General features: G+C 71.3%; 51 protein-coding genes and 1 pseudogene (1 of these 52 running past the window's edge). 30 read left to right on the forward strand and 22 right to left on the reverse strand.

The window, feature by feature from the left end:
- Positions 1-143, forward strand: a pseudogene (locus tag MKK70_RS12400) (hypothetical protein); the annotation flags it as partial.
- A 48-nt stretch (positions 144-191) separates the two neighbouring features.
- Here the strand turns inward: MKK70_RS12400 and MKK70_RS12405 are convergent.
- From MKK70_RS12405 to MKK70_RS12415, 3 genes are all read right to left on the reverse strand, one after another.
- Positions 192-1,844, reverse strand: coding sequence for an ABC transporter substrate-binding protein (locus MKK70_RS12405; RefSeq protein ID WP_243935940.1), 1,653 nt, complete (start codon positions 1,842-1,844; stop codon positions 192-194).
- Between the two features lie 211 nt (positions 1,845-2,055).
- On the reverse strand, positions 2,056-3,687 hold the full coding sequence (locus MKK70_RS12410) for an alpha-D-glucose phosphate-specific phosphoglucomutase (protein WP_243948038.1): 1,632 nt from the start codon (positions 3,685-3,687) through the stop codon (positions 2,056-2,058).
- A gap of 60 nt (positions 3,688-3,747) precedes the next feature.
- Positions 3,748-4,368, reverse strand: coding sequence for a WHG domain-containing protein (locus MKK70_RS12415; RefSeq protein ID WP_243935944.1), 621 nt, complete (start codon positions 4,366-4,368; stop codon positions 3,748-3,750).
- Between the two features lie 205 nt (positions 4,369-4,573).
- Here MKK70_RS12415 and MKK70_RS12420 point away from each other — a divergent pair, with 205 nt between their 5' ends.
- Together MKK70_RS12420 and scpA are read left to right on the forward strand one after the other, a co-directional pair.
- Positions 4,574-7,993, forward strand: a complete 3,420-nt coding sequence (locus tag MKK70_RS12420) for an acyl-[ACP]--phospholipid O-acyltransferase (protein WP_243948047.1) — start codon at positions 4,574-4,576, stop codon at positions 7,991-7,993.
- 152 nt (positions 7,994-8,145) lie between these two features.
- Positions 8,146-10,311: a methylmalonyl-CoA mutase gene (gene scpA / locus MKK70_RS12425; protein WP_243948049.1), complete on the forward strand. Its 2,166-nt coding sequence runs from the start codon at positions 8,146-8,148 to the stop codon at positions 10,309-10,311.
- 18 nt (positions 10,312-10,329) lie between these two features.
- Here scpA and MKK70_RS12430 read toward each other — a convergent pair whose 3' ends face one another.
- Entirely contained in the window at positions 10,330-10,533 is a 204-nt protein-coding gene (locus MKK70_RS12430) for a hypothetical protein (protein WP_147727153.1), read from the reverse strand.
- Between the two features lie 108 nt (positions 10,534-10,641).
- Here MKK70_RS12430 and MKK70_RS12435 point away from each other — a divergent pair, with 108 nt between their 5' ends.
- From MKK70_RS12435 to MKK70_RS12455, 5 genes are all read left to right on the forward strand, one after another.
- A complete protein-coding gene (locus MKK70_RS12435; RefSeq protein WP_187274878.1) occupies positions 10,642-10,803 on the forward strand; it encodes a hypothetical protein in 162 nt (53 codons plus the stop codon).
- 313 nt (positions 10,804-11,116) lie between these two features.
- Positions 11,117-11,731, forward strand: a complete 615-nt coding sequence (locus MKK70_RS12440) for a hypothetical protein (RefSeq protein WP_243948051.1) — start codon at positions 11,117-11,119, stop codon at positions 11,729-11,731.
- Positions 11,718-12,092 (forward strand): transcriptional regulator, encoded by a 375-nt coding sequence (locus MKK70_RS12445; protein ID WP_147727150.1) that lies wholly within the window; start codon positions 11,718-11,720, stop codon positions 12,090-12,092. Before MKK70_RS12440 ends, MKK70_RS12445 begins: the two co-directional genes overlap by 14 nt.
- A gap of 48 nt (positions 12,093-12,140) precedes the next feature.
- The gene (locus MKK70_RS12450; RefSeq protein ID WP_147859727.1) at positions 12,141-12,866 is read left to right on the forward strand and encodes a di-trans,poly-cis-decaprenylcistransferase; all 726 of its coding nucleotides are present in this window, start codon (positions 12,141-12,143) and stop codon (positions 12,864-12,866) included.
- 69 nt (positions 12,867-12,935) lie between these two features.
- On the forward strand, positions 12,936-13,466 hold the full coding sequence (locus MKK70_RS12455; protein ID WP_243948054.1) for an ankyrin repeat domain-containing protein: 531 nt from the start codon (positions 12,936-12,938) through the stop codon (positions 13,464-13,466).
- Between the two features lie 4 nt (positions 13,467-13,470).
- On the opposite strand, the gene MKK70_RS12460 is transcribed toward MKK70_RS12455, so the two are convergent.
- Positions 13,471-14,637: a transglycosylase SLT domain-containing protein gene (locus MKK70_RS12460; protein WP_243948055.1), complete on the reverse strand. Its 1,167-nt coding sequence runs from the start codon at positions 14,635-14,637 to the stop codon at positions 13,471-13,473.
- Positions 14,638-14,951: 314 nt separating this feature from the next.
- Here MKK70_RS12460 and MKK70_RS12465 point away from each other — a divergent pair, with 314 nt between their 5' ends.
- From MKK70_RS12465 to MKK70_RS12515, 11 genes are all read left to right on the forward strand, one after another.
- A complete protein-coding gene (locus MKK70_RS12465; RefSeq protein ID WP_147728787.1) occupies positions 14,952-16,145 on the forward strand; it encodes an inositol-3-phosphate synthase in 1,194 nt (397 codons plus the stop codon).
- Complete coding sequence (locus MKK70_RS12470; protein WP_243948058.1) at positions 16,145-17,077, forward strand: HD domain-containing protein; 933 nt, start codon at positions 16,145-16,147, stop codon at positions 17,075-17,077. Before MKK70_RS12465 ends, MKK70_RS12470 begins: the two co-directional genes overlap by 1 nt.
- A gap of 95 nt (positions 17,078-17,172) precedes the next feature.
- Positions 17,173-18,357 (forward strand): class I SAM-dependent methyltransferase, encoded by a 1,185-nt coding sequence (locus MKK70_RS12475; protein ID WP_243948059.1) that lies wholly within the window; start codon positions 17,173-17,175, stop codon positions 18,355-18,357.
- Positions 18,357-19,379, forward strand: a complete 1,023-nt coding sequence (locus tag MKK70_RS12480) for a Gfo/Idh/MocA family protein (protein ID WP_243948061.1) — start codon at positions 18,357-18,359, stop codon at positions 19,377-19,379. The genes MKK70_RS12475 and MKK70_RS12480 overlap by 1 nt, the downstream gene beginning before the upstream one ends.
- Positions 19,376-20,965: a YcaO-like family protein gene (locus MKK70_RS12485; protein ID WP_147727063.1), complete on the forward strand. Its 1,590-nt coding sequence runs from the start codon at positions 19,376-19,378 to the stop codon at positions 20,963-20,965. Before MKK70_RS12480 ends, MKK70_RS12485 begins: the two co-directional genes overlap by 4 nt.
- Entirely contained in the window at positions 20,962-21,828 is an 867-nt protein-coding gene (locus MKK70_RS12490; protein ID WP_243948063.1) for a sugar phosphate isomerase/epimerase family protein, read from the forward strand. Before MKK70_RS12485 ends, MKK70_RS12490 begins: the two co-directional genes overlap by 4 nt.
- Entirely contained in the window at positions 21,825-23,060 is a 1,236-nt protein-coding gene (locus MKK70_RS12495) for a glycosyltransferase family 4 protein (RefSeq protein ID WP_243948064.1), read from the forward strand. The genes MKK70_RS12490 and MKK70_RS12495 overlap by 4 nt, the downstream gene beginning before the upstream one ends.
- Positions 23,061-23,077: 17 nt before the next feature.
- Complete coding sequence (locus MKK70_RS12500) at positions 23,078-23,836, forward strand: PIG-L deacetylase family protein (RefSeq protein WP_243948066.1); 759 nt, start codon at positions 23,078-23,080, stop codon at positions 23,834-23,836.
- The gene (locus MKK70_RS12505; RefSeq protein ID WP_243948068.1) at positions 23,823-24,482 is read left to right on the forward strand and encodes a uracil-DNA glycosylase; all 660 of its coding nucleotides are present in this window, start codon (positions 23,823-23,825) and stop codon (positions 24,480-24,482) included. The genes MKK70_RS12500 and MKK70_RS12505 overlap by 14 nt, the downstream gene beginning before the upstream one ends.
- 145 nt (positions 24,483-24,627) lie before the next feature.
- On the forward strand, positions 24,628-25,665 hold the full coding sequence (locus MKK70_RS12510; RefSeq protein WP_147842486.1) for a lysylphosphatidylglycerol synthase domain-containing protein: 1,038 nt from the start codon (positions 24,628-24,630) through the stop codon (positions 25,663-25,665).
- A gap of 18 nt (positions 25,666-25,683) precedes the next feature.
- Positions 25,684-26,958 (forward strand): ATP-binding protein, encoded by a 1,275-nt coding sequence (locus MKK70_RS12515; protein ID WP_243948070.1) that lies wholly within the window; start codon positions 25,684-25,686, stop codon positions 26,956-26,958.
- Here MKK70_RS12515 and MKK70_RS12520 read toward each other — a convergent pair.
- The 8 genes from MKK70_RS12520 to MKK70_RS12555 form a co-directional block, all read right to left on the reverse strand.
- Complete coding sequence (locus MKK70_RS12520) at positions 26,949-28,313, reverse strand: sigma-54-dependent transcriptional regulator (protein WP_147727057.1); 1,365 nt, start codon at positions 28,311-28,313, stop codon at positions 26,949-26,951. The two genes, MKK70_RS12515 and MKK70_RS12520, sit on opposite strands and share 10 nt — an antisense overlap.
- 83 nt (positions 28,314-28,396) lie before the next feature.
- On the reverse strand, positions 28,397-28,735 hold the full coding sequence (gene fliN / locus MKK70_RS12525; protein ID WP_147727056.1) for a flagellar motor switch protein FliN: 339 nt from the start codon (positions 28,733-28,735) through the stop codon (positions 28,397-28,399).
- Between the two features lie 17 nt (positions 28,736-28,752).
- Positions 28,753-29,364: a FliH/SctL family protein gene (locus MKK70_RS12530; protein ID WP_147859732.1), complete on the reverse strand. Its 612-nt coding sequence runs from the start codon at positions 29,362-29,364 to the stop codon at positions 28,753-28,755.
- Complete coding sequence (locus MKK70_RS12535; RefSeq protein WP_147728882.1) at positions 29,361-30,413, reverse strand: flagellar motor switch protein FliG; 1,053 nt, start codon at positions 30,411-30,413, stop codon at positions 29,361-29,363. The genes MKK70_RS12530 and MKK70_RS12535 overlap by 4 nt, the downstream gene beginning before the upstream one ends.
- A 50-nt stretch (positions 30,414-30,463) precedes the next feature.
- On the reverse strand, positions 30,464-32,080 hold the full coding sequence (gene fliF, locus MKK70_RS12540) for a flagellar basal-body MS-ring/collar protein FliF (protein ID WP_147728883.1): 1,617 nt from the start codon (positions 32,078-32,080) through the stop codon (positions 30,464-30,466).
- A 220-nt stretch (positions 32,081-32,300) separates the two neighbouring features.
- Positions 32,301-32,576: a DUF1153 domain-containing protein gene (locus tag MKK70_RS12545; RefSeq protein WP_147728884.1), complete on the reverse strand. Its 276-nt coding sequence runs from the start codon at positions 32,574-32,576 to the stop codon at positions 32,301-32,303.
- Between the two features lie 92 nt (positions 32,577-32,668).
- Positions 32,669-33,349: a flagellar hook assembly protein FlgD gene (locus MKK70_RS12550; RefSeq protein WP_243935999.1), complete on the reverse strand. Its 681-nt coding sequence runs from the start codon at positions 33,347-33,349 to the stop codon at positions 32,669-32,671.
- 13 nt (positions 33,350-33,362) lie between these two features.
- Entirely contained in the window at positions 33,363-34,715 is a 1,353-nt protein-coding gene (locus tag MKK70_RS12555; protein ID WP_243948072.1) for a flagellar hook-length control protein FliK, read from the reverse strand.
- A gap of 264 nt (positions 34,716-34,979) precedes the next feature.
- On the opposite strand from MKK70_RS12555, the gene mnmA reads away from it, so the two are divergent.
- The 4 genes from mnmA to MKK70_RS12575 all read left to right on the forward strand — a co-directional run bounded on the left by mnmA (position 34,980) and on the right by MKK70_RS12575 (position 39,328).
- Complete coding sequence (gene mnmA, locus MKK70_RS12560; protein WP_243948074.1) at positions 34,980-36,137, forward strand: tRNA 2-thiouridine(34) synthase MnmA; 1,158 nt, start codon at positions 34,980-34,982, stop codon at positions 36,135-36,137.
- A 51-nt stretch (positions 36,138-36,188) separates the two neighbouring features.
- A complete protein-coding gene (locus tag MKK70_RS12565) occupies positions 36,189-36,839 on the forward strand; it encodes a class I SAM-dependent methyltransferase (protein ID WP_147729569.1) in 651 nt (216 codons plus the stop codon).
- Complete coding sequence (locus MKK70_RS12570; protein ID WP_147860349.1) at positions 36,836-37,633, forward strand: TVP38/TMEM64 family protein; 798 nt, start codon at positions 36,836-36,838, stop codon at positions 37,631-37,633. The genes MKK70_RS12565 and MKK70_RS12570 overlap by 4 nt, the downstream gene beginning before the upstream one ends.
- Positions 37,634-37,915: 282 nt before the next feature.
- Complete coding sequence (locus tag MKK70_RS12575) at positions 37,916-39,328, forward strand: sensor histidine kinase (RefSeq protein WP_243948139.1); 1,413 nt, start codon at positions 37,916-37,918, stop codon at positions 39,326-39,328.
- A gap of 3 nt (positions 39,329-39,331) precedes the next feature.
- Here MKK70_RS12575 and bioB read toward each other — a convergent pair whose 3' ends face one another.
- From bioB to MKK70_RS12595, 4 genes are all read right to left on the reverse strand, one after another.
- Positions 39,332-40,330, reverse strand: a complete 999-nt coding sequence (gene bioB, locus MKK70_RS12580) for a biotin synthase BioB (RefSeq protein ID WP_409568270.1) — start codon at positions 40,328-40,330, stop codon at positions 39,332-39,334.
- Positions 40,331-40,377: 47 nt separating this feature from the next.
- A complete protein-coding gene (locus tag MKK70_RS12585) occupies positions 40,378-41,370 on the reverse strand; it encodes a DUF808 domain-containing protein (RefSeq protein ID WP_243948083.1) in 993 nt (330 codons plus the stop codon).
- A 110-nt stretch (positions 41,371-41,480) separates the two neighbouring features.
- Positions 41,481-42,365: a fumarylacetoacetate hydrolase family protein gene (locus MKK70_RS12590; protein WP_243948085.1), complete on the reverse strand. Its 885-nt coding sequence runs from the start codon at positions 42,363-42,365 to the stop codon at positions 41,481-41,483.
- A 69-nt stretch (positions 42,366-42,434) separates the two neighbouring features.
- On the reverse strand, positions 42,435-44,201 hold the full coding sequence (locus MKK70_RS12595; RefSeq protein WP_279603627.1) for a class I poly(R)-hydroxyalkanoic acid synthase: 1,767 nt from the start codon (positions 44,199-44,201) through the stop codon (positions 42,435-42,437).
- A 181-nt stretch (positions 44,202-44,382) separates the two neighbouring features.
- Here MKK70_RS12595 and MKK70_RS12600 point away from each other — a divergent pair, with 181 nt between their 5' ends.
- The 4 genes from MKK70_RS12600 (at position 44,383) to MKK70_RS12615 (ending at position 46,984) form a co-directional block, all read left to right on the forward strand.
- Positions 44,383-44,826: a hypothetical protein gene (locus MKK70_RS12600; protein WP_279603625.1), complete on the forward strand. Its 444-nt coding sequence runs from the start codon at positions 44,383-44,385 to the stop codon at positions 44,824-44,826.
- A 111-nt stretch (positions 44,827-44,937) separates the two neighbouring features.
- On the forward strand, positions 44,938-46,155 hold the full coding sequence (locus MKK70_RS12605) for an LL-diaminopimelate aminotransferase (RefSeq protein ID WP_243948094.1): 1,218 nt from the start codon (positions 44,938-44,940) through the stop codon (positions 46,153-46,155).
- A gap of 128 nt (positions 46,156-46,283) precedes the next feature.
- Complete coding sequence (locus MKK70_RS12610) at positions 46,284-46,496, forward strand: hypothetical protein (protein WP_147842880.1); 213 nt, start codon at positions 46,284-46,286, stop codon at positions 46,494-46,496.
- A 152-nt stretch (positions 46,497-46,648) separates the two neighbouring features.
- Positions 46,649-46,984: a hypothetical protein gene (locus MKK70_RS12615; RefSeq protein ID WP_147728101.1), complete on the forward strand. Its 336-nt coding sequence runs from the start codon at positions 46,649-46,651 to the stop codon at positions 46,982-46,984.
- A 48-nt stretch (positions 46,985-47,032) separates the two neighbouring features.
- Here MKK70_RS12615 and MKK70_RS12620 read toward each other — a convergent pair whose 3' ends face one another.
- Entirely contained in the window at positions 47,033-47,404 is a 372-nt protein-coding gene (locus MKK70_RS12620) for a DUF3140 domain-containing protein (RefSeq protein ID WP_147728102.1), read from the reverse strand.
- Between the two features lie 197 nt (positions 47,405-47,601).
- Here MKK70_RS12620 and prfB point away from each other — a divergent pair.
- Positions 47,602-48,730 (forward strand): peptide chain release factor 2 gene (gene prfB, locus MKK70_RS12625; RefSeq protein WP_147728103.1). Its coding sequence is split into 2 segments (ribosomal slippage): positions 47,602-47,670 and positions 47,672-48,730, totalling 1,128 coding nucleotides; the frame shifts between segments, so codons are not numbered across the junction.
- A 106-nt stretch (positions 48,731-48,836) separates the two neighbouring features.
- Here the strand turns inward: prfB and MKK70_RS12630 are convergent.
- Both MKK70_RS12630 and MKK70_RS12635 read right to left on the reverse strand, forming a co-directional pair.
- Positions 48,837-49,979: a M23 family metallopeptidase gene (locus tag MKK70_RS12630; RefSeq protein WP_243948096.1), complete on the reverse strand. Its 1,143-nt coding sequence runs from the start codon at positions 49,977-49,979 to the stop codon at positions 48,837-48,839.
- 91 nt (positions 49,980-50,070) lie between these two features.
- The gene (locus MKK70_RS12635) at positions 50,071-50,538 is read right to left on the reverse strand and encodes a peroxiredoxin (protein ID WP_243948098.1); all 468 of its coding nucleotides are present in this window, start codon (positions 50,536-50,538) and stop codon (positions 50,071-50,073) included.
- 171 nt (positions 50,539-50,709) lie between these two features.
- Here MKK70_RS12635 and MKK70_RS12640 point away from each other — a divergent pair, with 171 nt between their 5' ends.
- The gene (locus MKK70_RS12640; RefSeq protein WP_409568268.1) at positions 50,710-54,174 is read left to right on the forward strand and encodes a DUF3971 domain-containing protein; all 3,465 of its coding nucleotides are present in this window, start codon (positions 50,710-50,712) and stop codon (positions 54,172-54,174) included.
- A 25-nt stretch (positions 54,175-54,199) separates the two neighbouring features.
- Here the strand turns inward: MKK70_RS12640 and MKK70_RS12645 are convergent, their stop codons facing one another.
- Positions 54,200-54,595 (reverse strand): helix-turn-helix transcriptional regulator, encoded by a 396-nt coding sequence (locus MKK70_RS12645; protein ID WP_147842453.1) that lies wholly within the window; start codon positions 54,593-54,595, stop codon positions 54,200-54,202.
- A gap of 107 nt (positions 54,596-54,702) precedes the next feature.
- Between MKK70_RS12645 and MKK70_RS12650 the strand changes: the two genes are divergently transcribed.
- Positions 54,703-55,449, forward strand: a complete 747-nt coding sequence (locus tag MKK70_RS12650; protein WP_243934858.1) for a glucose 1-dehydrogenase — start codon at positions 54,703-54,705, stop codon at positions 55,447-55,449.
- A gap of 61 nt (positions 55,450-55,510) precedes the next feature.
- Here the strand turns inward: MKK70_RS12650 and tyrS are convergent, their stop codons facing one another.
- Positions 55,511-56,342: the 3' portion of a tyrosine--tRNA ligase gene (gene tyrS, locus MKK70_RS12655; RefSeq protein ID WP_147726629.1), read on the reverse strand. The gene runs 443 nt beyond the window's last position; the window shows 832 of its 1,275 coding nt (coding positions 444-1,275); the start codon falls outside the window, past its right edge; the stop codon is at positions 55,511-55,513.

Below are 56,342 nucleotides of genomic sequence, written 5' to 3' on the forward strand. Positions count from 1 at the left end.
CTCGTCGCAGACCAAGGACAAGCTCGTCTCCTCCGAGGTGCGCCCGGCGGTGGAGAACGTGCTGAACGAGGGCCTGTCGAACTGGCTGGAGGAGAACCCGTCCCAGGCCCGGTCGGTGATGGGCAAGGTGATCCTGGCGGCTACCGGATCGCGCAGCAGATGCGGTAGCGAAGGAAACCCGCGCCGCCCCATCACGCCAGCGTCGTCAGGTCCTGGAACCAGTGCTGGGCCTGGGTGTAGCCCTTCACCTTCGGCGAGAGCGCGTGCGGGTTGGTGTCGTGCACGACCCAGACCTGCACCGCCTCGTCGACCACGATCTCGTGGATGCGGGCCAGCAGCTTGTCCTGCTCCGCCGGGTCGAGGCTGGCCTTGACCTTGTCGCAGAGCGCATCGACCTCGGCGTTCTTCCAGTGGCTCCAGTTCACGCCGTTCGGGGCGATCTGGCGCGAATCGTAGAAGCGCAGGATCGCGTAGAACGGATCGGAGGTGACGTAGGCGATGTTGCCGGCCGAGACGCCCTTTTGGCTCGGGTCGGCCGCGCCCTGGCGCCAGCCGGTATAGGCGACCTCCAGCTCGACGGTCTTGAACTCGACCTGGATGCCGATCTCGGCCCAGCTCTGCTGGATGAACTCGTTGATCGGCAGGGACAGCATCTGCCCGGTGCCGCCGGTGGGGATCAGGATCGTCGCCTTGACCGGGTTCTTCACCGAGAAGCCGGCCTCCTCCACGAGCGTCTTGGCCGCCGCGACGTCGGTCTTGATCTGGAAGGTCGGCTTGCCGAACCACGGGCTCGACGCCTGCACCTGCCCGACGGCCGGGGCGGCCAGGCCGCCCATCAGCTGCACCACGCCGTCGCGGTCGATCGCGAGGTTGGCGGCCTTGCGCAGGCGGATGTCGCGCCAGGGCGAGCCCTCGACCATCGAGAGGTGGTAGTTCCAGACATGCGGCGTGTCGTTGCCGACGATCCGCATGCCGGCGGCCTTCAGACGCGGCACGGCGTCGGGCGCGGGCAATTCGATCAGGTCGACGTTGCCCGACAGGAGCGCGTTCACGCGGGCGAGGTCTTCGGGCACGCAGGCCAGCGTCAGCTTGGCGAGCTTCGGGGCGCGCTTGGGGTTCCAGTAGGCCTCGTTCGCCACGAGCTCGAGGCGGACGCGGGGCTGGAGCTGGCCGATCTTGTAAGGCCCGGTCCCGGAGGGCTGGAACGCGAACTTCGACCAGTCGCGCCCGGCCGCCTCGAACCCGGCCGGCGACGAGATCAGGAACCACAGCATCTGGTAGGGGAACAGGCTGTCGGCGGTCTTCGTCGTCACCTGCACGGTCATCGCATCGAGCTTCCGATACGACGCCACGCCGGGCAGGCGCGGCCTCACCTGGGCGGCCTGGCGCTGGTCGAAGTGCGGCGCCTCCTTGTTGAGCACCTTGTCGAAGTTCCAGATCACCGCGTCCGCATCGAAGGCCGAGCCGTCGTGGAACTTCACCCCGTCGCGCAGGTGGAACGTCCAGTTCTTGCGGTCGGCCGGGTCGCTCTCCCAGGACGTCGCGAGGCCGGGCACCATCCTGCCGGGGCGGTCCGCAACGTCGAGCTCCCAGGCGATCAGCGGATCGTAGAGGGTCAGCCCGGTGAACTGGTAACCGCCCGCGCCCTTGTCCGGCTGCCCGGTGGTGAGCGGCAGGTCCGACATCGAGATGCCGTAGGTCAGGGTGCCCGCGGGTTTGCCGCCGGGCGCCGAGCCCCCCTGAGCGAGGGCGCCGGGCGCGGCGAGCGGCCAGCCCACCCCGAGCGCGCCGAGGGCGGCGCTGCCGAGCATGAGGTTGCGGCGCGTGAGCGAAGTCTTGTCCATCGGGCACTTTTCGATCGCGGAACGGGAACGATCCGCGCGACGAAAGAAAACGGCGACGCCCTCCGTCGATCGGACGGCATCACCGATCCACGGGCAAGGAGGACCTCCTTGCGTTCCGCCGCGCGGGCTCGTGCCGACATGGGAGGCACACAATATGCCAAGCGCCGCCCGACACCTCCGCAACCGGTAGTCTACCGGGATCGGTTCCGGCTCACGTCACCACGCTCGGCTCGGCCCGTCCGGTCAGCGCCTCGATCTCCGCCAGCTCGCGGGCGACGGCGACCAGCGGAGCCAGCACCGCGGCGACCGGCCGCTCGAGCCGGTCCGGCGCCGCCTCGTAGCGCTCGATGTAGACGCGCAGCGTCGCGCCCGCCGTGCCGGTGCCGGACAGGCGGTAGACGATGCGGGCATCCTCCGCGAAGGTGACGCGAATGCCCTGGCGCTCGCTCACCGAGCCGTCGACCGGGTCGACGTAGCGGAAATCGTCCGCCGCCGAGACCGTGACGTCGCCGATCCGCCGGCCGGGCAGCTCCGCGAGCTTGTCCCGCAACCCGTCCATCAGCCGGTTGGCGGCGTCCGAGGCGATCTCCTCGTAATCGTGCCGGGTGTAGTAGTCGCGCCCGTACTCCGCCCAGTGCTCGCGCACGATCGCGTCGGCGCGCTTGCCCGTCGCGGCCAGGATGTTGAGCCAGAGCAGCACCGCCCACAGCCCGTCCTTCTCGCGGACGTGGTTCGAGCCGGTGCCGGCGCTCTCCTCGCCGCAGAGCGTGATCAAGCCGGCATCGAGCAGCGTGCCGAAGAACTTCCACCCGGTCGGCGTCTCGTAGGCACCGATCCCGAGGCGGGCCGCGACGCGGTCGGCCGCGCGGCTCGTCGGCATCGAGCGGGCGATGCCGGCGAGCCCGGATGCGTAGCCGGGCGCGACGCTGGCGTGCGCCGCCAGGATCGCGAGGCTGTCGCTCGGGGTCACGAACAGGCCCGGCGCGACGATCATGTTGCGGTCGCCGTCGCCGTCCGAGGCCGCGCCGAAATCCGGCGCGTCGGGGCCGAGCATCAGCTGGTAGAGGTCGTGGGCGTGGACCGGGTTCGGATCGGGGTGGTGGCCGCCGAAATCCTCCTTCGGCTCGCCGTTCACCACCGTGCCGGGCTCGGCGCCGAGCATGCCTTCGAGGATCGCGTGGGCGTAGGGGCCGGTCACCGCGCTCATCGCATCGAAGCGCATGCGGAAGCCGGAGGAGCACAGGCGGCGGATCGCGTCGAAATCGATCAGCTCGGCCATTAGCGCGGCGTAGTCGGCGACCGGATCGATCACCTCCACGATCATGTCGCCGATCCGCGTCGCCCCGACCTGGTCGAGGTCGAGGTCGGGCACGTCGGCGATGCGATATTCCGTCAGCGTCTTCGTCGCGGAATAGATCGCCTCGGTGACGCTCTCGGGCGCCGGGCCGCCGTTGGCGGTGTTGAACTTAATGCCGAAATCGCCGTCCGGCCCGCCGGGATTATGGCTCGCCGAGAGGATGATGCCGCCGATCGCGCCGGCTTTGCGGATCACGCAGGACGCGGCCGGCGTCGAGAGCAGGCCGCCCCGGCCGACGAGGACGCGGCCGAAGCCGTTGGCGGCGGCGATCTTCAGCGTGGTCTGGACCACCGCGCGGTTGAAGAAGCGCCCGTCGCCGCCGAGCACCAGGGTCGCGCCCTCGCGGCCGGCGACGGACTGGACGATCGCCTGGACGAAGGTCTCGACGTAGTGCGGCCGGCGGAAGTGGGCGACCTTCTTGCGCAAGCCGGACGTGCCCGGCTTCTGATCGGAGAACGGCGTCGTCGGCACGCGTTTCAGGACCATGGTTCGCTCGATCTCTCAGGGACTTTCCGCTTAACAACCCGGTTTCGCGGGAGCGGTCAATCAGCCCGCCGGATCCGCCGCCAGGAAGCGGGCGACGAGCATCCGCGCGAGGTCCGCGGGGGCGGCGTCGGTCAGCGCCCCGAGCTTGCCCGAGGTCGAGAGCGAGGCGAGCCCGTGCAGCGACGCCCACAGGGCGGCCACCGCCTGGGCGCGCTCGGCGGCGTCGGGCAGCAGCGGCTGCAGCGTTCCGTCGACGAGGCCGGTCGCGGAGGCCAACGCCTCCCAGTACCAGTCCGGCACCGCGGCGCCGCGCGCGGGCGCCTGGTCGGAGACGAGGCTCCAGATCGCCGGATCCGCGGCGACGAAGGCGAGGTAGGCGGAGGCCAGGGCCGCCGCGTTCGCCCGCGGCGACCCCGCCGGGTCGAGGGCCGCCGCGAGCGCGTCCCGCAGCCGGGCGAAGGTGCGGGCGTTCACCCGCAGCAGCACCGCGTCGAGATCGCCGACCGCATTGTAGATCGAGTTCGGCGCGTAGCCGATCGCGGCGGCGAGCGGCCGCATCCCGAGGGCGCGCACGCCCTGGTTCCGGACGATGCCCTCGGCGGCCTCGCAGACCAGCGCGAGGAAGCCGGCCCGGTCGACGTCGCCGCGCGGGCCGGCGGCGCGCTTCTTAACGGTCTTCACGCTATGCATCCGCGGTGTCCCGTGCGGTCGCGCACGGGATGCAGCGATAGATTGCACGGCGTGCAAGAACAAGCTTGCGCGCCGCCCGCGATCGCTTAGTTTGCACGTTGTTCAAATCCCGTCGTCCAGCGTGGATCGCACCGGGCCCGGGATTTGACGCGACCGCACGGGTTGAGCCAGTCATGGCCCAGCCGGGGAGACCGCCATGTTCCGTTCGCTGATGACCGCCCGGCGTTTCGCGCCGCTGTTCTGGTGCCAGTTCTTCTCGGCCTTCAACGACAACTTCCTGAAGAACGCCCTCGCCTTCCTGATCCTGTTCAAGGTCTCGCAAGGCGGCGATTCCGATTCCGGCATCCTGGTGACGCTGGCGAGCGCCGTGTTCATCGGGCCTTTCTTCATCCTGTCGGGCCTCGGGGGCGAGCTCGCCGACCGCTACGACAAGGCGGTGATCGCCAAGCGGCTGAAGTTCGCCGAGATCTTCGCCGCCGGCACCGCGGTGCTCGGGTTCTTCCTCGCCTCGGTGCCGATCCTGTTCGTCGCGCTCGGGCTGTTCGGGACGATCGCGGCCCTGTTCGGGCCGATCAAGTACGGCATCCTGCCCGACCACCTGCGCCGCGAGGAGCTGCCGGCCGGCAACGCGCTGGTCGAGGCCGCGACCTTCCTCGCGATCCTGCTCGGCACGATCGCCGCCGGCTTCGCCAGCGCCATGGGCGGCTCGCACCTCGTCTTCGGCGGCCTGATCATGGCCTTCGCCGTGCTGTGCTGGCTCGCGGCACGGGCGATCCCGCGCACCGGCGAGGGCGCGCCCGACCTGCAGGTCGACCGCAACGTCGCGCGCTCCACCGTGGCCCTGCTGCGCGACCTTTGGAGCGACCGCCGCCTGTGGCGCGGCTCGATCATCGTCAGCTGGTTCTGGCTCGTCGGTGTGGTGGTGCTGTCCTTGCTGCCGCTGCTGGTGCGCCACGACTTCAACGGCTCGGAGACGGTGGTCACGTTGCTGCTCGCGGTGTTCTCGGTCGGCATCGCGCTGGGCTCGGGCCTGGCCTCGTGGCTGTGCAGCGGGCGGATCGTGCTGCTGCCCACCCCCGTCGGCGCGCTGCTAATGGCCCTGTTCGGCCTCGACCTCGCCTGGACGGTCGCCCACCACGCGCCCGAGCCCGGCGCGATGATCGGCGCCGCCAACTTCCTGCGCACGGGCTCCGGCCTGCGGGTGGCGATCGACTTCCTCGGGCTGGCCATGGCCGGCGGCCTCTACATCGTGCCGTCGTTTGCCGCGGTGCAGGCCTGGACCGACAAGGACAAGCGCGCCCGCATCATCGGCGCCGTCAACGTGATGACCGCGGCCTTCATGGTCGGCGGCACCTTGGCGCTCGCCGCGCTCCAGGGCGCCGGCTTCTCGAGCGCGACGCTGCTGGCGCTCGTGGCGGTGCTCAACCTCGTCGTCGCGGTCGTGGTCCTCGTCACCCTGGAGACGAGCCCGTTCCGCGACTTCCTGTCGATCCTGTTCCGGGCGTTCTACCGGCTCGAGGTGCGCGGGCTCGACAACGTCGAGAAGGCCGGCGCGAACTGCATCGTCGCCCTGAACCACGTCTCGTTCCTCGACGCGCCGCTCGCCCTGTCGCTGCTCGACCAGGAGCCGGTCTTCGCCGTCGATCACGGCATCGCGCAGCGCTGGTGGGTGAAGCCGTTCCTGCGGGTCACCAAGGCGATGCCGCTCGATCCGACCCGGCCGCTCGCCACCCGCTCGCTGATCAACGCGGTGAAGGGCGGCGAGACCCTGATCATCTTCCCCGAAGGCCGCCTCACCGTCACCGGCAGCCTGATGAAGGTCTACGACGGCGCCGGCCTGATCGCCGACAAGTCCGGCGCGATGGTCCTGCCGGTGCGGATCGAGGGGCTCGAGAAGACCGTGTTCTCGCGGCTGTCCCGCGATCAGGTGAAGCGGCGCTGGTGGCCGAAGGTGGTCGTCACGGTGATGCCGCCGGTCAAGCTCGGGGTCGACCCGGAGCTGAAGGGCAAGGCGCGCCGGCAGGCGGCGGGCGCGGCGCTCTACGGCATCATGTCCGAGCTGGTGTTCGACACCACCGACATCGACCGGAGCGTGATGACGGCGCTGATCGCGGCCGCCGAGCGCTTCGGCTGGCGCCGCACGGCGCTGGAGGATCCGGTCTCGGGCAAGCTCACTTATTCGCGCCTCGTGATGGGCGCCAACATCCTCGGCCGCAAGCTGATGCCGTTGGCGGGGGAGGGGCGGGCGATCGGGCTGATGCTGCCCAACGCCAACGGCGCCGCGGTGACGTTTTTCGCGCTGGCCTCCGCCGGCCGGGTGCCGGCGATGATCAACTTCTCGGCCGGCGCGGCCAACATCCTCTCCGCGTGCACGGCGGCGCAGGTGACGAAGATCCTCACCTCGCGCGCCTTCATCGAGAAGGGCCGCCTCGGGCCCCTCGTCGAGGCGATCAAGGATAAGGTCAAGCTGATCTACCTGGAGGACGTGCGCGCCACGATCACGACGGGCGACAAGATCCGCGGGCTGCTGGCGGCGCGCAGGCCCCTCGTGGCGCGGACCGGAGAGGATGCGGCCGCGATCCTGTTCACCTCCGGCTCGGAGGGGACGCCGAAGGGCGTGATGGTCGCCAACCGCGGCATGCTCTCGAACGTCGCCCAGGTCGCGGCCCGGATCGATTTTGGGCCATCCGACAAGGTGTTCAACGTGCTGCCGATCTTCCACGCCTTCGGGCTGACCTCGGCGCTGGTGCTGCCGCTGGTCTCGGGCGTGCCGGTCTACCTCTACCCGTCGCCACTGCACTACCGGATCGTGCCGGAGCTGGTCTACGGCTCGAACGCCACGGTCCTGTTCGGCACCGACACCTTCCTGACCGGCTACGCCAAGGTGGCGCACGCCTACGACCTGCGCAGCTTGCGCTACGTCGTGGCCGGCGCCGAGCCGGTGAAGGATTCAACCCGCCGGACCTACGCGGAGAAGTTCGGCCTGCGCATCCTCGAGGGCTACGGCGTCACCGAGTGCGGACCGGTGGTCGCGGTCAACACGCCGATGTTCAACCGCTTCGGCACCGTCGGGCGCCTGGTGCCGGGCATGGAGCACCGCCTCGACCCGGTCCCCGGCATCGAGGAGGGCGGCCGCCTCGTGGTGCGCGGCCCCAACATCATGCTCGGCTACCTGCGCGCCGAGAACCCCGGCGTGCTGGAGGCTCCCGTGGATGGGTGGCACGACACCGGCGACATCGTCGCCATCGACGCGCAGGGCTTCGTCGCGATCAAGGGCCGCGCCAAGCGCTTCGCCAAGATCGCCGGCGAGATGATCTCGCTCGCCGGCATCGAGGCGACCGCCGCTGACCTGTGGCCGGACAGCCCGAGCGCGGTGGCCGCGGTGCCGGACGCGCGCAAGGGCGAGCGGCTGGTGCTGTTCACCCAGCGCAAGGACGCGACGCGCGCCGCCTACCAGACCTTCGCCAAGGGCCGGGGCGCGCCCGACCTCGCGATCCCGGCCGAGGTGGTAGTGGTCGACGCGATCCCGATGCTCGGCACCGGCAAGGTCGATCAGGTAGCGGTGACCAAGCTCGCGAAGGAGCGCGCGGGCGGGCAGGAGGCGACGGCGGCGTGATCGCTTAGGGCACGTCTTCCCTCCCCCTTTGCGGGGGAGGGGTGCGACCGGAATATCCTGTCGCCGTGTCGCCTTGTCGAAGAGGGCTGTCGCGTCTGATCGGGTCTCGCCTATAATGGCGAAAAGTCCGGCCCCCTTCGAAGAGCCCGCCCATGACCTCCCGCATCCCGAACTTCGCCGAGATCGCCTGGGGCGCGGACGCCGTCGCCGTGCCGCCGCCGCCGTCGGGGGAGCCGTGGATGACGCCCGAGGGCATTCCGGTGAAGACCCATTACGGGCCGGACGACCGGGCCGGGCTGGAATTCGTCGACACCTATCCGGGCGTCGCGCCGTACCTGCGCGGGCCGTACCCGACGATGTACGTCACCCAGCCCTGGACGATCCGCCAGTATGCCGGCTTCTCCACGGCCGAGGATTCGAACGCGTTCTACCGGCGCAATCTGGCCGCCGGACAGAAGGGCCTCTCGGTCGCCTTCGACCTCGCGACCCACCGCGGCTACGATTCCGACCACCCGCGCGTCTCGGGCGACGTCGGCATGGCCGGCGTGGCGATCGATTCGATCTACGACATGCGGACGCTGTTCTCCGGCATCCCGCTCGACGAGATGACCGTGTCGATGACGATGAACGGCGCGGTGCTGCCGATCCTCGCGCTCTACATCGTCGCCGCCGAGGAGCAGGGCGTGCCGCCGGAGAAGCTCGCCGGCACGATCCAGAACGACATCCTCAAGGAGTTCATGGTCCGCAACACCTACATCTACCCGCCCAAGGGCTCGATGCGGATCATCTCGGACATCTTCGCCTACACCTCGCAGAAGATGCCGAAGTTCAACTCGATCTCGATCTCCGGCTACCACATGCAGGAAGCGGGCGCGACGAACGACCTCGAGCTCGCCTACACGCTGGCCGACGGCGTGGAGTACATCAAGGCGGGGCTGGCGGCCGGGCTGACGATCGACAAGTTCGCCCCGCGGCTGTCGTTCTTCTGGGCGATCTCGACGAACTACTTCATGGAGATCGCCAAGATGCGGGCCGCGCGCCTGATCTGGGCCAAGCTCGTGAAGGAGTTCGAGCCGAAGAGCGAGAAATCGCTGCCGCTGCGCACCCACTCGCAGACCTCGGGCTGGTCGCTGACCGCGCAGGACGTCTTCAACAACGTCACCCGCACCTGCATCGAGGCGATGGCGGCGACGCAAGGGGGCACCCAGTCGCTCCATACCAACGCGCTGGACGAGGCGCTGGCGCTGCCGACCGACTTCTCGGCGCGCATCGCCCGCAACACCCAGCTGTTCCTGCAGCAGGAGAGCGGAACCACCCGCATCGTCGACCCGTGGGGCGGCTCGTACTACGTCGAGAAGCTCACCGCCGACATCGTCGCCCGCGCCTGGGAGCACCTGCGCGAGGTCGAGGAGCTCGGCGGCATGGCCAAGGCGATCGAGGCCGGCATCCCCAAGCTCCGGATCGAGGAGGCGGCGGCGCGGGCCCAGGCCCGGATCGATTCCGGCCGCCAGACCATCGTCGGCATCAACAAGTTCAAGCCCGACGACGAGATGAAGATCGAGCTGATGCGGGTCGACAACGGCAACGTGCGCACGCTGCAGATCGACAAGCTCAAGCGCCTGCGCTCCGAGCGCGACCAGGCCGACGTCGATGCGCGGCTGGCCGCGCTGACCGCGGCGGCGGAGAGGGAGGGCAACCTGCTCGAGCTCGCCGTCGAGGCGGCGCGCGCCAAGGCGACGGTGGGCGAGATCTCGGATGCGCTGGAAAAGGCCTGGGGCCGGCACCGGGCCGAGATCCGGTCGATCTCGGGCGTGTACAAGCGGGAGGTGGGTGGCATGTCGCCAGCGGTCGAGCAGGTGCGGGGGCTGGTCGAGGCTTTCGAGGAGAACGACGGGCGCCGCCCGCGCATCCTCGTCGCCAAGATGGGGCAGGACGGGCACGACCGCGGCCAGAAGGTCATCGCCTCGGCCTTCGCCGACCTCGGCTTCGACGTCGACATCGGGCCGCTCTTCGCGACGCCGGCGGAGGCCGCGCGGCAGGCGGTGGAGAACGACGTCCACATCGTCGGCGTGTCGTCGCTGGCGGCCGGCCACCTGACGCTAGTGCCCGAGCTGAAGGCCGCGCTGACCGAGCAGGGCCGCGGCGACGTGATGATCGTGATCGGCGGCGTGATCCCGCCCGGCGACTACGATGCGCTCTACGCCGCCGGCGCCTCGGCGATCTTCCCGCCGGGCACGGTGATCGCGGAGGCCGCGGTCAAGCTGATCGAGGAGCTGAACGGCCGGCTCGGCTACTCCGCCCGGCAGGCCGCCGAGTAGCGCGCCCCCAAAAGAGCGCTATTCCGAAGGCGTCTGCGTCTGCGAGGCCGGCGCCGACGGCGTGATCGAGCCGGTGGCCTCGGGGCCGCCGGCGCGAAACATGGCCTGGGCCGACTGCTCCGCCCGCTCGCGATCGAGCTTCTGCGCAGCCAGCAGTGCGCAGACCACGAGCAGGCCCACCCCGAATACCGCCTTGGCCGTCGTCCAGATGCGATCGAGCATGCCAAATGGTGGCATGCCGTCGGTTAGCGGGATGACAACGCCGGCGCTTTTTCCGCGGCCCGGCGCGCCGATCGCCCGGGCGATCCGGGCGCCGGGCGAAAGCGACTGTTGCGCTACTTGGTCTTCTTGCCGGCGGTCTTGATCGCGGCGCTGACCATGTCCTTCGTCGAGGGTGCCGCAGCAATCGTCTTCGAAACCACCTTCTTCGGTTTCTTCGTCTCGCGATTTCCGCGCTTGTTCTCGGATGCCATCATGCTCTCCCGCTGGTGATCGCGGCGATGATGGCACGGTTTTACGAAATCGCGCCCTACAAAACACTTGCCTCGCGCAATTGCGAGACGCGCGAAGACATCCGGGCAGATGCCCGGGCCCTCGCGACGGGCCCGGTCGCCGCCGGGCGGGCCGCATTCGCGGCGCGCAGCCCGTCACGGCGGTCGACGACTACGAGGTCGCGCCGCCCCCTGATCCACGAATGCCAGCGATTTCGCCACAAATGAAACCAAGGGTTGCAATAATTCGCTTGCCGCGTATGCGGCCTCGGGTTACTTTGCAATGCAAAGCACGATTCGACGCCGGAGAGCCCATGCACGACCTCGACAAGGCGCTGGCCGACATCGTCGCCATCCGCTCGCAGATCGCGCGGGACACCGCGTTCCGCGGCCTCGGCTCGGCGGCCCTGGCCGCCACCGGGGTGCTCGCCCTGGCGACCGCGTGCGGTCAGGCGCTCTGGCTCGGCGATCCGGACGCGCGGCCGCTTCTGTTCTTCGGCCTGTGGATCGCGACGGCCTGCGGAGCGGGCGGCCTCATCGGCATCGAGACGGTTCGGCGCTCGCGCCAGCTGCATTCGGGCCTGGCGGACGCGATGGTGTGGAATGCGATCGAGGGGTTCCTGCCCGCCGCCGGGGCGGGCGCCTGCCTCGCCCTGGTGATCGCACGCTTCGCCCCCGATCAGGTCTGGATGCTGCCGGGCCTGTGGCAGGTGCTGGTCGGCCTCGGCCTGTTCGCCTCGGCGCGGATCCTGCCGCGGGCGGTGCAGGGCGCGGGCGCGTTCTACCTTCTCGCCGGCCTGACCGCGCTGGCGGTCGCGGGCGAGACCCGGGCGCTCTCGCCCTGGCTGATGGGCCTGCCCTTCGCCATCGGGCAGGGCTGGCTCGCCGTCGTGATGTCCGGCACAGGAGGCGGCGATGGCGATCTCTGATCGGGCCGACGGCCGCTTCTCCTACGACGGTCTCGATCGGGTGATCCACGAGAAGGCGCGGCTCAGCGTGCTGACCTCGCTGGTCGGCCATCCGAAGGGCCTGGCGTTCCCCGACCTGAAGCGCCTGTGCGGGCTCACCGACGGCAACCTCAGCCGCCACCTCGCGGTGCTGCAGGAGGCCGATCTCGTCAGCCTGGAGAAAGGCCACGCCCATAACCGTCCGCAGACCCTGTGCCGGCTGACGCCGGCGGGGCGGGCCCGTTTCCTCGAGTACCTCGGCGTCCTGGAACAGGTGGTGCGCGACGCCGCCAAGGCCGCCCGCCTGCCGGAATCCGGCCACCTCAACACCACCCCGGCCTGACGGCCGACCGCCCGCCATCCGCGCCGCCCCCGACCGGAGCCTTCCAAGATGCAAAGCCCCACCGACACCAGGCCGGGCCTTCACGCCGCGATCATCATGGACGGCAACGGGCGCTGGGCGACCCGGCGCGGGCTGCCGCGCGCCGCCGGCCACCGCACCGGGGTCGAGGCGATCCGGCGCACCGCCGAGGCCTGCCCCGAGCACGGGATCGGCACGCTGACCCTCTACGCCTTCTCCAGCGACAACTGGCAGCGCCCGGCCGACGAGGTCGGCGGCCTGATGCGGCTGCTGCGCGTCTACCTGCGCAACGAGACGGCGCGGCTCGCCCGCACCGGCACCCGCCTCAGCGTCGTCGGCCGCCGCGACCGGCTGCCGGCCGGGCTGCCCGAGGCGATCGAGCGGGCCGAGGCCGCGACCGCCGCCGGGCGCAAGCTGCACCTGCGCATCGCCGTCGACTATTCCGCCCGCGACGCGATCCTCGCCGCCGCCGCGCGGCTCGCCGGCCAGCCCGCCTCGCGCGAGGCGTTCGGAGCGGAGATCGCCGGCGCGATGCACGGCTCGCCGGTAGACGTCGACCTGCTGATCCGCACCGGCGGCGAGCAGCGCCTCTCCGACTTCATGCTGTGGGAGGCGGCCTATGCCGAGCTCCACTTCACCGAGCGGATGTGGCCCGATTTCGGCGAGGCCGACCTCGCGGCCGCGATGGCCGAATTCACCCGCCGCGACCGCCGCTTCGGCGGCTTGAGCGCACCGAAGGTCTCGGCTGCGGCCTGACCGGACTGGACAGGACGGGGGGTCGGCGCCAGATCGGCGGTGTCGCTCCCCTGGCTCGAAGATCGCTGCATGTCCGCTGACGCGTCCCCGCCCGCCCTCGACGACGAGACCGTCGCCTTCGCCGGTCGTCTGTTCCAGTATGCGCGGATGGGGCATGCCGCCAAGCTGGCGGAGTTGTTCGGGCAGGGGCTTCCGGCCAACATCCGCAACGACAAGGGCGACAGCCTGCTGATGCTGGCGGCCTACAACGGCCAGGCCGAGACCGCCCGCGTCATCCTGGAGGCCGGCGGCGACCCGGAACTTCCCAACGACCGCGGCCAGACCCCGCTCGCCGGCGCCGCCTTCAAGGGCGACGTCGCGATCGCGACGCTGCTCCTCGCTCACGGTGCGGCGGTGGACGGCACCGGCGACGGCAGCCGCACCGCGCTGATGACCGCGGCGATGTTCGACCGCACCGAGATCGTCGACCTGCTGCTCGCCCACGGCGCCGACCCGGACCGCCGCGACGCCGCCGGCCAGTCGGCCGCCGACATGGCGCAGGCGATGGGCGCGCAGAACACGCCGGTTCAGCTCGCGAACGCGAAGCGATCCGGCGCCTGAGCGATCACTCGCCGTCGGGAGGCAGCGCTTCGGTGACCTGGACGCGCTGGGCCGGCGGCTCCGCCGCGGGCTCGGCCGTCTCGACCGCGGCCGCGACGGCGGCGACGCCCTCGTAGCGCGACAGGCGCCGGTCGATCATGCCGTCGATCCGGTCGTAGACCTCGGCCACCGTGAGGTGGCGCCGCGCCTTGCCGGCGGCCTTGTCGGCCTTCTGCGTGAACAGCGCCCGGTTGGCCCGCGCCGCGCTGCGGAACTCGCGCTCGGCGACCTCGTCCGGGCGGTCGGCGCTCATCGTCAGGAATCGCCCGGCGCTCGACGTGCCGAGGAAATGCGCGAAGTACAGCTCCGACGTGGTCAGCGCCCGGCCGACGCGCGCTTCGATGCGCCCGCGGTCGCGCTTGATCAGCTCCGCCGCCATCAGCGCGGCGACGTAGGGGTCCTTGCGCAGCGACAGCACCCGGTCGCGCATCGGCGCGGCGACGGTGATCGCGGCGCCGCGGCCCTTCACGGCGGCCGCCTCGGCGTCGAGGCCGTAGCGGGCGCCGAAGTCGCGGATCATCTCGAGCCAGGTGGCGGTGACGAACTGGAACAGGCCCTCGGCCGACGAGGTCTGCGCCTTCACGTCGGTCGCGAAGCTGGATTCCTTGTCGGCCAGCGCCATCAGGTAGACCGGGTCGACGCCCGCTGCGGCGGCGGCCTTCAGGATCGTGTCGACGATCCGGCGCGGCACGCCGACCTTGCCGAAACGGATGGTGTCGTCGGTCTCCGGCGATGGCTGGGGCAGGGCGGCGAGGTCGCCGGCGATCAGCGCGCTGGTGGCCGGTTCCTGCTCGATGACGGGAACGCCGCTCCACTCGGAGGGGTTGTGGGGAGGTCCGGCGCTGGCCAGGTCGATCGCGGCGCGGGGACGCTCGTCGATCCGGTCGTGGGCCGAGGCCGCCGGCGCGAAGGCGGCCTGCGGCACGACGAACCCGGCGAGCAGGGCGGCCAGCCCCAGCGCGGCGCTCCTGCGGCGCAGGGCGGACGGGCGGCGAAATTTGGCCTCGTTCCGCTGCGTCCCGCACACGGCCCGCGGCAGCCAAACCACGGTGTTCACTTCACAATTCGACTCGATAGGCACGAGTCGGCTCACGTCGTCGGCGCAGAGCGCCGGCTCCGGGAAAACCCCCATTGCTGGTCCTTTTCGTGCCGCGGCGTTCATCGGCCGGGCTTCGATCAAGCGGCGGCTCTATCGCCGGATGCCGTGACCACAATGGGACGGCTCGGTGATCCAAGCGTGGCACGCTTAAGGAGCGGTTAACGCTCTCTTTTCACGCATTCTTAACCAGCCGTTCGGGTCCCATTCAGCCCTAGGTTGGCACAAAGATGTCGCATTCGGGCTTGGAACGTTGCACCCGAGCGCCAGTTAGCATGGGCCACGCAGGGCGGTCCGCATCGGCCCGTTCGAAGTCCCTGCGTCCGAAGCGTTTAAGGAATTTTCTCCCCATGAGCATGCAGACCGGTCGTCGCGTCGGCGTTGCGTTCGTCGGCATGGGTGGCGCCGTCGCCACCACAGCCATCGCCGGCATCGAGATGATCAAGTCCGGATCGAACCGCCTCGACGGTCTGCCTCTCGCGGGCGTCGCAGTCGCCGGAATGGCCGACTACAAGGATCTCGTCTTCGCCGGATGGGATCTGAACGGTGACGATCTCGCCTCCGCCGCGCAGGGGCACGGCGTGCTCACCAAGCAGGACATCGAGAACGGTGCCCAGGTGCTGAAGGGCATCCAGCCCTGGCCGGCCGTGGGCAGCGCGAAGTTCTGCAAGAACATCGACGGTGCAAACCGCATCGTCGCCGCCGACCATCGCGAGGCGGTGTCGATCATTGCCGCCGACCTCCGCCGCTTCAAGCAGGAGAGCAACCTCGACGAGGTCGTGGTGGTGAACCTCGCCTCCACCGAGCGCTGGCCCGACCTCACCGCCGCCGTGCTCAACTCGACCGAAGCCTTCGAGAAGGGCCTCGATACCAGCGACGAGCACATCTCGCCGGCGATGCTCTACGCCTATGCGGCGATCAAGAGCGGCGTGCCCTACGCCAACTTCACCCCGAGCATCGCCGCCGACGTGCCGGCGCTGCTGTCGCTCGCCACCGAGATGAACGTTCCGGTGGCCGGCAAGGACGGCAAGACCGGCCAAACCATGATGAAGACGGTTCTCGCACCGGCCTTCAAGGCGCGCGCCCTTCACGTCGACGGCTGGTTCTCGACCAACATCCTTGGCAACCGCGACGGCCTTGCCCTCAACGACCCGGCCTCGCTGCAGTCGAAGATCAACACCAAGGGCACGGTGCTCGACTCGATCCTCGGCTACCCGGTCGAGGATCACTTGGTCCACATCCACTATTACCGCCCGCGCGGCGACGACAAGGAAGCCTGGGACAACATCGACATCACCGGCTTCATGGGCCAGCGCATGCAGGTGAAGGTCAACTTCCTGTGCAAGGACTCGATCCTTGCAGCCCCGCTCGTCATCGAGATCGCCCGCGTCCTCGACCTCGCCAAGAAGCGCGGCGACGGCGGCGTGCAGGAGCAGCTTTCGACCTTCTTCAAGGCGCCGATGGTGAAGAACGGCCACGGTCCCGAGCACGATTTCGGCAAGCAGGGCAAGATGCTGCTCGATTGGCTGGACGGCGACCGCTGATGTCGGACGGCGTTCCGGCGACCGGCGCGTCCGGGCCTGCGGCGCCCGCCGAGCTGCGCGACCTGCTCGTCGAGATGAACGATCTCAAGCGCGTCCGGTCCGCCGGACGCGTCGGCTCCATCGCCGAGCGTCTGTTTGCGCAGGGTTGGAGTGCCCTGACGGGCGGAGCACCCGCCGAGGATGTGGCGCTCGACGTCACCGCGACGGCTCTGGCCGCGACCCGGCTGTGCGATCTCGATGCCGCATTCCTGGCCGCTGCGGGCCTGCCGGACGCGGCCGTGTCGGGCGTCCTCGTCGAGGGGTTCGACAGCGTCACGACGGCACTCGATCCTCACTTGCGCGATGCGCTTCGCGACCGGCTTCGCCATCGTGCCGAGCATCCGCAGGGCACGGTGCCGGGTTTCGTCGCGGCCCTGGCGCAGCAGCCGCGGGCGGGCGTCACTTGTCCCGGGCGTCCCCGCATCCTGCTCGAGCCCCCCGAGAACCATGCCGAGCACTGCCTCGTGGTCGCGGTCTACGGTGTCGTGCTGAGCCCGTTCTACCGGGCCGATCCGGCGACCGTGTTCCTCGCCGCGATGGCGCATCACTTCCACAACGCCGCGATGCCCGATGCTGGTTTCACCGGCGAGATGCTGCTCGGCGACCATCTCGGCCCGATCATGGCGCGGACGACCCAATGGGCGCTCGACGAGCTCGACGGCCCGCTGCGGGAATCGGTCGAGCGCGCTCGTGCGGTGCTGCCGGACAACGCGACGGCGGAAGGCCGGGCGTTCCATGCGGCCGACTGCATCGACCGCGTGCTGCAGATCGCGCAGCACCTGCGCGCGGCCTCGCTCACCATGGGCACGGTGCTCGACGAGATGGAGCTGGTCCATGCCGGGCCGGTCAAAGGCTTCCACGATCGCGTGCTCGCGGATATGCGCATTCCGTAGAACCGACGTCGCGGCGCTCGTTCCGCGACGGACATACGACGCCATTCCCGCCATGCCGTCCTTGCCGTGACCGCGCCCGCGGCATCAGAGTTCCGATGATTCCCTTCGACCTGCGGTCGCCCGCGACCGGCCATGCGCTGAAGCCCGACACCGCGCATTCCCTGCGCGATGCCGAAGCCGGCGAGCGCTGGCCGGTGGTCGACGGCATCCCCTATCTCCGGGTCGGCCGCGCCGACCTCGTCGCCCGCGTTCTCGCGCATCTCGACGCCGGCGAGGGCGACGCGGCGCTCGCGCTCCTGCTCGCCGATCAGGACGATTGGTGGACCGGCCCGCCGGCCGAGCCGGCCGACCTCTCCGCGCTGATCGCCGGCCGCGCCACGGCGACCCTGCGCGATGCCGTCCGCCTGCTCGGCTGGGGCCGCGTCGGCGATTACTTCCTGCACCGGTGGAGCGACCCGACCTATCTCGCCGGCCTCGCCCTGCTCGAAGCGCACTGGAACGATCCGGTCTGCATCTTCGAGTTCGCCTGCGGCATCGGCCACTACCTGCGCACCCTGAAGCAGCGCGGCTGCAAGGTCGCGGGCGCCGACGTGGTCTTCGCCAAGCTCTGGGTCGCCCGGCACTGGGTGGTCGGCGCCGGTGCGCAGCTCGTCTGCTTCGATGCCGGCTCGGCGCATTGGCCGATCCCGGGCGCGCCGGTGGACCTCGTCGTCTGCAACGATGCCTTCTACTTCCTCGACGAGAAGGCGACGCTGCTCGACAACCTCCGCCAGAACGCCGGCGACGACGGCTGGCTGGCGCTCAGCCACATCCACAACAGCGACCGCCCCGGCTTCTCGGCCGGCCGCGCCGTCTCGGCCGACGAGATCGCCGAGCTGTTTCCCGATGCCCTCGTCTACGACGACGCCGAGCTGACCCGAGCCCTGGTCGCGGCGCGGGCGCCGAGCCCGCGCGCGCCGTCGGAGCTGCGGGCCTGCGAGGCGTTCTCGGTGGTCGCCGGGCCGGGGATGCGGCCGGCGCCGCGTTCCGTCGTGGACGGGCTGACGCTGCCGAAGGCCGGCGCCGACCTCGTCCTCAACCCGCTCTATCGCCGCGACGAGACGGGCGGGTATGCCATCGCGTGGCCCTCGGAGCGCTACGAGGCCGAGTACGCGCCGCACGTCACCTACCCGCTGCGATCGGACGGTCCCGAAAGGCTGGTCTTTTCCGGCGGCCTCGAGGCGGCGGAGATCGGACGCGTGCGCAGCCGGGAATTCGTCGATCTCCCGGAGCGCTGGTGATGGATGCCGTCCGCTGGGGCATCGTCGGCTACGGCTGGGTCGCCCGCGACTACATGGCGCCGGGCATCCGCGCCGCCGGGCACCGCCTCGTCGCGGTGTGCGACCCGGGGGCGGCCTCCCGCGCCGCCGCCGAGGCCGAGGGCGCCCGCGCCTACGACAGCCTGGACCGGCTGGTCGCCGACCCGGAGATCGAGGCGGTGTACGTCGCGACGCCCAATCACCTCCACCGGCAGGCGGTCGCGGCGCTGGCGGTGTCGGGCAAGGCGATCCTGTGCGAAAAGCCGATGGCGGCGAGCCTCGGCGACGCCGAGGCGATGGCCGCGGCGGTCGCACGGTCGGGGGCGTTCTACGGCACGGCGTTCGATCAGCGTCATCATCCCGGCCATCGCGCCCTGCGCGACCGGATCGCCGATGGCCGGCTCGGCACGGTGACGGCGATCCGCATCGTCTACGCCTGCTGGCTCGGGCGCGACTGGGCGGCCTGCCCCGGCCAGGACAACTGGCGCATCGATCCGGCGCAGGCCGGCGGCGGCGCCTTGATGGATCTGGCGCCGCACGGGCTCGACCTCGTCGACTACCTCCTCGGCGAATCGCTGATGGACATCGCGGCCCTCACGCAGGCGCGGGCCCAGGATTACGCGGTCGACGACGGCGCGCTGCTGATCGGGCGGACCGAGAGCGGGGTGCTGGCGAGTCTCAACGTCGCCTACAACTGCCCCGACGCGCTGCCGCGCCGCCGCCTCGAGATCGTCGGCACCAAGGGTCTGCTCACCGCGATCGACACGATGGGCCAGACCGCCGGCGGCACCGTGACCTTCACCGACAGTGCGACCGGCGCCTCCGAGCCCGTCGCCTTCGACGCCGAGGCGTCGCCCTTCACCGAGCAGGTCCGGGCCTTCGGCTCGGCGCTGCGGCGTCCGGCGGAGCGGGAGGCCTACTCGGCGGCACGCGACCTCCACACCATGCGGCTGATCGCGCGGGCCTACGGCGCGCTCGCCCCAGCAGACGGACCGAACACGTGACCGAGAACGACCAGGACGACCGCGCCCGCGATCCGCGCATCAAGGCGCCGCGGCCCTACAGCTTCGGCGGCCCGCGCCGGATCGAGGGGCTGCCGCAGAACCTGCCGGAGCCGGTGCGCGCCTATCTCGACATCCTTCCGCCGGGCCGGATCGTCGGGTTCCCCCTGGCGCCGCTCGACCGCACCGGCATCCCGGTCTGGTTCGTCTCGCTGTTCCTCGACGATCCATTCTTCGTCGGCGCGATGCCGTCCGGCATCGGCTACGGCGCCACCGACGACGAGGCGCTGATCGGCGCGGTCGCCGAGATCGCCGAGAACCTGATGCCGTCACTCGCGGTGATGCCGCGCAAGAAGGAGCGCGCGAGCTACCACGACCTCGTCAAGGTCTACGGCGCCGGCTCGGTCGCCGACCCGCTGACCCTCTGCCTGCCGGCCGGCTCCCCGGTGGGGCGCGACACGGTGCTGGAATGGACCGCGGCGACGCGCGCCAGGACCGGTGCGATCGTGCTGATGCCGCTCGACATCGCGGCCACCGATTATTTCGAGCTGTCGGAGGGCTACAAGCCCTTCACCAACCTGATCACCAACGGCCTCGGTGCCGGGCCGGACGTGCCGTTCGCGCTCGGCCACGGCGTCCTCGAGCTGCTGCAGCGCGACGGCAACGGCCTCCTGTTCCGTGCGCTCGACCAGGGCGTGATGCTCGACGTCTCGGAGGGCCTCGGACCCGAGACGCGGGCGATGCTCGACCGCCTCGACGCGCTCGGCATCCGGGCGCTGCCGAAATTCGCCACCGACCAGTTCGGGCTGACCAACCTCTACGTCGTCGGCTACGACAAGGATCCGGCCGACGCCCCGGTGCCGATCGCGCTCTCGGCCTGCGGCGAGGCCTGCGACCCGGATCGCGAGCGTGCGCTCCGCAAGGCGCTGCTCGAGTTCCAGGCCGCCCGCGTGCGCAAGGCCTTCGGCCACGGGCCGCTCGCCTTCGCCGAGCGGGTGACGCCGCCGGGCTACGTCGGCGCGTTCATCGAGAAGGCGCTGCCGAGCCTCGACCTCGAGGAGAGCCGGGCGCTGAAGGCCATGCTCGAATGGATCGTGCTGCCCCCCGAGGGCCTGCGCGACGTCCTGAAGGACACGGTCTATTCCGAGCGGGCGACCAAGGCGTTCACCGACCTGCCGACGACCCCGGCCGCCGACGGTCACGCGCGCGGCAAGATCGCCTGCGACCGGCTCGACGAGGCCGGGTTCGACATCCTCTACGTCGACTGCTCGCCGGTGGGCGGCGCGGTCGGCGTTGTCAAGGCGATCGTGCCGGGGCTCGAGGTCGAGACCATGAGCTACTACCGCATCGGCGAGCGCAACGCCCGCAAGCTGATCGAGCGCGACCACCCGCTGATCACGTTCGGCACCCCGAGCGAGACCCTGCTGCCGGTTCGCCTGACGCCGGAGGCGATCGAGCGCTTCGGCGGCCAGCCACTGTTCGACACCGCGCTGGCGGAGTCGATCGTCGGCAGCCACTATCCGCTCTACCGCGAGCCGGAATCGCACCATGCCCCGTTCCGGCTGGAGCAGACGGGGAGGGCCGCGTGACGCTTCGCTTCGCCTACAACACGAACGGTGCGGCCAACCATCGGCTCGACGACGCGATCGACCTGATCAAGGGCGCCGGCTACGACGGCGTCGCCCTGACGCTCGACATCCACCACCTCGACCCCTTCGCGGAGGGCTGGGCGACGGAGGCCGGCCGGGTTGCGAGCCGCCTGGAGAAGCTGGAGCTCGGCTCGGTGATCGAGACCGGCGCCCGCTTCCTCCTCGACCCGCGCGCCAAGCACGAGCCGACGCTCGTCACCGCAGACGCCTCGGCCCGCGCGCGCCGCGTCGGCTTCCTCAAGCGTGCGATCGACATCGGCGCGATGCTGCATTCCGAGGCGGTCTCGTTATGGGCCGGGGTGCCGCGACCGGGCGTCGACCCGGCCGAGGCGCGGGGCTGGCTCGTCGAAGGATTGACCGAGGTCGTGGCCTACGCCGCCGAAAAGGGGGTGGTGCCGTGCCTCGAGCCCGAGCCGGGCATGCTGATCGAGACGCTGGACGACTTCGCCGCGCTCGAGGTGGGAGGCCTGCGCCTTGCCCTCGACACCGGCCATTGCCTCGTCACCGGCGAGCGCGACCCGGCGGCGGCGGTCCACGAATTCGCCGGACGCATCGGCACGGTGGCGATCGAGGACATGAAGCGCGGGGAGCACATCCACCTGCCCTTCGGCGAGGGCGACATGGACGTGCCCGGCATCCTCGAGGCGCTGGAGGCCATCCGCTACGACAAGCTGATCTGCGTGGAGCTGTCGCGCGAGAGCCATCGCGCCGACGCGATGATCCCGGCCTCGCTCGAATACCTCCGCAGCTGCCGGCGCGACGGGCCGCCCCTTCCGGACGACCAGGAGACCCGGCGGCAATGAGGATCTGCTTCGTCAGCCGGCGCTACTTTCCGGCGATTTCCGGCATGAGCGTCTACGCGCAGAACCTGCTGCGCGAGCTGGTCCAGGCCGGCCACGACGTGACGATGGTCTCGCAGTATCGCGGCGACGCGTTCGGCACCCGCGTCTACGGCGGCGGCCCGCCGCCCGCGGTGCCGGGCGTGCGGGTGATCGGCCTCGAGCAGGTCGGCGAGCAGACGAGCGGCGACTTCGAGCGCGACATCGACACGATGGTCGCGACCATCCGCGACGAGCACGCGCGCAAGCCCTTCGACGTCCTGCACGCGCAGTACGGCTACCCGACCGGGTGGGCGGTGCTGCTGGCGTCCAAGGCGCTCGGCGTGCCGAACGTGGTCTCGATCCAGGGCGGCGACGGGCACTGGGTCGGGTCGTGCTGCGAGACCCATCGGGTCGCGATGTGCGCGGTGCTGGCCCATGCCAACGCCCTGCTGATCGGCGGCGCCTCCTTCGTCGACGAGGTCTGCGACCGGCTCGGCTCGGACCCGGCCCGCTTCACTATCGTGCCCGGCGCCGTCGACACCGCGCGGTTCGCCCGCGGCGGCGACGGCCTGCCGGCGCCCCATGACGGACCGGTCCGCCTGTTCTATCACGGCCGCGTCGACCGCCGGAAAGGCGTGCTCGACTTCATCCAGGCCCTGGCGATCCTGCGCGAACGCGGCACGCCGTTCGCCGCCACGATCTCGGGCATCGGCCCCGACGTGGAGTCCTCGCACGCGCTGGCCGCGGAACTCGGGTTCTCGGACGCCGAGATCCGTTTCACCGGCTACGCCGATTACGACACCGTTCCGAGCCTCTATCGACAGGCCGACGTCTTCGTGTCGCCGACCTACGCGGAAGGCTTCTCCAACACGATCCTGGAGGCGATGGCCGCGGGGCTCGCGGTCGTGTCCTGCCACGCGGTCGGCGTCTCGGACTGCCTGCGCGACGGGGAGAACGGCCTCCTGACGATGCCCGGCGACGTGCCGGCGCTGGCCGAGGCGCTGACGCGGATCGTCACCGACGCGACCTTGCGCCGCCGCCTCGCCGGGGCCGCCCTAGAAGAGTGCCGCCGGGTGTACTCCTGGACGGCGGTCGGCCGTCAGATCATGGCGGTCTACGGCGAGGTCGTGCACGCGGCCCCGGCGACGGACTTCGCGGACACGCTCCCGCACGATCCGGCCTGCCGCTTCCGCGCCGAGCCGCACCTGCTCTAGCCGCAAGCCCCGATCCGATGCCCACCGCGCTCGCCCTGTCTCCCCACCTCGACGATGCCGCCTTCTCCTGCGGCGGCACGCTGGCGATTCTGGCCGCGTCGGGCTGGCGCGTGGTGATGGCGACGGTGTTCACGCAGAGCGTCCCCGGCCCGACCGGGTTCGCGCTCGCCTGCCAGCTGGACAAGGGGCTCGACGCGTCGGTGGACTACATGCGCCTGCGCCGCGCCGAGGACGAGGCGGCGGCCCGCTGCCTCGGGGTCGAGGTGCGTCACCTGCCGTTCCGCGAGGCGCCGCACCGCGGCTACGGCTCGGCGCCGGACCTCTTCGCCGAGCCCCGTGCCGACGACGGCATCGTCGAGCACCTGGTCCCCGCCTTCCGGGCGCTGATCGACGACATCGCACCGGACCTGATCCTCGCGCCGCAGGCGATCGGCGGCCATGTCGACCACCTGCAGGTGGTCGCGGCCTTCCGCAGGACCGGGTCGCGGCAGCCGGTGCTGTGGTGGCGGGATTTCCCCTACACGGTGCGCGACACCGTGCCGAAGGCGCCGCTCGCCGCCTCCTTCGCCGGCCTGCCGGTCCGCCAGGTCGACCTCGATCGGGCCGCGCAGGAGGCGAAGGCCGAGGCCTGCGCCGCCTACGCGACGCAGCTCGGCTTCCAGTTCGGCGGACGCGCGGCGCTGATGGACCGTCTCCGCGCCGAGGGCGGGCGCGAACGCGTCTCGGTCGCGGGCATCCTGCCCGACGGCTGTCCCGGGTTCGATGCGGCCGCCTGAGCCCGGCACGCCGAAGAGCCTGGCCGATCCGGAGGTTCTGGCAGCGCGACGGGCGATCCGCGATGCCGGCCACGTCGCGCCGCTCCGCGCGATGGCAGCCCGGATCGCCCGAGAGTTCGACGCCGCCGTTCCCGACCCGGATCCCCTCGACGGCGGCATCCAGGCACGCCTGCTGCTCCTGCTGGAGACGCCGGGACCGGCGATCGTCCGCACCGGCTTCGTCTCGCGCGACAACCCCACCGGCACCGCGGCCAACCTGTTCCGCTTCCTCGCGGAGGCGGGGATCGCGCGGGCCGACACGCTGATCTGGAACGCGATCCCGTTCGTGATCCATGCCGAGGGCGCCCTGAACCGGGCGCCGCGCCGCTCCGAGATCCGTGCCGCGGCGCCCTGCCTCGCCCCGCTGCTCGCGCTCCTGCCCGACCTCGCCGTCGTCGTCCTGTCCGGCCGCGTCGCCGGCATGGCGCGTGAGTCCATCGCCGCGCTGAGGCCGGGTCTTCCGGTGGTCGCGATCCCGCATCCGAGCCCGACCTACGTCTGCACTGCGCCGGACGTGGCCGCGCGCATCCGCGCCGGGTTGGGCGAGGCCGGCGTCATCCTGCGGACATGCGGCACGGCGAGAACCGGCTTTTCCGTGCCCGATTGAGAACGAGCCGGTGCGGTCGCTGGCCTTGGAGCGCCGATGGTTCTACATGCGGGGCAACGGGCAACGGCCCGAAACATCCGGCATCGAACCCGCGGCCCGCTCGCCGGCCGGGCGGGATATCCGGCGGAGGCGGACGCCGATCGGAATGAACGTCCACGATCAGCATCGCGGAACGCGCGATCATGCCGAGACGGCCGCGCCAGACGCGCCGATCCCGGCCGACGGCACGGCGGGCAAGGGCCGGCGCAGCCGCTACGCCTGGCTCGGCACCGCGGCGAGCATCATCCTGTTCGCCGTCTCGCTCGGCGTCCTGTGGAAGCTGGTCCAGACCGTCACCTGGGCGGATCTGCGCAAGGCGTTCGTCGAGGCCAGCTCCGACCAGCTCGGCCTCGCCTTCCTGTTCGTCTTCGTCAGCTACCTCTTCCTCACCGGCTACGACGCGCTCGCCCTGCGACAGCTGCGGATCAAGGTGCCCTACCGGATCACCGCGCTCGCCTCGTTCACGAGCTACGCGGTGAGCTTCACGCTCGGCTTCCCGCTGCTGACCGCCGGCACGATCCGTTACTGGATCTATGCGCGCCAGGGCCTCACCGCGGCGAAGATCGCCGCGCTCACGGTCATCGCCGGCTTCACCTTCTGGCTCGGCATGGGCGTGGTGCTGGGCTTGAGCCTGATCATCGAGGCGAGCCAGCTCGCGGGCCTCGCCTTCACGTCGATCCGGATCAACCAGGGCGTCGGGCTGTTCGCGCTGGCCCTGGTGCTCGGCTATCTCGGCTGGGTCTCGGCCAAGCGCCGGCACGTCACCATCCGGCAATGGCGCCTGGAGCTGCCGGGCGCCTCCGTCTCCCTGGGGCAGATGGTGGTCGGCATCGGCGACGTCTGCGCGGCGGCCGCCGTGCTGTACGTGCTGATGCCGGCGGGCCTCTCCATCGGCTTCACCACCTTCCTGGCGATCTACGTCCTCGCGGCGATGCTCGGCATCGCCTCGAACGCGCCCGGCGGGCTCGGCGTGTTCGAGGCGACGATCCTGCTGGCGCTGTCGAGCCTGCCGCGGGAGCAGGTGCTGGGCTCTCTGCTGCTGTTCCGGATCTGCTACTACGTCGTGCCCTTCGTCACCGCGCTGGCGATGCTCGGCGCCTACGAGATCGTGAAGCGGGCGGGCCGCGCGCGCGGAGAGCCGTGAGCCTCGGCGGCCGCGAGCATGCCTGAGGCCGCCACGAGCCGAGCGGCCTGGACCAGCGCGGCGACGGCGGTCTCGCTCGTCGGTCTCTTCGCGTACCACCGCGGCCTCCTCGACGGGCCGATGATCGCGGCGGGGCTCGCGGCGATCTGCGTCGGCGGCTTTCTCGCCACCCGCGGGCGCGACGCGATCGCCGCCGCACCGAGCCTGCGCCAGACCGATCGCCACGCGGTCGCCGAGGCGCTGCTCGCCAACATCCCCGACCCGGTGATCCTCATCGACCGCCGCGCGGTGGTGATCGAGGCGAACCCGGCTGCGCGGGCCCTGCTGCCGGCCTTGCGCCTGCGCCACCCGCTCTCCTTCGCCCTGCGCGCGCCGGACGTGCTCGACGCGGTGGAGGCGGTGCTGCGGACCGGCGCGCCCGCGAAGACCACCTACGCCGTCCGCGTGCCGACCGAGCGCGCCTTCGAGGTCCAGATCGGCGCGCTGCCGATGCCGGAGGGCGGCCAGCCGAACGTGGTGCTGTTCCTGCGCGACCTCACCGCCGCGCGGCGCCTCGAGGCGATGCGGGTCGATTTCGTCGCCAATGCCAGCCACGAGCTGCGCACGCCGCTGGCCTCGCTCCTCGGCTTCATCGAGACGCTGCAGGGCCCGGCCCGGGCCGACGCGCCGGCCCGCGAGCGCTTCCTGGGCATCATGCACAGCCAGGCGCAGCGGATGACCCGGCTGATCGACGACCTGCTCTCGCTCTCGCGGATCGAGCTGCGCGAGCACGTGGCGCCGACCCAGGTGGTCGACCTCGGCACGATCGCCCGCCAGATGGTCGATGCGCAAGGGGCGCTCGCGGGAGCCCGCGGCGTCGCGGTCGTCCTGGAGGCGGGGGAGGGCGCGTATCCGGTGCTCGGCGAGCCGGACGAGCTGCTGCGCGTCGTCGAGAACCTGATCGAGAACGCGGTGAAGTACGGCGGCCGCAGCGTCGTCGTCGGCCTGGCGCGGACGCGCGACGCGCTGCTCGGCAGCCGCATCGTGCTGAGCGTGCGCGACGACGGGCCGGGCATCGCCCCCGAGCACCTGCCGCGCCTGACCGAGCGCTTCTACCGCATCGACGTGGCGTCGAGCCGCCAGAAGGGCGGCACCGGGCTCGGCCTCGCCATCGTCAAGCACAGCCTCAACCGCCACCGGGGCCGCCTCGCCTTCGAGAGCGAGGTCGGTGCCGGCACGGTGGTGCGCGTGACGCTTCCCGAGCACCGCCCCCGCGCCGCGGCGGAGCCGACGGCGGAGGCCGATCAGCCGTAGGCGGCGATCGCCCGGGCGGAGCCGGGCTCGGCCACCTCGAGCCCCGAGCCGACATACTCGTTGAGCTTGTTGCGCAGCGTCCGGATCGAGATGCCGAGGATCTTGGCCGCATGGGTGCGGTTGCCGAGGCAATGGTCGAGGGTGTCGAGGATCAGGTCGCATTCGACCTGCGCCACGGTGCGGCCGACGAGCCCGCGGGTCGCGGCTTCCGCCACCTGGGCCGCGCGCGTCGCGGCACCGACCGGCGCGGCGATTGAGTCGCCCTCCGGCGTCAGGATCGCGTCGGCGCCGATCTCAGGGCCGGAGGCGAGCAGCACCGCCCGGTGCAGGGTGTTCTCGAGCTCGCGCACGTTGCCACGCCACGGGTTCTTCAGCACCATCTCCTGCGCCGCCCGCCCGAGCGGCCGCACCGGCACGCCGTTCACCTCGGCATACTTCTTGGCGAAGTGCGCGGCGAGCTCGAGGATGTCGGCCGGGCGCTCGCGCAGGGGCGGCAGGCGCAGGTGGACGACGTTCAGGCGGTAGAACAGGTCCTCGCGGAACGTGCCCTTGCGGACCTCCTCGGCGAGGTTGCGGTTCGAGGTGGCGAGCACGCGGATGTCGACCTTGACCGGGGCCGAGCCGCCGACGCGGTCGATCACCCGCTCCTGCAGCGCCCGCAGCAGCTTGGATTGCAGGCGGACGTCCATCTCCGAGATCTCGTCCAGCAGCAGCGTGCCGCCGTTGGCCTCCTCGAAGCGGCCGATGCGCCGGGCGACCGCGCCGGTGAAGGCGCCCTTCTCGTGGCCGAACAGCTCGGACTCGAGCAGGGCCTCGGGGATCGCGGCGCAGTTGACCGAGACGAACGGCTTGTTGCCGCGTGCCGACTTCTGGTGGACGTGGCGGGCGAGCACCTCCTTGCCGGTGCCGCTCTCGCCGGTGATCAGCACCGAGGCCTCCGAGCGGGCGATCTGCTCGGCCAGGCGCACCACCTTCTCCATCGAGGCGTCGCGCCAGACGAAGGCGCGTCCGTCAGCCGAGACCGCCTCGAGCACGGCGGCGATCAGGTCCGGGTCCGGGGGGAGGGGGATGTACTCCTTGGCGCCCGCCTGGATCGCGGCGACGGCGGCCTTCGCGTCGGTGGTGACGCCGCAGGCGACGACCGGGGTGCGGATGCGCTCCTCGCTCAGCGCCGCGACGAGGTCGCGGATCGAGAGCCCGACATCGATCATGATGAGGTCGGCGCCCTTGGCGCGCAGGACGTTCAGCCCCTGCGCGACGCCGTCGGCCTGGGTCACCGCCGCCCCGCGGTTCATCGCGATCTTCGAGGCGGTGATCAGCTCGCCGTTGAGCCGTCCGATGATCAAGAGCCGCATCGCGGTGTCTCCGTTCTAACTGTGTCGGCGCCGCGGACCGCCCCGTCGTGCACGGCGGAGCGCGGGGCCCGGGTCTCAAGAGGTCAGCGGTCGCCCTTGACGATCTCGGTCATCGTCACCCCGAGGCGGTCCTCGACCAGAACGACCTCGCCGCGGGCGACGAGGCGGTTGTTGACGAAGATGTCGACCGCCTCGCCGACCTTGCGGTCGAGCTCCAGCACCGCCCCGGGGGCGAGGCGGAGCAGGTCGCCGATCGGCATCCGCACGGCACCGAGCACCGCCGACACCATCACCGGCACGTCGAAGAGCTGCTCGAGGTCGGAGGCGCTCTTGGGCGTCGTCGGCACGTCGCGGATCGAATCCTCGCCCGCGAAGGCCGGATCCTGGTCGCCGAGCTGCGGCAGGCTGAAATCGTCGGACATCGGGCTCTTTCGATCTCTCAGGGTTCGACGGTGGTGCCGAGGGCATCGAGGACCGCGGCCTCGATGCGGGCGCGCTCGCGCACGATCCCGCCGTCGGCCCACTCGATGCGGGCGTCGCCCGACGCCATGTCGGGATCGCCCAGCACGACGAGGCGGCCCTCGTAGCCGCGCTCGCGCGCCAACCGCTTCATCAGCCCCTCGGCCTCCTCGACGAGGCCGTCATGGACGCGCACGACAAGGTGCGGCACGCCGCGCAGGTGCTGGAGGGCGGCACGCGCCGCCTCGCCGATCGCGGCGAGCGGCCGGGCGTCGAGGGCGTCGCCCGCGATCTTGCGGGCGAGCAGCACCGCCACCTCGACCGCCTGGTCCTCGCGCGCCACGTCGCGGGCGTCGGCCTGCGCGATCAGCCCGGCGGCGGCGAGCGACAGGCGGGTCATCGCATCGGACAGCCGCGCCTGCGCCTGGGCCTCGGCCTGGGCGCGGCCCTCCTGCACGCCGCGGGCGTGGGCGTGGGCGGCGGCCTCGTCGGCGGCCTCGGCCGCGCGCACGCTCTCGCGGCTCGGCTGCGGCCGGCGGAAGTCGGTCTCGAACAGGAACGGCGTCTTGGCCGGAGCGGGCTTGGCGTTCAATAGACCAGCTCCTCCTCGGCGCTGTTCTTGGCGATCATGATCTCGCCCTTGTCGGCGAGGTCCTTGGCGAGCTCGGTCATCTTGGCCTGGGCCTCGTCCACCTCCTTGAGGCGGATCGGGCCGATCGAGCCCATCTCGTCGGTGAGGTTCTTGGCGGCGCGGGTCGACATCTGCGCCAGGAAGAAGCCGCGCACGCGCTCGTCGGCGCCCTTCAGCGCCCGGCACAAGGTCTCGTTGTCGACCGAGCGCATCAGCGTCTGCACGCTGCCGGGATCGAGCTTGAGCAGGTCCTCGAAGGTGAACATCAGCTCGCGGATGCGCTTGGCCGAGCCGCGGTTGCCCTGGTCGAGGGCGGCCAGGAACCGGCCCTCGGTCTGGCGGTCGAAGGCGTTGAAGACGTCGGCCATCATCTCGTGCGCGTCGCGGCGGGCGGATTGCGCGATGGTGGCGACGAACTCGACGCGCAACGTCTCCTCGATGTGGCGGAGCGCCTCCTTCTGCACGGTCTCCATCCGCAGCATCCGGTTGAGCACGTCGATGGCGAATTCCTCCGGCAGCAGGGTGAGCACCTTGGCCGCGTAGTCGGAGCGCACCTTCGACAGCACCACGGCGACGGTCTGCGGGTACTCGTTGCGCAGGAAGGCGGCGAGGATCTCGGGATCGACCTGGGCGATCGAGGCCCAGACCCGCTTGCCCGAGGCGCCCTTGATCTCGGCCATGATCATCGAGACCTGCTCGGTGGGGAAGATCTTCAGCAGCAGCGACTCCGTGCGCTCGAAGTTCGAGGTGATGCCCCCGCCGGTCGACAGCCGCGAGACGAAGTCGATGATCAGCTTCTCGACCGTCTCGGCTTCCAGCGATCCGAGCTGGACCATCGCGTGCGAGACCGTCTTGATCTCGTCCTCCTCCAGGCGCTGCCAGATCGGCGCCCCCTCGGCCTCGCCGAGGAGCAGCAGCAGCGCGGCGGCACGTTGCGGCCCCGGCATCGACGCGAACGCCGATCCCCCGAGGTCCTGCAAGCTCTCACCCAGTCCCGCACCCGCCGCCATCGTCCCGTCCCCTCCTCAAAGCCACTCGGTCGTCGTTCGCATCGTGCCGGCTACGGCGTTTCCTGGATCCAGTTGCGCAGGACCTCGACCGTCTCGGACGGGCTGGCGCGGACCATGTCGACCACCCGCTGCACGGTGTCGGCCTGGATCTGCCCGTTGATCTTGGCGAATTCCATCAGCCGGGCGGTCTGGTTCTCCCGCGGCACCAGGATCGTGCCGCCGGCTTCGATGTCCACCCCGCCCGCCGCGCCCGCCGCACCGAGCAGCGGCGTCGCCGCCGGGTCGGAGGCGAGCACGCGGCGCAGCAGCGGACGCACGACGACGAGCAGCACGATCAGGGTGAGCAAGGCGAGCACGCCGAGCTCGACGAACCGCATCACGTCTTCCTTGGTCGGGCTGAGCAGCGACTGGATCAGCGTCGGCTCGACGAAGTCGGCCGGGGTCGGCGCCTCGGCGAAGCGCAGGTTCACCACTTCGATCTGGTCGCCGCGCGCCTTGTCGAAGCCGACGGTGCTGCGCACCAGGGCCGCGATCCGCTCGATCTCGGCCGCCGGCCGGGGCTGGTAGGCGACCTTGCCGTCGGGGCCGGGCGCGTAGGCGCCGTCGACCAACACCGCCACCGAGAGGCGCTTCACCCGGCCGCCCTCGACCACCTCGGTCCGCGTGACCTTGGAGATCTCGTAGTTCGTGGTCTCCTCGTTCTTGTTCGAGGAATCCTTCGGCGCGGGCGCCTTGTCTTGGGCCGCGCCGGGCAGCTCGTTGCCGACGCTGACCGAGCCCTCGTTGTTGGCGGTCTGCGAGGCCTCGGTGCGGGTCTGGCTCGAGCGTACCACGCGGCTCTCGGGGTCGAAGGTCTCCGAGCGGCTCTCGACGCGGTTCATGTCGAGCTCGGCCGAGACCTGGACGCGGGCACGGCCCGGCCCGACGATGCCGGCGACGATCTCCTCGATCTGCGAGCGCAAGCGGCGCTCGAGTCCGGTCTGCTTCTCCTCGAAGGCGCCGGCCTCGCCCTGCTCGCCGCGGGCGCCGTCCGCCAGGAGCCGGCCGCGCTCGTCGACGATCGAGACGCGCTCGGGCTTCAGGCCCTCGACCGCGGAGGCGGCCAGGTGCCGGATCGCGCGGACCTGGCCGGCATCGAGGTCGCCCATCAGCTTTAGGACGATGGCGGCGCTCGGCAGCTCGCGGTCGCGCTCGAACAGGCGGCGCTCGGGCAGGACGAGGTGGACGCGGGCGGCCTGGACCCGGCCGATCGCCCGGATCGAGCGCGACAGCTCGCCTTCGAGCGCGCGCAGGTGGTTCACGTTCTGGACGAAGTTGGTCGACGAGAACGCGTCGCCCTTGTCGAAGATCTCGTAGCCGACGCCGGCCTGGCTCGGCAGACCCTTGCCGGCGAGGTCCATGCGCAGGCGGGGCAGGTCGGCGCGCGGCGCCATCACGGTCTGGCCGGTGTCGCCCCGGGTCTCGTAGCGGATGCCGCGGGCATCGAGGTCGCGCACCACGGCGGCCGCATCCTGGGCCGACAGGTCGGCGAACAGCACGCCCATGTCGGGGCGCGAGACCCGCAGGATCACGAAGGCGAAGAAGCCGATGAGGGTCAGCGTCACCGCCGCCATCGCGGCGAGGCGCGCCGGTCCGAGCTTGGTGACGAGATCGAGAACCGGCTTCACGGCTGTTACGCGCCCACCCCAGGCGGGCGCCGCGATCGGCCCCGCCCGGCAGAATTTGCCCAGGCCGTGGTTAGCGGGCGGTTAACGAATGGCCGCCGCCCCTCCATCGCCGAGGCCCTCCAAGCAGCGAAGCCGCATCCGCGGGAGGCGGATGCGGCTTCGCGTGAAACCGGCGGCGACCGCGCGGGCTGAACCGCGCCGGCCGGGGCACGGGGTCGAGTCAGTGGCGGTAATGCTGGATGCGCGTGGTGCGCAGGCCGGCAAGGCCGTGCTGGTCGATCGAGAACTGCCAGCTCAGGAACTCCTCGGTGGTGAGGGTGTAGCGCTGGCAAGCCTCTTCCAGGCTCAGGAGACCGCCGCGGACGGCGGCCACCACTTCGGCCTTCCGGCGGATCACCCATCGACGGGTGCTCGTGGGCGGCAGGTCGGCGATCGTCAGGGGACTTCCATCGGGCCCGATCACGTATTTCACTCTCGGGCGGTGCGGTTCGGTCATGATACGCTCTACAACTCGACTGACCTGTCGAGCCATCAACCTACTTGCGCGGGCTTAAAACATGTTGAAGCGGATCACTCGGAAGTGATTCGTTATCCCGAGGTTGTGGACAACCCGATCCCGGTGACGCTGGAGAGCGGCACGCGTGAGGTGCCGATGACCAGGACCGGGTTGGCCCCGCTGAGGTCGACCTCGTCCACGGTGCCGGTTGTCTCGGTCGCGACCGAGACGGCGGCGCCGGTCGCATCGGTGGCCGAGACCTTGATCGAGTAGGTGCCCGCCGCCGAGGCAAGCCCGGACGAGTTCTTGCCGTTCCAGGAGAAGGTCTGGGGGCCGGCGGCGAGCGACGTCGTCTGGGTGCCGACGACGTTGCCGTTGGAATCGGAGATCGTCACCACCGCCTTGGTCGCCGCGCGCGCCGGCGTCAGGCTCCAGGTCGCGGAGCCGTCCTTGAGGTCGGCGGTGGTGCCGTCGGTGGTGATGGTCTTGCCGATGTAGCTCGTGGCCGAGGCCGAGCTCGCCGCCTTGCTGCTCGCCAGGATGCTGTCGAGGCGGTCGTTGCCCTTGAGCTGCTGCTCCACCTGCGCGAACTGCACCAGCTGCTGGGTGAACTGGTTGGTGTCCATCGGGTCGAGCGGGTTCTGGTTCTTCAGCTGCGTCGTCAGCAGGGTCAGGAACTGCGTGAAGTTGCTCGCCAGCGTCGCGCTGTCGGCGGTCTTGCCCGTGCTGCTCGATGAGGCCGCACTGGTCAGGCTGGAAATGCCGCTGGTCATCGTTGGAGCCTCCTCAGATTCGGATGTCGAGGCCGCTCAGGCCCCGGAGCGCGCGCGTCGGCGCGATTTCCGCGACGGCGGCCTCGGAAGGGGTGCCGGGCGGGGCGCTGCCGCGGCCGGGCTGCCCGCCGCGCTGCGCGGTCTCCCCGCCGGATCCGCCGTCGCTGCGCAGCGACATCGTGATGCCGCCCTGCGACGGGTCGAGCCCGGCCTGGGCCAGTGCCTGCTGCAGGCTGCCGGCATCGCGCTGGAGCATCGCCAGGGTCTCGACGCGCTCGACGACGAGATGCGTCGTGACGGTGCCCTTGTCCTTGTCGATGTCGAGGGTGACGTCGACGCGGCCCAGCTCGAGCGGATCGAGCCGGATCTGGAACTCGCTCGATCCGGCGAGCGACCGCAGCCCGATCGTCATCGGCACCTGGCCGAGCGGCACCGGCGCCGCTGTCGGCTGGGCCGCGGCCTTGTCCGCGGCGATCGGCGAGGAGCCGGACGGCGCGGCCTGGGCCCTGGCGACGGGGTCCGGCGTCGCGGGGCCGGCCGACGCGGCGTCGGTGAGCGCGGCGAAGAGGTCGGCCTTGGCCGCCGTGCCCGGCCCGGCATCCGCGCCGGCCACCGCATCGTCGCCCGTCGCGTCCGCGGGCGATGCCGTCCCGCCGGCGATCTCGGCGAGCCCGGCGGCCGCCGTCGTGCCCGCGACGCCGACGCCGGCTGCCGCCGTCGCGCCGGTGCCGGCCGACATCGCCTTCGCGGCGGCGCCGAGACGCGTCGGAGGCGCAGCGGCGAGGACGAGCGCGAGGGTCGGGGTCGCGAGAGCGACGTCGGCCGCCTTCGGGTCGGCACCCTTCGCGTCGGCGGCCTTCGCGTCGGTGACCTTGCCGTCCTCGGTCTCGGCCGCCGCGGTCTTCGTCGGCGCCGGCTTGCCGGCGGAGGCCGCCGAGGCGTCCTCCGTCGACGGCGCATCGTCCTGGGCCGGCGCTTCCGCCTCGGGCTGGGTCGGGCCGGCATCGCGGGCGGTCGCCGCCATGCCAAATCGCGAGGGAGCGGGATCGGACGGCGCGGCACCCGCGCCCGGCGCGGCCGGATCGGCCTTCGCGGAAGCATCGCGGATTGCAGCGGCGCGGGCCGTTTTGGCGTCGGCGGCAGCGAGGTCGGCGGCCTTGGCACGGTCGGCCCGGCCGGCGGCGGTCGCGTCCGCGCTGCGCTGGCGCTCGGCGGCGTTGCGGGCCTGGGCGTTGTCCTTGGCGGTGGCGGCTTCGAGATCGCGGCCGAAGCGGGCATGCGCCGCCGCATCCGCCAGGTCGCGCGTCGTCGCGCGAGCGGATGCCCGCGCCGCCGCATCCACGAAGTCCGTCGTTCCCACCGCCATGCACGCTCTCCTGCGGGAGGCGGAGCAAGCGACAGGCCAGCGCGTGCGCCGAGCCAAGAGACTGAGAAACATCGTCTTTCGGCGACGGACCGGCTGGGGGATCATGCCGCCGCGGGCCGATGCTGCCGCGTGCCCGGCAGGACTTGCCGGGGCGGTCGACCGCGGCGATCGGGACGCGCCCTGGAAACGCCGAACGACACACACTATAGACAGGCCCGTGCGGCGGGATCTTCGCAGACCCGTGCCGCCGTCAGACCCGGCGCCATGAACTCCCTCGATCTTGCCAAGCCCCCGCACGAGACGCGCGTCGTCGTCGCCATGTCCGGCGGCGTCGATTCCTCCGTCGTGGCCGGGCTGCTGAAGCGCCAGGGCTACGACGTCGTCGGCATCACCCTGCAGCTCTACGACCACGGCGCCGCGACCCATCGCAAGGGCGCCTGCTGCGCCGGCCAGGACATCCACGACGCCCGCCGCGTCGCCGAGCGCCTCGGCATTCCGCACTACGTCCTCGACTACGAGGACCGCTTCCGCGACGCGGTGATCGACCGGTTCGCCGAGAGCTACCTGGCCGGCGAGACGCCGATCCCGTGCGTCGAGTGCAACCGCTCGATCAAGTTCCGCGACCTGCTGGCGACCGCCCGCGACCTGGACGCCGACTGCCTCGCCACCGGCCATTACGTCGCGAGCCGGGCGCTGCCGGGGGAGGGCGGGCGCCGCGCGCTCTACCGCGCCCTCGATCCGGCGCGCGACCAGAGCTACTTCCTCTACGCCACGACGCAGGACCAGCTCGACTTCCTGCGGTTCCCGCTCGGCGAGCTGCCCAAGGACGAGACCCGACGCCTGGCGCGCGAGCTGGAGCTGGTGGTGTCGGAGAAGCCCGACAGCCAAGACATCTGCTTCGTGCCGCAGGGCCGCTACGCCGACGTGATCGCGCGGCTCCGCCCCGACGCCGCGCGGCCGGGCGAGATCGTGGATCTCGACGGCCAGGCGCTCGGGCGCCACGAGGGCATCATCCACTACACGGTCGGCCAGCGCCGCGGCCTGCGCGTGGCCTCGCCCGAGCCGCTCTACGTGGTCCGGCTCGAGCCTGACACCGCCCGCGTGGTGGTCGGCCCGCGCATCGCGCTGGCGACCCACCGCATCCGGCTCACCGACGTGAACTGGCTCGGGTCACCGGGCCCCGTCTCCGACATGGCGGTCGCGGTGCGCGTGCGCTCGACGCGCGAGCCGCGCCTTGCCCGGCTCGACTACGACCCCGCGACCGGCGCCGCCGAGATCGTCCTGGCCGTGCCCGAGGACGGGGTCTCGCCGGGCCAGGCCTGCGCGATCTACGCCGACGAGACCCCGCGCGGACGCGTGCTCGGCGGCGGCACGATCCGCCGCATCGACGCGGCCTCGGCGGGCGCGGCGAGAGCCGCGTGACCCGACGCGGCCCGCTCTGAACATCCCCCTCGAGACCGGAAGAGAACACGAATGCTGAGCGAGCCGGAGGCCGGGCCGAGCACCGCCCTGATGCGCAAGGCCTATGCCCGCTGGGCGCCGGTCTACGACGTGGTCTACGACAAGCTCACCGAGCCGGCCGCCCGGGCCGCGGTGGCCGCCGCCGCCGAGAGCGGCCCGCGCATCCTCGAGGCCGGCGTCGGCACCGGCCTGTCGCTCGGCTACTACCCGCGCGCCAGCTTCGTCTGCGGCGTCGACCTGTCCGAGGACATGCTGAAGCGCGCCCGCCGCAAGGTGCAGCGCCGCGGCCTTACCCACGTGAAGGGCCTGCAGGTGATGGACGTCTGCCGCCTCGGCTACGCCGATGCGTCGTTCGACGCGGTGGTGGCGCAGTTCCTGATCACCCTGGTGCCCGACCCGGAAGCCGCCCTGTCCGAGTTCCTGCGGGTGGTCCGCCCCGGCGGCGGCATCGTGCTCGCCAACCATTTCGGGCAGACCGAGGGACCGGTGGCGAAGGTCGAGGAGATCGTCGCGCCGCTCTGCACGAAGATCGGCTGGTCGTCGGACTTCAAGTCGACCCGGATCGAGGCCTGGGCGCGGCGCAACGGCGTCGAGTTCATCGGCGTCGCGCCGACCTTCCCGGGCGGGTTCTTCAAGATCCTGCGGATGCGTAAGCCCGCGTGACCGCGGCCGGCGCGACGCCGCCCGAGCGTCCGCGCTCCGCCCGCCGCCGCGCGCTGCGCTGGCTGCCCCTGGCGCTGCTGATCGCGCTGTCGATCGCCGTGCTGGTCTCGGGCGCGTCGCAGCTCCTCAGCCTCGACCGGCTGCTCGAGTCGCGGCAATGGCTGCGCGCCTTCGTCGAGGCGGACCGCCCGCGCGCCCTCGTGCTGGCCTACCTGATCTATGTCGGCTCCGTCGTCGTCTCGGTGCCGGCGACGCTGATCCTCACCATGGTGTGCGGCTTCCTGTTCGGCATCGTCACCGGCGCGATCGTCGCCGTCTGCGCCGCCACCACAGGCGCCGCGATCGTCTTCGCGATCGGCCGCGGGCCGGCCTCGGACCTGCTGCGGCGGGTGGCCGGCCCGCGGCTCGGCGCGCTCGCCGAGGGGTTCCGCAACGATGCCTTCGGCTACATCGTGTTCCTGCGTCTGCTGCCGCTGTTCCCGTTCTGGATGACCAATCTCGGGCCGGCCGCGTTCGGCGTGGCGCTGCGCACCTTCGTGCTCGCCACCGCCTGCGGCCTGCTGCCCGGCGCCTTCGTCTACGCGGCGACCGGCGCCGGCATCGAGGACGTGGTCGCGGCCCATGCGGACGCGAAAGCAGTATGCCTGTCCGCCGGCGGCAGCGATTGCGACAACGCGCTGAGCTTCCGCGCGCTGGTGACGCCGCGGATGGTGATCGGCCTCGGCGGCCTCGGCCTGTTCGCGCTGCTCTCGATCGGCCTGCGGCGGCGCTTCATCCGGCGCAACGCGGGCTGATCCGCGGGACCGCTCGACCTTCGCGGGACGCGATTATCCCCACGCTGCGTACTGAAAATCGCGTTCGCGCGCCGATCCCGGGGGTGATGCCCCCTCGACGCTTCCTCGGCCCGCGGGCTACGAGGGATGATCGTGCCACCGTCTCGGCCAGGGGATGCGGGTGGCGACGGGACGTTCGCGAAGAGGCACGGGGTCGCCGCGCTTTCCGGGGCCGGGATAGCAGTGGTCGCAAGGACTGACACGGACTCGACGGAGGCGGCAGAGCGCGACGCGCCCGTCGCGGTGCCGCGTTCCGACCGCTGGCTCAAGCGCCTCGGCCTTTCCGGACGGCTCTTCCTCGTCACCGTCGCCTTCGTCGCGGCGATCGAGATCCTGATCTTCGTGCCCGCGGTCGCGAATTACCGCCTGTCCTGGCTGTCCGACCGGATCAGCGCCGCGCAGGTCGCGGCCCTCGTGCTCGATGCCAGCGAAGGGCACCCGGTGTCCGACGAGCTCGCCCGGCGCCTGCTGGCCGGCGTCGGCGCCCGCGCGATCGCGGTCCGCGACGGCGACACCCGCCAGCTCCTGTCGATCGAGCCGATGCCGGACCGGGTCTCCGACACGGTCGACCTGCGCAACCGATCGATCTGGTGCGCCATCCGCGGCGCCTGGCGGACGCTGACCGAACCGGTCGACGAGCCGATCCGCATCGTCGGCCAGGGCTGGGAAGGCTTCGACCTGGTCGAGATCATCCTCGACGACGCACCGCTGAAGCAGGCGGTTGTCGATTTCGCGATCCGGCTGGCGGTGTCGTCGCTGATCGTCGCCACCGCCGCGGCCGGCCTCGTCTTCTTCGTGCTGCAGACCCTGATCGTGCGGCCGGTGCGCCGGCTCGCGCGCAACATCACCGCCTTCGCCGACGACCCGGAGGGGGCCGACCGGATCATCACGCCCGCGCCGCGCAGCGACGAGATCGGGCTCGCCGAGACCGCGCTGGCGCGGATGCAGCGGACGCTCGCGGACCAGCTGCGCCAGAAGCGCCGGCTCGCCGAGCTCGGGCTCTCGGTCGCCAAGATCAACCACGAGCTGCGCAACCTGCTGACCGGAGCGCAGCTGCTCGGCGACCGGCTCGAGGAAACCTCGGACCCGACGGTGCAGCGCGTGGCGCCGCGCCTCGTCGCGACGCTGGGGCGGGCGATCCGCTTCTGCGAGGCGACGCTGGCCTACGGCCGCGCCGCCGAGCGCACGCCGCGCAGCCGCGCGTTCGCGCTGGCCCCGGTCCTGGCGGAACTCGCCGATCTCGCGGCGCTCTCCGCCCACGGCCGCGTCCGGGTCGTGACCGAGGTCGCCCCCGAGCTGACAGTGTTCGCCGATTCCGAGCAGATCGGGCGGGCGATCGGAAACCTGGTGCGCAACGCCGTGCAGGCGCACGACTTCACCGAGGCGAACGTGGCCTCGCCGGAGGTGCGGATCACGGCCGGGCGCGAATGCGCCGGTGCGGTGACGATCCTGGTGGCCGACAACGGTCCCGGCCTGCCGGCGCGGGCGAAGGAGCACCTGTTCGAGGCCTTCCAAGGCTCGATGCGCTCGGGCGGCACCGGGCTCGGCCTCGCCATCGCCTCCGAGCTCGTGCGGCTGAACGGCGGGACGCTGTCGCTCGACCCCGCCGCCGAGGGCACCCGGTTCCGGATCGTGCTGCCGGACGCCGAGGCCTGAGGCCTACTCGGCGGCTTCCATCATGGGCGCGGCCACCGTGATGCCGATGTCGCGCAGCAGGGCGGCGTCGGAATCGGTCTCGTTGTTGGCGGTGGTCAGCAGGCGCTCGCCGTAGAAGATCGAGTTGGCGCCGGCGAGGAAGCACAGGATCTGCGCCTCGCGGGTCAGCCCCTTGCGCCCGGCGCTGAGGCGCACCCGCGCCTTCGGCATCACGATCCGCGCGGTCGCGCACATCCGCACGAGGTCGAGCGGGTCGACCGGCGGGCGGTCCTCCAGCGGCGTGCCCTCGACGGCGACGAGGGCGTTGATCGGCACGCTCTCGGGATGCGGCGCGTGGTTGGCGAGCACCTGGAGCATCGCGGCCCGGTCGGTCACACCCTCGCCCATGCCGACGATGCCGCCGCAGCACAGGCCGATGCCGGCCTCGCGCACGTTCTCCAGGGTCTGGAGCCGGTCGGCGTAGGTCCGGGTCGAGATGATGTCCTCGTAGAAGTCCGGTCCGGTGTCGAGGTTGTGGTTGTAGGAGGTCAGCCCGGCCTCGGCGAGCCGCACGGCCTGGGACGGCGTCAGCATGCCGAGGGTGACGCACGCCTCCATGCCCAGGCCGCGCACGCCGCGGACCATGGCCAGCACCGCGTCGAATTCCGGGCCGTCCTTCGGCTGGCGCCAGGCGGCGCCCATGCAGAACCGGTGCGCCCCGGCCGCCTTCGCCTCGGCGGCCTCGCGCAGAACCGCGTCGACCGGCATCAGGCGCTCCTTGGCCATGCCGGTGCCCTTGTGATGGGCCGATTGCGGGCAGTAGGCGCAATCCTCGGGGCAGCCGCCGGTCTTGATCGACAGGAGCGAGGCGCGCTGGATGTCGGCCGGATCGTTGTGGGCCCGGTGCACGGAGGCGGCGCGAAACACGAGGTCGAGCAGCGGCAGGTCGTGGATCGCGCGGATCTCCTCGACCGTCCAGTCGTGGCGGATGGCGGGGGCGGCGGGGAGCGGGGTCGGCTGCATCATGCGCCCATGAGGCGAATCCGCGGGCGAAAATCAAGCCGTCCGGCTCAGGCCGCCGCACCGCGCAGGCGCGCCAGGCCATGCCAGGCCGGCGCGATCACGAAGCTCGTCAGCGGAATCAGCAGGCCGCCGACGACGAGGCCGACGAGACCGGAGCCGGCGGCCGTCACCAGCCATTCGGCGACGCCGGACAGGGCGGGCGGCAGCAGGCCGGCGACCGCTTCGGAGGCCGCATGCAGGGCGTGGGCGACCTGCGGCAGCCCGTAGGTCTCGAGCCCGTGGACCAGGATGCCGCCGCCGACCCAGATCATCGCCGCCGTGCCGACGATGGCAAGCAGGGCCAGGAACGGCGGCATCCCGGTGACGATGCCCCGGCCGAGCGCGCGGGTGACGCCGCCGAACGCGGAGGTGGAGGTGCTCGCCGCCATCGCCAGGCCGGCGTCGTCCGCCTTCACGATCAGCGCCACCGCGCCGTAGACGAAGGCGGTGATGCCGACGGCCACCAGCGCCATCACGGCGGCCTTCGTGGCGACGCCGCCGTCGGGGAGCGCCGCCAGGGTGATCGCCATGATCTCGGCCGAGAGGATGAAGTCGGTCTTGATCGCTCCCGAGACCTTGCGGTCCTCCATTGCCCGGCCGTCGCCGGCGGCATCGCGCGGGGTGTCGTCGGCGTGGCCGGCATGCGGGAACAGCGCCTCGTAGACCTTCTCGGCGCCCTCGTAGCAGAGGTAGGCGCCGCCGAGCATCAGCAGCGGCGTGATCGCCCAGGGCGCGAAGGCGCCGAGCGCCAGGGCGGCCGGGAGCAGGAACAGCAGCTTGTTGCGCAGCGACCCCAGCGCGATCCTGCCGACGATCGGCAGCTCGCGCTCGGCGGCGAAGCCGACGACGTAGCGCGGCGTCACCGCCGCATCGTCGATCACCACGCCGGCCGCCTTCACGCCGGCCTTGGCCGCCTGGGCGGCGACGTCGTCGAGCGAAGCCGCGGCGACCTTGGCGATCCCGGCGATGTCGTCGAGAAGGGCGATCAGACCGATGCTCACGTGACGGCGTCCTCCGAGGTACAGAGCCTTCTGTGCAGAGGACGTTCACGAAGTCGAGAGCGGATCGCCGTCCGTCGCGGCGGCACGACCGCAGCCATCGAGGAAAAGCGTCAGTTCGTGGGCTCGCCGGCGGAGACCTTCGCGGTCCAGTCGTCGAAGGCGATCACCGGCTGGCGCTGCTCGCCCAGCCCCTCGATGCGCACGATCATCTCGTCGCCGGCCTTGAGATAGCGCGGCGGCTTCATGCCGAGGCCGACGCCGGGCGGGGTGCCGGTGGTGATGATGTCGCCGGGCTCGAGCATCATGAAATGCGAGACGTAGGCGACGAGCTGGGGCACGTCGAAGATCATCGTCGCGGTCGAGCCGGTCTGCATCCGCTGCCCGTTCACGTCGAGGCTCATCGCGAGGTTGCCGAGGTCGGGGATCTCGTCGAGGGTCACGAGCCACGGGCCGAGCGGCCCGAAGGTCGGGCAGCCCTTGCCCTTCGTCCAGGTCGGGCCGCGCTCCATCTGCCATTCGCGCTCGGAAACGTCGTTGCAGATGCACACGCCCGCCACGTAGTCGAGCGCCTCGTTGGCGTGGACGTAGGAGGCGCGGGAGCCGATCACCACGGCGAGCTCGACCTCCCAGTCGGTCTTGGCCGATCCCTTGGGGATGATCACCGTGTCGTTGGCGCCGACGATGCAGGACGGCGCCTTGTTGAAGACGATCGGCTCGGACGGGATCGGCGAGCCGGTCTCGGCGGCGTGATCCGCGAAGTTCAGGCCGATCGCGACGAAGTTGCGGGTGCCGCCGACGCAGGGGCCGAGCCGGGTCGAAGCCGGCAGGAGCGGCAGCGTCTCCGGGTCGATCACGCGCAGGCGGTCGAGCGCTTCGGGCGAGAGCCCGGGCCCGGCGATGTCGCGCAGGACCGCGGACAGGTCGCGCAGGCCGCCGTTCCCGTCGATCAGGCCCGGCTTCTCGTCTCCCGCCGATCCGTGCCGAACCAGCTTCATGTGCGCCCCCCATTTCGAACAATCCTGACGCGGAAGGTGGTCGCCGCGGCAGGCGGGTCAAGCCGACGCTCAGGCCTTCATGCGCACGTAGGTGCCGGGGGCGGGCGCCAGCGAGGGCAGCGCGTCGCCGCCGGGCTTGCGGGCGGGCACGCGCTCGGGCGCCTGCGCCTCGAGCCACTTGAACCAGTACGGCCACCACGAGCCCTTGGTCTCGGTGGCGGCCCCGAGCCAATCCTCCAGGCGCCCTTCCGCCTTTCCGCCGGTCCAGTAGCCGTATTTCGGCTTGGAGGGCGGGTTGACGACGCCGGCGATGTGGCCGGAGCCGGCCAGCACGTAGTCCACCGGGCCGCCGAACTTCGACGAGCCCTCGAACACCGAGATCGCCGGCGCGATGTGGTCCTCGCGGGTGGCGAGGTTGAACACCGGCACCGTCACCTTCTTCAGGTCGAGGCGGATGTTGCCGAGCACCATCCGGCCCTGCGCGAGGTTGTTCTCGAGGTAGCAGTTGCGCAGGTAGAAAGCGTGGTTGGCCGCCGGCATGCGGGTGGCGTCGGCGTTCCAGTACAGCAGGTCGAAGGCGCTCGGCGGCTTGCCCTTGACGTAGTTGTTGACGACGTAGGACCAGATCAGGTCGTTCGGCCGCAGCATGTTGAACGCGTTGGCCATCTTGGCGCCGTCGAGGTAGCCGCGCTCGGCCATCTGGGTCTCGATCTGCCGGATCTGCCCCTCGTCGGCGAAGACCTTGAGGTCGCCGGCATGGGTGAAGTCGACCTGCGTGGTCAGGAAAGTCGCGCTCTTGATGCGCTTGTTGCCGGTGGCGGCCTGCATCGCGAGCGTGACGGCGAGCAGCGTGCCGCCGACGCAGTAGCCGGCCGCCGCCACTTCCGTCTCGCCGGTGGCGACGCCGATCGCGTCGATCGCCGCCTCGATGCCCTCGCGCATGTAGGACTCGAAGTCCTTGTCGCGGTGGCGCTCGTCCGGGTTGACCCAGGAGATCACGAAGACGGTGAGGCCCTGGTCGACCATCCAGCCGATCAGGCTTTTCGCCGGATTCAGGTCGAGGATGTAGAACTTGTTGATCCACGGCGGCACGATCAGGAACGGGCGCTTCAGCACCGTCTCGGTGCGCGGCGCGTACTGGATCAGCTCCATCAGGTCGTTGCGGAACACCACCTCGCCGGGCGTCACCGCGACGTCGACGCCGAACTCGAACGCGTTCCGGTCGGTCTGGCGCACGCGCAGCTCGCCGGCGCCGGCCTCGATGTCTTCCTGCAGCATCTTCATGCCGCGGACGAGGTTGGCGCCGTTCTCCTGCAGCGTGTGCCGGATCAGCTCGGGGTTGGTCATCACGAAGTTCGAGGGCGAGAGCGCGCCGGCGAGCTGGCGCAGGTAGAACTGCGCCTTGTGGCGGGTGTGCTCGTCGATGCCCTCGGCCTCGTTCACCAGGCCTTCGGCCCAGCGGGTGGTGATCAGGTAGCCCTGCTTGATGAAGTCGAAATACGGGTTCGACGACCATTCGGCGTCGGCGAACCGCGCATCCTTCGGCTCGGGTTGCGCCACCGGCTCGGCCTCCTGGCCCTGGAGGCGCATCCACGTCGTGCCCCACAGAGCAACGAAGGCCTCGCTGAGCTTGGCCTGCGCCTCGAGCGTCCGCTTCGGATCGGAAAGCCACGTCTCGGCCACGGTGCCGAGGGTGCGCACGAGCTCGCTCGCCTCCTGCGGCGGCTTGGGCTGGACCGGCAGGCCGTCCTCGGGAGCGACGTAGCGCGCGGCGGCCCGTCGGAGCTGTTCCATGAACTGGCCCGCATTGCGCGAGAGGGCCTCGAAATCGAGCATCGCGGGCGTCGTCGGCTGCGTCGTCACGCGTGATCCACTCCCTGGCTTCGTCCGCGCCGGCAGCGCGGGCGGACCCGAGCGCCCGCCCCGGAGGGCGGTCCGAGCCTCGTTTCCGCCAAATTAACGCGCCAACCCCGAATTTGCCCAGCGCGGCAGGCGCGAACGGCGATATAACTGCGGCATGACCTCAACTTGCGACAAGGTTCCGGATCCCGGCACGACTTCTCCGGGCAGGCCGTCGAATCCGTCCGGCTCCGCAGCGCAGGGCATCGCGTTCCGGCGCCTCCTCGGCACGCTCGCGCTCTGCGCGGCGGCGGCCACGGGGGCCTGCTCCTCCGACCTCTCGCCGATCAAGACGCTGGCGGTCGAGGCCGGCTACGGCCCGAAGGCCGTCGCCGCGCCGGACTTCGTGGCGAACTCGCGGCCGAAGGGCGGGACCGAGTTCATGCCGGTCGGCGTCTCCGCTCCGGCGCGTCCGGTGCGGGCGAAGTCGGCCGAGAGCCAGAAGGCGCTGGAAGCCGAGCTCGAAGGCGCCCGCGGCCGCAACGAATCGCGGGGCCGGGCCGCGGAGAGCGCCGGCAAGGCGACGAAGCCGGCGAGCGCGCCGGCCCAGCCGGCACAATAAGGCCGATATTCGGGGTCGGCGGCAGGCCGCTTCGATGTTAGAGAGGCCGACCGCCACCCGTCGGGGCCGCCAGTGCCGCCCCACGGGATCCGCGCCGATGGACAGATGGCCATGACCGATTTTCACCGCATCAAGCGCCTGCCCCCCTACGTGTTCGAGCAGGTCAATCGGATCAAGGCCGCCGCCCGCGCCAACGGCGCCGACATCATCGACCTCGGGATGGGCAACCCGGACCTCGACGCCCCCAAGCACGTCATCGCCAAGCTGTGCGAGACGGCCGGGCGCCCGCGCACCGACCGCTACTCGGCCTCGAAGGGCATCGCCGGCCTGCGCCGCGCCCAGGCGGGCTACTACCAGCGCCGCTTCGGCGTGAGCCTGAACCCCGACACCCAGGTGGTCGCCACCCTCGGCTCGAAGGAGGGCTTCGCCAACATGGCGCAGGCGATCACCGCGCCGGGCGACGTGGTGCTGGTGCCGAACCCGAGCTACCCGATCCACGCCTTCGGCTTCCTGATGGCGGGCGGCGTGATCCGCTCCGTCCCGGCCGAGCCGACGCCCGCGTTCTTCCCGGCGCTGGAGCGCGCCATGGCGCACTCGATCCCGAAGCCGGTGGCCCTGGTTGTCTGCTACCCGTCGAACCCGACGGCCTACGTGGCGACGCTCGACTTCTACCGGGACCTCGTCGCCTTCGCGAAGCGCCACGAGATCATCCTGCTCTCGGACCTCGCTTATGCCGAGGTGTACTTCGACGGCGAGCCGCCGCCCTCGGTGCTGCAGGTGCCGGGTGCGATCGACGTGACGGTGGAGTTCACCTCGCTGTCGAAGACCTATTCGATGGCCGGCTGGCGCATGGGCTTCGCCGTCGGCAACGAGCGCCTGCTCGCCGCGCTGTCGCGGGTGAAGTCCTACCTCGATTACGGCGCCTTCACGCCGATCCAGGTCGCGGCGACCGCCGCGCTCAACGGGCCGGACGATTGCATCCAGGAGATGCGGGCGATCTACAGGAAGCGCCGCGACGCGCTGGTCGAGTCCTTCGGCAAGGCCGGCTGGAAGATCCCGGCGCCCGCCGCCTCGATGTTCGCCTGGGTGCCGATCCCGGAGAATTTCAAGGCGCTCGGCAGCCTCGAATTCTCGAAGCTCCTCCTCGAGAAGTCGGACGTCGCGGTGGCGCCCGGCATCGGGTTCGGCGAGTTCGGCGACGACTTCGTCCGCATCGCCCTCGTCGAGAACGAGCAGCGCATCCGCCAGGCGGCCCGCAACGTCCGCCGCTTCCTCGAGACCGCGGACAAGACGCTGCACAACGTCGTGCCGCTGGCCAAGAGCGCCTGATCCCGATTGTTGCGGCGGGGCGACAGGCCCGGCCAAAGCGCGATGGGTGTGCTGCATGTGCTTGTCACCCGCCGGCCCCGTGCGCAGGGTCGGCGGCAATGATCCGCACTCGCGTCCCCGAGGCTTGCATGCGTCGCCTGTCCCTGCCCGCCGCCCTGCTGCTGGCGGCAGCCGCCTCGGCCTGCGCGCCGAACCCGATCGTCGCCCGCGACCCGATCCCGGCGCCGGGCCCTGATGCGGCCTTCGCCTGCGATTCGCGCCCGCTGGTGCTGAACGCCTTCGACACGACCTGCAAGCCGATCGCCCGGCAGCCGGCGGTCGTGCTGCATTCCAAGGGCTGATCGAGGCTGATCGAGAGCCGACCGACCGGGGCTTCCGGTCGGTTTTTCCGGGGGCGATGCCGCGGCCGGCGCGTCGCGGCGACGGACACGCGGCCGCGCATCGGGCATGATGCCCCGACGATCGAACCCGCCCCTCAGCGACGGAGCACGCGATGAACACCTTCCTCCGACACGGCCTCGCCGCCGGCCTGTTCGCGCTCGCCGGTGCCGGTGCCGCCCAGGCCCAGTCCGGGGCCTACGTGTTCCAGGGTCCGGACGGCCCCACGGTGCTGCAGGTCGACGGCGCCAACCGCCCGATCGTCCCGCCCGCGCGCCCCGACCTCGCGGTGCCGGCGATCGCCGTGCCGCAGGTGATGAACGGCGGCGGCTACGGCATCACCGGCTTTAACTACTACGACAGCGGCCTCATGGAGGGCCGCACCGATCCCCGCGCCAAGCGGCGCTACGTGCTGGCACCGGCCTGGATCGCCGGCTACGGCCAGCACTGACGGGCTCGACGCGGCGCGCTGTTTTTCCGACGCGCCGCGCGATCCGGCTCAGTCCTTCGACGGGTCGTGGCCCCAGTTCATCAGCGACAGCGCCCAGGCCGAGTCGGGATCGTTGCGCGACTTGCCGCCCTGCGCGAGGTGCCGGCGGACGTAGCCGACGACCTTGCGCATGTGGCCGTAATCGTCGTCCGTGAGGTCGGCCTTCTTCTTGGCCTTGATCTCGAGGATGCGGCGCCCCTCCTTGTGCCCGGTGGCCTCGCCGCCGCCGGACTTCTGCCCGACCGACTTGCTGGCGTCGGAGTCGAGATGCTTCCTCAAGGCGGCGGGCGTCATGTTCACCGCCGCGTCGAACTCCTTCCGGGTCTGCTCGCGGTCGTGCTCGGCGTCGTCCCGCGAATCCTTGTCCTCGGCCTTCGTCATCGCGCGTCCCTCCCGATCGGGGTGAAAATCCCCGGTCAACGCACGAGGCGGCCGTGGTTTCACGGGTCGGCGCGGGTGGGAGCGTCGCATGAGCTCGGCACGCGCCATGGGATGGGAGCCGTTTACAGGGGCGCCCGCCGCCGGTATCACCCCGCTCGACCTCTTTGAGCCCCCGACACAAGCGACACACCCTCGAAATGCGCGCCGAGATCGAGCAAGCCTCGGATGCCGCCAAGCAGTCGATCGGACTGCTGAGGAGGCATCTTTGACTGGGATACCGTCGATAAACGACTCGCGGAGCTGAACGCGGCGTCCGAGAACCCGGAACTGTGGAACGACGCCGACGCCGCGCAGAAGGTGATGCGCGAGCGCCAGCAGCTCGACGAGGCCGTGGCCGCGATCCGCAAGCTCGAGCAGGACCTCGACGACGGGGCGATGCTGATCGAGCTCGGCGAGACGGAGGGCGACGAGGCCTCGATCCGCGAGGGCGAGGCCACGATCCTCACCGTCGAGAAGGAGGCGGCCGGCCGTCAGGTCGAGACGCTGCTGTCGGGCGAGGCCGACGGCTTCGACACCTATCTCGAGGTCCATGCGGGCGCCGGCGGCACCGAGAGTCAGGATTGGGCCAACATGCTCCAGCGCATGTACGGCCGCTGGGCCGAGCGCCGGAAGTACAAGGTCGACATCGTCGAGTGGTCCGACGGGGAAGAGGCCGGGATCAAGGGCGCGACGCTCCTGATCAAGGGCCACAACGCCTACGGCTGGCTCAAGACCGAGTCCGGCGTGCACCGCCTGGTGCGCATCTCGCCCTACGATTCGAGCGCGCGGCGGCACACCAGCTTCGCCTCCGTCTGGGTCTACCCGGTGATCGACGACCGGATCGAGATCGAGATCAAGGAATCCGACTGCCGGATCGACACCTACCGGTCGTCGGGCGCGGGCGGGCAGCACGTCAACACCACCGACTCGGCGGTGCGCATCACGCACAACCCGACCGGGATCGTGGTGGCGTGCCAGCAGGAGCGCTCGCAGCACAAGAACCGGGCGACCGCCTGGAACATGTTGCGCGCCCGCCTGTACGAGGCCGAGCTGAAGAAGCGCGAGGAGAAGGCCAACGCCGAGGCCGCCTCCAAGACCGACATCGGCTGGGGCCACCAGATCCGCTCCTACGTGCTGCAGCCCTACCAGCTCGTGAAGGACCTGCGCACCGGCACGCAGTCGACCGACCCGGACGAGGTCCTCGACGGCGACATCGACCCCTTCATCGAGGCGTCGCTGGCGCAGCGCCTGTACGGGGCGACGGAGAAGGTCGAGGACATCGACTGAGGCGGCAGGACGGGAACCGTTTTTCGTCCATCGAACCCTTGCCATTCCGGGCTCGCCTCGGGCGCCCCGGAATGGCGGGACACGCGACGTCGCGCCGGCCGCGACGTCAGGGCCCACCGCCCTCGGCGAGTTCGCGCCCCGCCTCCAGGAACCCCAGCGGGTCGACCGGCTCGCCGTCGATCCGGGTCTCGTAGTGCAGGTGCGCGCCGGTCGAGCGCCCGGTCGAGCCGACGCGGCCGACCAGATCACCGGCGCGGAGCCATTGGCCGGCCCGTACCGCCATGCGCGACAGGTGCGCGAAGCGCGTGACCACGCCGTGGCCGTGGTCGATCTCCACCATGTTGCCGTAGCCGCCGGTGGCCTCCGCCGTGACGACGCGCCCGGGCGCGGTGGCCAGCGCGGGCTCGCCCATCTCCGCCTTAAGGTCGAGCCCGGTATGCAGCGCGAGCCCCCGCGTGAACGGGTCGAGCCGCGGCCCGAAGGTGCTGGCCACGCCGCGGTCGCGCGGCAGCGGGCGGTCGAGCGGCAGGCGGGCGGCGAGCCGGCGCAGCGCCTGGGCATCGCCGACGGTGCGGGACGCGACCGCGAGGGCGTCGGCGAACGGGCTCGGATCGATCGGCACGAGCGGCCCGCCCAGGCCCGCCGCGGCCGGACGCTGCAGGTCGATTCCGGTCCGCTCCAGGGCGCGTCGCAGACGTCCGAGATCGCTCGCCGCCCGCTCGGTGATGCGGTCGAGCCCGAGCACCTGCGCCGCCGCGAGGCCGTCGAGCCGCCCGGCGAGGACCGCCACCTGCAGGTCGGTCTCGCGCGCGCTGCGACGCCCGGGCCGCGCCTCGACCCCGCGCAGGCCGAGATCGCTCTCGCCCGCCGAGGATGGGCCGGGCAGCGAACCGGTGGTCGGCGGATCGATCGGGTCGGACGACGCGTCGTCCGGCCGCGCGAGACGGGCGAGCACGGCCTGCCGCCGCTCCAGATCGTTCTGGCGGGCCGTCAGCCCGTCGAGGCGCGCCGCGACGGCGACCTGCGCCTCCGCCCGCGCCGAGCCGCCGCGGTCGAGCTCGGCCCGCAACGCGGCGAGGCGCGCCTCGTAGGCCGTCTGCATCGCGCCCTGCCGCGCGACGAACCCGGCGAGGATGTCGTCGTGGAACCCCACCAGCCCGCTCGCGCCGGCGGCCCACAGGCCGGTGACGAGAAGGGCAGCGGCGAGAAGCCGGCTCCTGCGGTGCGGAAGGCTGGCGGAAGGGGTCATCGATTCGGGCCCGATGCCGAGGCCGCCATCGAAGGCCGACAGGGTTAAGAAACCGAGAACCCTCATGCCTCCCGCGGGATGCGGGATCGGCTCAGGGGAGGGCGCGGGCGGCCTCGAGCACCTCCTCGGCATGGCCCGGCACCTTCACCTTCGGCCAGATCCGCGCGATGCGACCCTCACGGTCGAGCAGCATCGTGGTGCGCTCGACGCCCATGTACTTGCGCCCGTACATGCTCTTCTCGACCCAGACGCCGTAGGCCTCGAGCATCGCCTTGCCCTCGTCGGAGGCGAGCGGGAAGGTGAGGTCGTGCTTGGACGCGAACTTGTCGTGGCTCTTCACCGGGTCGGGCGAGACCCCGATCACGACGGCGTCGGCCGCGTCGAAGTCGGCCAGCCTCGCGTTGAAGGCCTGCGCCTCCAGAGTGCATCCGCTGGTGTCGTCTTTCGGGTAGAAGTAGAGCACGATCTTGTGACCGACGTGCTCGCCGAGCTGGAGCGTCTTGCCGCCGGAGCCGGGAAGGGTGAAGTCGGGAGCGCGTTCGCCTTGGGCGAGGGGCATCGTGCCATCCTTTCGGCCGATTGATGGTGTGCTTTGGCGCGGTGCCGGACCATCCGATGCCCGCGCTTCGGGCGCGAGAGCCGGACACGCTCCGGAAACGCGTCGTCACGAGGTTGCGTCCTAGAATGAGCGCACGTTGCGAAACAGCGGACGCGCCGATGCAAGGTCTTCATGCCTGAGGAAGAGGCCCGGCCTGAGGATACGCCCGGCGGCGGGCAGACGCGCAAGGCCGTTCGTTGCTGGACGCGGCGCTGCCTGTGGACGGCCGCCGCCCTCGTCGTCGTGCTCGGCCTCGGCCTCGGGGGCGGGGTCATGCGCCTCGCATACGGGCCCCTGCAGATCGACGGCCTGTCGGCGCGGGTCTCGTCGGCGCTCGCCGACCGGATCGGGCCGGGCTGGCGCATCAGCCTGCGCGACAGCACCCTCGAGCTCGACTCCGAGAACGCCCTGGCGCTGCGCGTCAGCGGGCTCGATATCCGCAACCCGCAGGGCGCCCTCGTGGTCCGCGCGCCGCTCGCCCTCGTCAGCATCGATCCCTGGAGCCTGCTGAAGCTCGCGCCGACGCCGCGCTCGATCGAGTTCCGCGACGTGCAGATGACGGCGCTCGTCCACCGCGACGGCTCGATCGCCTTCGCGGCCGCCGAGCCGGCGCATCCGGGCGACGCCTCGCCGCACACGCCGCCGAGCGTGGACGCGGCGCGCGGCATGGTCTCGCCGCTCTCGGCCGCAACGGCCTCGATCTTCGGCGTCGTGCTCGACTCCGCCGGCGTCGTCGGCGCGCTCGATCGCGCCCGCATCACCAATGCCCGCCTCACGCTGATCGACGACGACGCCCGCGAGCGCGCGGTGTTCGAGCACGTCAACGGCCTGTTCGGCCGGGACCCGAACCAGGACGCGCGCCTGTTCGAGCTGCGCATCGACGGGCCGCACGGGCAATGGCGCTTCGGCGGCACCCTGCGCGAGGCCGGCGGCCCGCGCCGCACCGGGATCATCACCCTCGACGACCTGCCGGCCACCGACCTGCTGCTGCTCTCCGGCCAGTCGAAGCTGCCGATCACCACCGACCTGAAGCTCTCGGCGCGGGCCGACGTCGCCCTCGACGGCGGCCGCATCGAGGCGATGAAGGCGACGCTGCGCACCAGCGACGGCACCTTCCTCGTCGAGGAGAAGGACTTCAACCCGGTCACCGTCGAGAGCCTGAAGGCCACGGTGAGCTGGGACGAGACCGCCCGGGTGATGACGCTCGACGGGCTCGACTACCTCGGCGCCGGCAACGCGGTGAACCTCACCGGCACCTGGGCCGTGGCCAAGCCGGGCGAGGACTTCGCCTGGACCGCGACCCTGTCGAGTCGGAACGCGACGCTCCGGGGCGCCGCCCCCAAGGACAAGCCGATCACCATCGCGGCGATGGACGGGCACCTCACCGGCCGCGCCGGCGGCGTCGCGATCGACAGCTTCGCGATGAGCGGCGACGGCATCCACGGCAACATGTCCGGCACCCTCGGCACCACCGCCGACGACGACGGCCTCACGCTCCACGTCACCGCCAGCGACAGCGAGGCCCGCACGGCGCTGCGGCTCTGGCCGGAGAACATCGCGCCGGGCGCGCGCAACTACCTCGTCGACGAGCTGCGCGCCGCCCGCATCGAGGCGGTCGACATCACCGTCGACATGTCGGGCGCCGAGCTCGCCGCGGCGACGCGGGGCGACCCGATGCCGGACAACGCGGTGCATATCGACTTCCGCGTCTCGGACGCGACGCTCGAGGTCTCGCCCGACGCGCCGCCGCTGACCCGAGGCAACGTCGCCGGCACGATCACCGGGCGCTCGACCCGGATCAGGAACGTCACCGCCGACATCCGCATGGCCGACGGGCGCGCGCTGAACATCACCGAGGGCGCCTTCGTCATCCCGGAGATTTCGCCCGACAAGGTCGTGGCGGATATCGGCCTTCGCCTGTCGGGCGGCGCCGACGCGCTGGCGGCCCTGCTGCAGACCAAGATGTTCAAGGCGCTGTCGGGCGTCGATCTCGACCCGTCGACGGTGAAGGGTCAGGCCGACCTGCGCATCGGCTTCCCGCTCGACCTCAAGCACATCCCCGACCTGCCCGACCTGCCGGTCGGCGTCTCGGGCACGCTGAACGACCTCGCTGTCGACAAGGTCGTCGGCAAGGACAAGCTCGAAGCCGGCCGCTTCGCCGTGACCTACGACCCGCGCGGCTTCACCCTGAAGGGCGACGCCAAGCTGTCGGGCGCGCCGGTCTCGATCGACATGCATCAGGCCAAGACCGGCGGCACCGGCGAGGTGCTGGTGAACCTGACCGTCGACGACGCCCTGCGGGCGCGCAAGGGCCTGCCGACGGCCCCCCAGTTGAGCGGCCCGATCGCGGTCAAGGCCACCATCCCGCTGGCCAAGGCCGGCGCCACGAAACCCCCGATCCGGGTCGAGGCCGACCTCGCCCGCGCCGGGATCGACGGCCTGCTGCCGGGCCTGAGCAAGGCCGCGGGCAAGGCCGGGCGCCTGACCTTCTCCCTGGTCGATACCGGCCCGGGGATGGACCTGCGCGACATCGCCCTCGATGCCGGCTCGACCACGGCCCGCGGCAGCGCCTCGATCACCGGCGAGGGCGGCCTCGAGCGGGCGGACCTGACCAACCTCAAGCTCTCGCCCGGCGACGACATGCGCGTCACGCTGGATCGCAACGGAACCGGCTACCGCGTCGCGGTGAAGGGGGCGGTGGCCGACGCGCGCCCGTTCCTGAAGATGCTGACCGCGCCCGAAGGCAAGTCGCAGCGGGACGCCAACCCGAAGGACATCGACGCCGACATCCAGCTCGGCATCCTCACCGGCTTCAACGAGGAGGCGCTGACCAACGCCAGCGTGAAGCTGTCCATGCGCGGCAAGGACGTGCGCGCGGCGGCGATGAGCGGCAAGTTCCGCTCCGCCCCCTTCGTCGCGAGCGTGACCAAGGGCGAGCGCGGCACGCCGACGCTGGCGATCGAATCCGGCGATGCCGGCGCGACGCTGCGCTTCGTCGACGTCTACCGGCGGATGTACGGCGGCCGGCTCAATCTCGGCATCGTGCTGAGCGACGGGCCGCAGGCCGGCGTGGTGCAGATCCGCGAGTTCGCGCTGCGCAACGAGCCGGCCCTGTCCAGCATCATGGCCCAGGGACCGGAGACGGTGGAGACCGTCGATGCCCGCGGGCGCAAGCGCACGGTCGCGGGCCAGGGCAGCGCGGTCTCGTTCGACCGGATGCGGGCGAACTTCGTCCGCTCGGGCTCGCGCGTCGACTTCTCCGATGCGGCGATCTCGAACGCGGCGATGGGCTTCACGCTGTCGGGCTTCCTCGACACCGCCCGCGAGCGCACCGACATCAACGGCACCTTCGTGCCGCTCTACGGCCTGAACAACATCGTCTCGCAGGTGCCGCTGATCGGACCGCTCCTCGGCGGCGGCCACAACGAGGGCCTGTTCGCGGTCAACTTCCGGGTCGCGGGCAAGCTCAACGCGCCGGACGTCAGCGTGAACCCGCTCTCGGCGGTCGCGCCGGGCTTCCTGCGAAAACTCTTCAGCGCGGGCGGCGGCTCGAACTTCGCCGACGGCGTGCCCCCGGCGGTGCAGGGCGACCGCTGAGACGGCCGATCCGCCGGCGGGCGGCCTACTCCGCGGGCGACGCTTCGCTGCCGCGTGCCGCGGGCGCCGACGGGCCGGCACCGGGCGACCCGTCGCAGGCTCCGGACGCGTAGGCGTTGATGATCGCGCCGAGCAGGCCCGGAAAGCGCGCCTCGACCTCGGCGTAGCGCGACTCGTTGCGCATCTCCACGCCGTGGCGCGCACTGCGGATCAAGCCGGCTTCGCGCAACACCTTGAAGTGCGTCGACAGCGACGATTTCGGGATCACCCGGTCTCCGAGGGCGGAGACGGCCGAGCACGCCTCGACGCAGCCCGCGCGCATGATCCGTGCGAAGATCGCCGCGCGGTTCGGATCGGACAGGGCGTGGAGGATCGCGTCCGGGCGCACGTCCTCCATCGCGGGATGGAACAGGGATCTCATGATTTCGGCATATGGGGGCTTGATCCGCGCGACATTAGTTCCGAAATCCCGAACTATGGGAATACGGCGGCCATCCCGGTGCCGGCCCATGCCGAGGGTTAGCATACATGTCCAAGCTCGCAGGCAAAGTCGCCGTCGTGACCGGCGCATCGAAGGGCATCGGTGCCGGCATCGCCAAGGCGCTGGCACAGGACGGCGCGGCGGTCGTCGTGAACTACGCATCGAGCAAAACCGGCGCGGAGGCGGTCGTCGCCGCGATCACCGCGGCCGGCGGCCGGGCGATCGCGGTCCAGGGCGACGTCTCCCAGGCCGCCCAGGCGCAAGCGGTGATCGAGGCGGCGGTGACGGCATTCGGCCGGCTCGACGTACTGGTCAACAATTCCGGCGTCTACGACTTCGCGGCGATCGAGGAAATCACCGAGGCGCATTACCGCAAGCTGTTCGACGTCAACGTGCTCGGCGTGCTGCTGGCGACCCAGGCGGCCGCCAGGCACCTCGGCGAGGGCGGCAGCATCGTCAACATCTCGTCGGCGATCACCCACGTGCATACGCCGACGGCGGCGGTCTATGCCGGGACGAAGGGCGCCCTCAACGCGATCTCGGGGGTGCTCGCCAACGAGCTGGCGCCGCGCCGGATCCGGGTCAACACGGTCAGCCCGGGCTACGTGGTGACCGAGGGCACCCATTCGGCCGGCATCGCCGGATCCGAGATGGAAGCCGGCTTCGTCGCGCAGACCCCGCTCGGCCGCGCCGGCGCGCCGGACGACATCGCCCGGGTGGTCGCCTTCCTCGCCTCCGACGACGCGCGCTGGCTCACCGGCGAGGTGATCACGGCGAGCGGCGGCATCCGCTGACGAACGGCCCCGCATAAAGACGAAGCCGAGCCCGGTCCGGGCCCCGCTTCGCCGCGAGCGGTCACGCCACGCGCAGCAGCACGTGGCGCTTCTTGCCGAACGAGAGCTTGATCACGCCGGTCTTGGCGAAGTCGGCGGTGCGCAGCACGGCACGCTCGTCGGTGAGGACCACGTCGTCGATGCGCAGGCCCCCGCTCTTGATCTGGCGGCGGGCCTCGCTCGTGGACGGCACCAGCTTGGCGTATTCCGGCCCGAAGGCGCTGAGCACGCCGAGGCCGGCATCGACGAGGTCGCGCGAGACGGTGACGCTCGGCAGGTCCTCGGCCAGCGTCCCCTCGACGAAGGTCTTCCGCGCGGTCTCGGCGGCGGCGTCCGCCGCCTCGCGGCCGTGCATCAGCGCCGTCGCCTCGGTGGCGAGCCGCACCTTGGCCTCGTTGATCCCGGCCCCGCCCTTCGCGGCGAGGTCGGCGATCTCGGGCAGCGGGAGGAAGGTGAACAGCTTGAGGAAGCGCGCCACGTCGGCATCCTCGGTGTTCCGCCAGAACTGCCAGTAATCGTACGGCTTCAGCATCCCGGCATCGAGCCAGACCGCGCCGGCGGCGGTCTTGCCCATCTTGGCGCCCGACGCGGTGGTCAGCAGCGGGCAGGTCAGCCCGAGCAGGCCCGGGACGCCCATGCGGCGGCCGAGATCGATGCCGTTGACGATGTTGCCCCACTGGTCCGACCCGCCCATCTGCATGGTGCAGCCGTGACGGCGGTTCAGCTCGACGAAGTCGTAGGACTGGAGGATCATGTAGTTGAATTCCAGGAACGAGAGTTCTTGGTCGCGCTCCAGCCGCATCCGCACGCTGTCCATCGACATCATGCGGTTGACCGAGAAATGGCGACCGACA

The organism is Methylobacterium sp. E-041 (genome assembly GCF_022829665.1).
Lineage (GTDB): Bacteria > Pseudomonadota > Alphaproteobacteria > Rhizobiales > Beijerinckiaceae > Methylobacterium.

Coding starts and splice junctions, on each gene's coding strand:
- MKK70_RS12405 (WP_243935940.1), bottom strand. CDS start 1,844: ATGGACAAGACTTCGCTCACGCGCCGCAACCTCATGCTCGGCAGCGCC.
- MKK70_RS12410 (WP_243948038.1), bottom strand. CDS start 3,687: ATGGTCCTGAAACGCGTGCCGACGACGCCGTTCTCCGATCAGAAGCCG.
- MKK70_RS12420 (WP_243948047.1), top strand. CDS start 4,574: ATGTTCCGTTCGCTGATGACCGCCCGGCGTTTCGCGCCGCTGTTCTGG.
- scpA (WP_243948049.1), top strand. CDS start 8,146: ATGACCTCCCGCATCCCGAACTTCGCCGAGATCGCCTGGGGCGCGGAC.
- MKK70_RS12430 (WP_147727153.1), bottom strand. CDS start 10,533: ATGCTCGATCGCATCTGGACGACGGCCAAGGCGGTATTCGGGGTGGGC.
- MKK70_RS12440 (WP_243948051.1), top strand. CDS start 11,117: ATGCACGACCTCGACAAGGCGCTGGCCGACATCGTCGCCATCCGCTCG.
- MKK70_RS12445 (WP_147727150.1), top strand. CDS start 11,718: ATGGCGATCTCTGATCGGGCCGACGGCCGCTTCTCCTACGACGGTCTC.
- MKK70_RS12450 (WP_147859727.1), top strand. CDS start 12,141: ATGCAAAGCCCCACCGACACCAGGCCGGGCCTTCACGCCGCGATCATC.
- MKK70_RS12455 (WP_243948054.1), top strand. CDS start 12,936: ATGTCCGCTGACGCGTCCCCGCCCGCCCTCGACGACGAGACCGTCGCC.
- MKK70_RS12460 (WP_243948055.1), bottom strand. CDS start 14,637: ATGGGGGTTTTCCCGGAGCCGGCGCTCTGCGCCGACGACGTGAGCCGA.
- MKK70_RS12465 (WP_147728787.1), top strand. CDS start 14,952: ATGAGCATGCAGACCGGTCGTCGCGTCGGCGTTGCGTTCGTCGGCATG.
- MKK70_RS12470 (WP_243948058.1), top strand. CDS start 16,145: ATGTCGGACGGCGTTCCGGCGACCGGCGCGTCCGGGCCTGCGGCGCCC.
- MKK70_RS12475 (WP_243948059.1), top strand. CDS start 17,173: ATGATTCCCTTCGACCTGCGGTCGCCCGCGACCGGCCATGCGCTGAAG.
- MKK70_RS12480 (WP_243948061.1), top strand. CDS start 18,357: ATGGATGCCGTCCGCTGGGGCATCGTCGGCTACGGCTGGGTCGCCCGC.
- MKK70_RS12495 (WP_243948064.1), top strand. CDS start 21,825: ATGAGGATCTGCTTCGTCAGCCGGCGCTACTTTCCGGCGATTTCCGGC.
- MKK70_RS12500 (WP_243948066.1), top strand. CDS start 23,078: ATGCCCACCGCGCTCGCCCTGTCTCCCCACCTCGACGATGCCGCCTTC.
- MKK70_RS12505 (WP_243948068.1), top strand. CDS start 23,823: ATGCGGCCGCCTGAGCCCGGCACGCCGAAGAGCCTGGCCGATCCGGAG.
- MKK70_RS12510 (WP_147842486.1), top strand. CDS start 24,628: ATGAACGTCCACGATCAGCATCGCGGAACGCGCGATCATGCCGAGACG.
- MKK70_RS12515 (WP_243948070.1), top strand. CDS start 25,684: ATGCCTGAGGCCGCCACGAGCCGAGCGGCCTGGACCAGCGCGGCGACG.
- MKK70_RS12520 (WP_147727057.1), bottom strand. CDS start 28,313: ATGCGGCTCTTGATCATCGGACGGCTCAACGGCGAGCTGATCACCGCC.
- fliN (WP_147727056.1), bottom strand. CDS start 28,735: ATGTCCGACGATTTCAGCCTGCCGCAGCTCGGCGACCAGGATCCGGCC.
- MKK70_RS12535 (WP_147728882.1), bottom strand. CDS start 30,413: ATGGCGGCGGGTGCGGGACTGGGTGAGAGCTTGCAGGACCTCGGGGGA.
- MKK70_RS12545 (WP_147728884.1), bottom strand. CDS start 32,576: ATGACCGAACCGCACCGCCCGAGAGTGAAATACGTGATCGGGCCCGAT.
- MKK70_RS12550 (WP_243935999.1), bottom strand. CDS start 33,349: ATGACCAGCGGCATTTCCAGCCTGACCAGTGCGGCCTCATCGAGCAGC.
- MKK70_RS12555 (WP_243948072.1), bottom strand. CDS start 34,715: ATGGCGGTGGGAACGACGGACTTCGTGGATGCGGCGGCGCGGGCATCC.
- mnmA (WP_243948074.1), top strand. CDS start 34,980: ATGAACTCCCTCGATCTTGCCAAGCCCCCGCACGAGACGCGCGTCGTC.
- MKK70_RS12565 (WP_147729569.1), top strand. CDS start 36,189: ATGCTGAGCGAGCCGGAGGCCGGGCCGAGCACCGCCCTGATGCGCAAG.
- bioB (WP_409568270.1), bottom strand. CDS start 40,330: ATGCAGCCGACCCCGCTCCCCGCCGCCCCCGCCATCCGCCACGACTGG.
- MKK70_RS12590 (WP_243948085.1), bottom strand. CDS start 42,365: ATGAAGCTGGTTCGGCACGGATCGGCGGGAGACGAGAAGCCGGGCCTG.
- MKK70_RS12595 (WP_279603627.1), bottom strand. CDS start 44,201: ATGCTCGATTTCGAGGCCCTCTCGCGCAATGCGGGCCAGTTCATGGAA.
- MKK70_RS12600 (WP_279603625.1), top strand. CDS start 44,383: ATGACCTCAACTTGCGACAAGGTTCCGGATCCCGGCACGACTTCTCCG.
- MKK70_RS12605 (WP_243948094.1), top strand. CDS start 44,938: ATGACCGATTTTCACCGCATCAAGCGCCTGCCCCCCTACGTGTTCGAG.
- MKK70_RS12610 (WP_147842880.1), top strand. CDS start 46,284: ATGCGTCGCCTGTCCCTGCCCGCCGCCCTGCTGCTGGCGGCAGCCGCC.
- MKK70_RS12615 (WP_147728101.1), top strand. CDS start 46,649: ATGAACACCTTCCTCCGACACGGCCTCGCCGCCGGCCTGTTCGCGCTC.
- MKK70_RS12620 (WP_147728102.1), bottom strand. CDS start 47,404: ATGACGAAGGCCGAGGACAAGGATTCGCGGGACGACGCCGAGCACGAC.
- MKK70_RS12630 (WP_243948096.1), bottom strand. CDS start 49,979: ATGACCCCTTCCGCCAGCCTTCCGCACCGCAGGAGCCGGCTTCTCGCC.
- MKK70_RS12635 (WP_243948098.1), bottom strand. CDS start 50,538: ATGCCCCTCGCCCAAGGCGAACGCGCTCCCGACTTCACCCTTCCCGGC.
- MKK70_RS12640 (WP_409568268.1), top strand. CDS start 50,710: ATGCCTGAGGAAGAGGCCCGGCCTGAGGATACGCCCGGCGGCGGGCAG.
- MKK70_RS12645 (WP_147842453.1), bottom strand. CDS start 54,595: ATGAGATCCCTGTTCCATCCCGCGATGGAGGACGTGCGCCCGGACGCG.
- MKK70_RS12650 (WP_243934858.1), top strand. CDS start 54,703: ATGTCCAAGCTCGCAGGCAAAGTCGCCGTCGTGACCGGCGCATCGAAG.